Below are 56,102 nucleotides of genomic sequence, written 5' to 3' on the forward strand. Positions count from 1 at the left end.
TGGGCTTACGGGTCGGTGTGGCCGGGCCGGCCCGCGCCCGGCGCACCCGCGTGCCCACCCCCACGGTTTTGCCCGCGGGGCGGGCGGCACGGCACCCCCCGGCACCGGGCATCAACCCGGTGCGAGGCCAGGGCATGGCCAGGCCATGTGAAGCACCGACGGCCGTTGAGGGCCGCCGGTCAGAACGAGCGGATCAACCGACCACGCGGGTCCCGAAGATGCGGTCGCCCGCATCGCCCAGGCCCGGCAGGATGTAGCCCTTCTCGTTGAGCTGGGCATCGATGGCGGCGGTGAAGATCTCCACGTCCGGGTGCACGGCCTGCACGGCGGCGATGCCTTCCGGTGCGGCGACCAGGAAGATGCCCTTGATCCGGCGTGCGCCGGCGCGCTTGAGCATGTCGATGGTGGCGATCAGGGTGCCGCCGGTGGCCAGCATCGGGTCCAGGATCAGCGCGTCGCGCTCTTCCAGGCGGCCGGTCAGGCGCTCGAAGTAGGGCACCGGCTGCAGGGTTTCCTCATCGCGCTGCAGGCCGACCACGCTCACCCGCGCGGCGGGGATCAGCGAGAGCACGCCACTGAGCATGCCCAGGCCGGCGCGCAGGATCGGCACCACGGTGATCTTGGCCCCGGCAATGCGCTGCACCGTCACCGGGCCCGCCCAGCCGGCCATGGTGTGGGCTTCGGTCTCCAGGTCGGCGGTGGCCTCATAGGCCAGCAGCCCACCGAGTTCATTGGCCAGCTCGCGGAAGTCCTTGGTGCTCAGGGACGCATCGCGCATCAGGCCGATCTTGTGCTGCACCAGCGGATGGCGCACTTCGACGATTTTCATGGGGGAATCAGGGGAGAGGAGATGACACTAGTGTGCCGCAACGCCCAACCGAAGCCAAAAGCCGAAGCCGCCATGCCCGGTAGTGCCGAGCCATGCTCGGCAGGTCCGCCAGTGACGAAGCCGACGCTCGGCAGGCCCGCCAATGCCGAAGCCGACGCTCGGCAGGCCCGCCAATGAAGCAGCCGATCACCGGCGCACCCGTCAACCCGAGGCAGCCGAGCATGGCTCGGCTCTACCCAGACCCCGATCTCCGCGCTCGATGTCCCCGGTGTCATCCTCATGCAACCTCCCGGACATACCGTGCTGACCCATTCTTTACACAGATTGGGGAATGCAGTGCAGAAGAAGCGTCCGTTGGGCCTGGCGATCAGCCTTTCGTTGCTGGCGGTGATCACCCCGTCGGCCCATGCCGCCGATACGCCCGATGGCAGCACCGTGGCCGGCAGCGCCGCCGCCGGTGCCGCCGCCATCGATCTGGACCGGGTCGAAGTCCGCCCGCAGCTGGAGTCGCAGACCCGCGCGGTCGACCTCAAGCGCAGCAGCGATGCGATCGAAGATGCGGTGTCCTCCGATGCCATGGGCGTCTATCCGGACCAGAACGTGGCCGAATCGCTGCAGCGCCTGCCGGGCGTCAGCGTCACCCGTGACCAGGGCGAGGGGCGCTTCGTGGTCATCCGTGGCCTGGATGCCAACCTCAACAGCGTCAGCGTCGATGGCATCGCGATTGGTACGCCGGAGGATTCCAGCCGCGCTGCACCGCTGGACGTGATTCCCTCCGACTCGACCGAGCGCCTGCGCGTGGTCAAATCGCCCACCCCAGACATGCCCGGCGACGCGATCGGCGGTGCGATCCTGGTCGAGTCCGCCTCGGCGTTCGACCGCGAAGGCCGCAACCTGCGCGGCAAGATCGAAGCCAGCCATCAGCAGCTCTCCGGCAACACCAGCCCCAAGGCCGCGATCAACTACAGCGAAGTCTTCGCCGATACCTTCGGCGTGGCGTTGGGGGTGAACTACCAGAACCGCAAGTTCGAATCGGACAACACCGAAGTGGAGTACGGCGAGTTCGACGGCGGTGCCGAGGACGACCTGTTCGCCACCAGCCTGCAGCAGCGCAAGTACGAGATCGAGCGCAAGCGCATCGGTGCGAACCTCAATCTGGATTGGCACCCGGATGACGACAATCGGTATTACCTGCGCACGCTGTACAGCCAGTTCGACGATGCCGAAACCCGCCAGCGCACCATCTTCAACTTCGGCGATGGTGACGTCACCGCGCTGGGCAGCAACCAGTACCGCGTCGATGACCTGCCGGCCGATGCGATCCAGAAGCGCATGCGCTACCGCACCAAGAAAGAAAACACCTTCACCACCAGCGCCGGCGGCGAGAACCGCCTGACCAATGCGGTGGTCGATTACAAGGTCGGTTACACGCGTACCGAAGAGCGCGTCAACGATGAGATGGAGGCGCGTTTCGAGTACAACGGCGATGACCTCGGCGCCAGCGTCGATCAGAACAGTGGCATTCCGCGTTACACCCTGACCAGCGCGCAGTGGATGGACAACGGCAACTACGATTTCGATCGTTTTGTGGTGTCGCCCAAGCAGGTCAACGACAGCGAGCGCAGTGCGCAGATCAACGTGCGCTTCGATGGCGATGCCTCCAGCATCAAGTTCGGCCTGCTCGGCCGCTGGCGCGACCGCGACGTCAATGTCGATGAGCGCGAACTGCGCGTTGGTCCGGACGTGGCGCTGTCGGACTGGGCCACCTCCACCCCCGATCACCGCGGCGGCAGCCTCGGCCAGGGCATGAGCTCGGATGCCATGCGCCGCTACTGGGCGCAGTCCGGTGGCCAGTACAGTGCCCGCCCGCAGGATGCCGGCGGCAATGCGCTGACCTCGCTGGAAGAGGATTACACCGCCAGTGAGGACATCTTCGCCAGCTACGTGATGGGCACCTGGGATGTCGGCGCGCTGCGCATCATCGGTGGCGTGCGTGTGGAGAACACCCAGTTCAGCGCCACCGGCAACAGCGTCGAGGTGGCCGGTAACGGCCGCAGCTTCACGGTCACCCCGTTGAGCGTGAGCCGCAGCTACACCAACGTGCTGCCCGGCCTGCACCTGCGTTATGACGCCGGTGATGACTGGGTGCTGCGTGCGGCCGCCAACAAGACCGTGTCGCGCCCGTCGTTTGGCGATGTGGCGCCGCGGGTCGGCCTGAGCCGCGGTGACGAGGAAGTCCGGATCGGCAATCCGCAGCTGGATCCGTATGAATCAAAGAACATCGACCTCTCGCTCGAGAAGTACATCGGCAGCACCGGCATCGTCTCGCTGGGCGTGTTCCACAAGTCGATCGACGGCTACATCGTCAACACGGTGAGCAACAACGATCCGGCGTATCCGGACTTCGAGGTCACCCGGGTGATCAACGGCAACCAGGCCACGGTGAAGGGTGCCGAGTTCAACTGGCAGCAGCAGCTCGCCTTCCTGCCGGCCGGTTGGGATGGTCTGCTGGTCGGCGCCAGCGGTACCTGGCTGGATACGGATTTCGATCCGGGCGTGGCCGGCCGCGAGCGCGACGACTTCATGCTGCCGCGTGCCTCCAAGCACGTGTACAGCGCGCACATCGGCTATGAAAAGGCCGGCTTCAGCACCCGCGTGGCCGCGGTCTACCGCAGCGAGTACCTGGATTCACTGGGCGACAGCCGCGCCTATGACATCTATGTGGCGCCCAACACCCAGCTCGACTTCAGCATGGACTACAAGATCACCTCGAACGTGAGCGTCTACTTCGAAGCCCAGAACCTGCTCGACAAGCCGCTGGAGCTGTACCAGGGCGTGCGCTCGCGCACCCTGCAGAACGAAGAATACGGCCGCACCTACGCCCTCGGCCTGAAGGTGGCCCTGTGATGCGCGCGTCCCATGGTCTGAGCCTGCTCGCACTGGCGCTGTTGACCGCCTGCCAGCCGGCAGCCGCGCCCGACGCAGCGGCGCCGGCCCCGGGGGTCGCACCGACCGGCACCGACGCCTCCACGCCACGCGATGTGGCCACCGTCGCCGAGGCGTTCCTCACTCCGATGACCCCGGACGACAACATCGACTCGCCGGCCAGCTGGACCACGCCCGACGGCCAGGTCTGGCTGATCGCCACCGCCAAGGCCACCGACAAGCTGGTGGTCTACGACGGGCAGACCGGGGCGAAGCTGCGTGACGTCGGCAGCCTCGGCACCGCGCCGGGTCAGTTCGATCGCCCCAACGGCATTGCCGTGGTCGATGACCTGGTGCTGATCGTGGAGCGTGACAGCCACCGTGTGCAGGTGCTGCAGCTGCCGGATTTCAGCCCGCTGGGCGTGTTCGGCGCCGATGATCTGCGCAAGCCGTACGGGCTGTGGGTGAACAAGCAGGGCAACGGCTACGATGTCTACGTCACCGATTCCTACGACGCGGGCGAAGACGCGCAGGGCAACGACGTGCTGCCGCCGCTGGCCGAACTGGACAAGCGCGTGCGGCGTTACGCGCTCACCGTGCAGGGCGGCAAGGCGCAGGCTGCGCTCACCGCCAGCATCGGTGACACCACCGAAGCGGGCGCGCTGCGGGTGGTCGAATCGATCTGGGGCGACCCGGCCAACGACCGCCTGCTGATCGCTGAAGAAGACGAAGCCTACGCCAGCGAGTTCAAGGTCTATACGCTGGAAGGCCGCTTCAGTGGCACCACGTTTGGCCGCGATGCCTTCCAGGCCCAGGCCGAAGGCGTGATGCTGCGGACCTGCGGCAAGGACGGTTGGTGGATCACCACCGAGCAGGGCAAGCAGCGCAGCGTGTTCCATCTGTTCGACCGGCACAGCCTGAAGCATGTCGGTGCGTTCCAGGGCAACACGGTGGCCAACACCGACGGCATCTGGTCGATGCAGGCACCGTCCGCGCGTTTCCCGCATGGCGCGCTGTATGCCGTGCACGATGACCAGGGCGTGGTCGCCTTCGACTGGGCGAGCATCGCCAAGCAGTTGTCGCTGCCGCTGGAGTGCGGCGCGTGAGCCGCGTTCCTGCCGCCCTGACCGCGCTGACGATGGCGCTGCTGCTGTGCAGTGGCAGCGCCTCGGCAAAGAAGGGCCCCGAGACCGGTGCCGAGCCCAACACCCAGGTGCCGGCCGGCAACCGCCACTACGCGGCGACCGGCTTCCCGGACCGCCTGGTCGCCTCGCCGGCGCAGGACGCCGCACGGGGCTTCTCGGTTGCGTGGCGCACCGACACCTCGGTCAAGGCGCCGGTGCTGGAGTGGGTCGCCGCCGGCGACTCGCCGGATGTGGGCACGCCGACCCGGATCACCGCCACCACGCAGGCGCTGACCACCGAACTGGGCGCGTCCCATCATCACCGTGCCGACATCACCGGCCTGCAGCCGGATACGCTTTACCTGTGGCGCGTGCAGGGTCAGAACACCTGGAGTGCATGGAACCAACTGCGCACCGCCGGCCGTGCCGAGCAGCCGCTCACGTTGTTGTACTTCGGTGATACCCAGAACAAGAACCTCAGCCACGTCTCGCGGGTGATGCGGGCCGGCATCAAGGCCGCCCCGGACGCGCGCCTGAGCCTGTTCGCCGGTGACCTGGTCAGCGGGGGCGACGGGCAGGACGACAGCGAGTGGGGCGAGTGGTTCGCCGCTGCCGGCTGGCTGCCGCAGGAGACCGCCGTGGCCCCGGCGATCGGCAACCACGAGTACTTCGAGGAGTTTGAAGACACCCCGCAGGAGCGTCGCGTGCTCGGCCGCCATTGGCCGGTGACGTTCGCACTGCCGCGTAATGGTGTGGACGCCGCGGATACCAGCACCTACTGGTTCGACTACCAGGGCGTGCGCATCGCCGTGCTCGACGGCACCTCCGCGCTCGATCTGGGCACCGCCAAGGCGCAGGCCGCCTGGCTGGACACCGTGCTGGCGGAGAATCCGCACCCGTGGAGCATCGTGCTGCTGCACCAGCCGTTCTATTCCCCGCGCGAGGGCCGCGAGAACACCGAACTGCGCGATGTGCTGCTGCCGGTGGTGCGCCGCCACCAGGTCGATCTGGTCCTGCAGGGCCACGACCACACCTACGGCCGCCGTGGCGAAGGCCAGGGCGCGACGCCACAGTTCGTGGTCACCGTGGCCGGGCCGAAGCAGTACCGGCTGTCCGATGAGGCCCGCGCCACCATGGCGCCGGTCGGCGAGGACACGCAGCTGTTCCAGGTGCTGAAGATCGATCCCAGCCACCTGCGTTACGAGGCGCGCACCGTCACCGGCCGCCTGTACGACGGCTTCGAGTTGACACGCGGCACCGATGGCCGCAAACAGAAAGCCGAACTGACGCAGGGACGCATCGCCCCCCGTGACTGCACGCGCGCCCAGACCCTGAAGGGCCGCGCCGACCGTTGCTGGGAATGACCGACCGGCCGGGCCGCTGCTGCGCGCCCGGCCATTCGTGGAGACTGAGATGATCCATCGCCGTTCCCTCGGGCTGGCCGTATTGGCCGCCTCGCTGCTGCTGCTCGCCGGTGCCAGCGTCGCCGGCAACGCCGTCCTGCACCCCTTCCTCGCCGCGCAGCCGAAGAACGCGCCGGACGAAGTGCATCTGGCCGTGGAGATACCGGCCGGCAGCTTCACCAAGTACGAGATCAAGGAGGACGGTCTGGTCCACGTGGACCGCTTCCAGTCGATGCCGGTGGCGTACCCGGCCAACTACGGCTCGATGCCGCGCACCCTGGCCGGCGACAACGACCCGCTCGACGCACTGGTGCTGACCCGCGAGCCGTTGCATCCCGGCGTGATCGTACGGTTCCGTCCGATCGGCTTCCTGAAGATGGTCGATGACGGGGAGCAGGATGAGAAAGTGATCGGCGTGCCGACCGACAAGATCGACCCGACCTACGCCAACATCCGCGATCTGAATGATCTGCCGCTGATCGAACGGCAGCGCATCGAAGCCTTCTTCCGGGTTTACAAAGACCTGCCGGCCGGCCGCAATCCGGTCCAGCTCAACGGTTGGGGCAATGCCGCCGAGGCCAAGGCGCTGATTCGTACCTCCATGCAGCGCTTCGATGCGCAGCAGCGGCGCGCGAAAGGCGATTGATTTTTTCGTCCGCTATGCTCAGTGTTGGTCGCCTGCGCATCGTCGATGTCAGGCTTTTCAACGGAGTGGGCGGCAGCACATGGAAGAGGAGATCAAGCGCGGCGTACTGACCGTGATCCACTGGATCGTGGTCGGCTTCATCGTGCAGATTCTGGTGTTCGGTATCGGGCGTGTCGCGCTGTTCGCTTTCAGCGGCGGCCGCTTTGGAAAAGACGATTGGACGGCCGCACACCAGAACTGGACCTATTTCACCGGCTTCGCGGTGATCGCTTTGGTGTGGGCCCTGATCGCACTCTACAACAACGGCCTGCTCTGGTAGCGGTGCCGGGCGATCACGCCCGGCCCGCGTCTGTCTTCTGCAGCCGCCGCAGGAACACGGCCATCTCCTTGACCGCCTGCTTGTCGCCGTTGGTCTCGGCGACAGCACTGCCTTCCCGCCACGCCTGTGCTGCCGCGTCCGTATCGCCTGCCGCCAGATGTGCCTTACCCAGCCATTTCCAGCCCGCCGAGTAGCGCGGATCCTGTGCGACACAGCGCTGCAGATGGATGACCGCCTCCGCGCTGTCGCCCGCGTCGAGCAGGGCCTTGCCCAGGCCGAAGCGGAGCAGAGCGCTGTCGCGTCCACGCTCGAGCAGGCGTTGCAGTGCGGGGATATCCATCGATGCGTCTACCGTGTAGTACCGGCGCCCATCAACGGCCGCCGGCCGCCTGGTAACGGCGCGCCACTTCGGCCCAGTCGATCAGTTCGAAGAAGGCGGCGATGTAGTCCGGGCGGCGGTTCTGGTAGTTGAGGTAGTAGGCGTGTTCCCACACATCCAGCCCCAGGATCGGCGTGCCGCCGGAAAGGCCGGCGAACTCGCCCATCAACGGGTTGTCCTGGTTCGGGCTGCTCTCCACCCGCAACGTGCCATCACGGCTCAACGTCAACCACGCCCAGCCACTGCCGAAACGGGTCTGCGCAGCCTTGGTGAAGGCGTCCTTGAACGCGGCGTAGCCGCCGAGGTCGCGCTCGATGGCGGCCGCAACAGTGCCGTCCGGCTGGCCGCTGCTGGCGGTCAGCACCGTCCAGAACAGGCTGTGATTGGCATGCCCGCCGCCGTTGTTGCGGACGGCGTTGCGCACCCCCTCGGGCAGAGAGCCGATATCGGCGATCAGTGCATCGATATCCGTGCTCTGGACCCCGGCATCGGCGAGCGCGACATTGAGGTTGGTGATGTAGGCCTGGTGGTGTTTGGCATGATGGATTTCCATCGTGCGTGCATCGAAGTGCGGTTCGAGTGCGTCGTAGGCGTAGGGCAGGGCGGGGAGGGTGTAGGCCATGGATATCTCCGGAAGAGCAGATGAGGGCGGTGCCGGCACGCAGCACGGTGATGCCACGATAGAACCTCAAGCACGATTGAGGTCAAGCGCGGCGATGTGGAACAGTGCGGGCCATTCACGCGCGATCGCTGCCTCCCCTTCACCTGTACTGGCTATCATTGCCTCAAGAATCTTCCGGGGTAGTCTCGTGTCGGTAGCGCTGGTGTGGTTTCGTCGTGATCTGCGGTTGCAGGACAACCCGGCCCTGCAGGCCGCCTTGGACGCAGGCCACGTGCCGGTGCCGGTCTACATCCATGCGCCGCAGGAGGAGGGCGACTGGACCCCGGGCGCTGCATCGGATACGTGGCTGCATCGCTCACTCACCGCGCTGGACGCCGAGCTCCGCGCGCGCGGCTCCTCGCTGGTGCTCCGCCAGGGCGACAGCCAGGCACAGCTGCAGCAGCTGATCGAGCAGACCGGTGCAGTCGCGGTGTACTGGAACCGAAAGTACGAGCCGGCCACGCAGCCACGCGATGCGAAGATCAAGCGGGAACTGCGCGAGCAGGGTATCGATGCCGAAAGCCACAACGGCAGCCTGATGTTCGAACCGTGGGATGTGGCGACCCAGCAGGGTGGCCCGTACAAGGTGTTCACCCCGTTCTGGCGCAATGCGCTGACCCGTCTGCAGTTGCCGGCCCCGACCCGATTGCCGGATCGGCTGCCCGCGCACAGCGCCAGCGGCGAGAGCCTCGACACGCTCGGCCTGGCACCGTCGATTCCGTGGGATCGGCAGTTCTGGGACCACTGGCAACCGGGCGAGGCGGGCGCGCACGAGGCGCTGGGCGTCTTCATCGACGGTGCACTCAACGGGTATCGCGAGCAGCGTGATCTGCCGGACCGTGTGGGCACCTCGATGCTGTCGCCGCATCTGCATTTCGGCGAGATCGCACCGTGGCAGATCGCGCGTCGTCTGCAGGGCGAGCGCAGCGCCAGTCGCGATGCCGACATCGACGGCTACATCCGCGAGTTGGGCTGGCGCGAGTTTTCGTATCACCTGCTGCATCACTTCCCGCAGACCCCGGATCACAACCTCAACCCGCGCTTCGATCAGTTCGACTGGGCCAAGCCCGATGCCGACGCGCTGCGTGCGTGGCAGCAGGGCCGTACCGGCATCCCGATCGTGGATGCGGGGATGCGCGAGCTGTGGGCCACCGGCTACATGCACAACCGCGTGCGCATGATCGTCGCCAGCTATCTGTGCAAGCACATGCGCCAGCATTGGCGCGAAGGCGCGCGCTGGTTCTGGGACACCCTGGTCGACGCGGATCTGGCCAACAACACCATGGGGTGGCAATGGGTTGCCGGCACGGGGGCGGACGCGGCGCCTTACTTCCGGATCTTCAATCCGGTGACGCAGTCGCAGAAGTTCGATCCGCAGGCGCGCTACATCACGCGCTGGGTACCCGAACTGGGGGCACTACCGGTGAAGGCGCGCTTCGCCCCGTGGCAATCGCCGCAGCTGCTGGCCGAGCTCGCGCCCGGGTATCCGACCCTGCCGCTGGTGGATCTGAGCGAGGGTCGGGATGCCGCGTTGGCAGCGTATCGGCATACCGGCGGGGCGTGACCGGCGTCCCGTAAAAGTCGCTTTCGCCGTAACCGTTTACCTGAACAGGGAGCTGCCGGGCGTGACACTCATCATGCCGGCATCGCGTTGGGCTGTTTATGCTCTTCACGCCCCGCACGCCGGCGGCGTCCGGTAACCAAGGAGAAACCTCATGATTCGACCCGCAACCCGCAACGTGGCCCTGGCCCTGATGACCGCTGCCGCCCTGACGGCCTGCGCCACCGGCGGCTCGTACGTCCAGAGTGACCAGTACGGCAACCCCGTCGAACAGCAGAACCGTACCGGCCGCAATGCCCTGATCGGCACCGCCGTCGGCGTCGCCGCGGGCCTGCTCAGCGGCAACAGCGCCACCGAGCGCCGCCAGCACGCCATGATCGGTGCCGGTATCGGCGCACTGAGCGGCGCGGCCGTCGGCCAGTACCAGGACCGCCAGGAACGCGCGCTGCGCGAGCGTACCGCCAACACCGGTATCGACGTCTCCCGTAATGGCGACAACCTGGTCCTGAACCTGCCGGACGGCATCACCTTCGATTTCGGCAAGTCCACGCTGAAGCCGCAGTTCTACAGCTCGCTCAACGGCGTGGCCAGCACGCTGGCCGAGTACAACCAGACCATGATCGAAGTCGTCGGCCACACCGACAGCATCGGCAGCGACGCGGTCAACAACCGCCTGTCCAAGGAACGTGCCGATTCGGTCGCCGCCTACCTGGCCGGCCAGGGCGTGCAGCGCGCCCGCATCGAAACCCTGGGTGCCGGCAAGGCCTACCCGATTGCCGACAACAACACCGATGCCGGCCGCGCGCAGAACCGCCGCGTCGAGATCCGTGTGATTCCTTTGCAACAATAACGCGACGCGTTTTGTTGCAACGTTCGCGCCGTAGGCGGGAACAGAATGCCGCCCTTGCAGGCGGCATTCTTGTGGGTACCGGCCATTGGCCGGTACGCGCGGAATGATTCCGTCCGCTCGCACACCTGCATTCCCGCACCGCCCAAACGACAACGCCGCCCAAGGGCGGCGTTGTCGTTCATACGGCACTGCGCTGATGAAGCCGCATTACCCCGCGGTCACCGTCTCCAGAATCCGCTTCCCGGCCGCCTGCAGCTCCGTTTCCACCTGGGTCTGCTGCTGCTTGGCCAGCTTCGCCGCCGGGCATTGCGCGAGCATGTAGTTGGCATCGAAGTTCATCTTCTCGACCAGGAAATCGACGAACGCGCGCACCTTCGGCGAGACCAGCCGGCCGCCGGCGAACACCGCGTTGAAGTCCACTTCCGGCCCGGTCCAGCCGGCCAGCACGCGGCGCACCATCCCGGATTCAACGAATGGCTTGGCCATCACGTCACCGGTCAACAGCAACCCTTCGCCGCACACCAGTGCACCGTTCAACGCCGACGGATCATTGGCCACCAGCAGCGGATTCACCGGGAAATCGAGCAGCTCGCCGCCGTTCTCGCCCAGTTGCCAGAAAAAGCGGTTGTTGTTGAGGTTGCGCGCTTTGCGCATGGCCAGGATGCGGTGGAACTGCAGCTCATCCGGATGCAGCGGCTCGCCGTAGCGTTCGATATAGGCCGGGCTGGCGAATACCTGCGTGCGCAGGCTGCCAAGCTTGCGCGCGACCAGGTTGGAGTCGGGCAGGGTGCCCACGCGCAGTGCCAGATCCGCTTCACCGGCGATCAGGTCGAGCTTCTCGTTGCCCAGATGCATGTCCAGCTGGATTTCCGGGTACTGCGCATGGAACTGGCCGAGCAGCGGCGCGATCCAGGTGATGCCGATCGAGTAGGGCACGGTGAAGCGCAGCCAGCCGCGCGGGCCGGACTGCAGCTGGTTGACCGCACCTTCGGCTTCTTCCAGCTCGCGTGCGATGCGCTGGCAATGCTCGTGATAGACCGAGCCGGCCTCGGTGAGGCCGAGGCGGCGGGTGGTCCGGTGCAGCAGGCGTGCGCCGAGACGCGTTTCCAGTTCCTGCACTTTGCGGCTCACCGTCGTCTTGGGGAGCCCCAGTGCCGTGGCGGCGGCGATGAAACTGCCTTGCTCGACCACTTTGACGAAGATCAGCGTGTCGTTGAGATCGTGGGCCATGACGGGATCCAAAGTCGGGGGAGGGGAAGAGTGCCGCAAATGATTGTGCCGGGCACGGGATGATTATTCCCCTAAATCCGGACTAATCAAGGGGGAGTTTGAGGACTAATCTGGCGCCATTCCAGATATGAAGGACGACAACCATGTGGTTGCGGAACATTCTTGGCCGCCTGCGTAGCGGCCCCAACGTCCCGCTGGACCTCGCGATGACCGTGGAAGTCCGTCCGGGCTCCTTGTCCCGCAAGGCTTTTCGGGAGTTTACCCCGCCTGCCAACATGCAGCGCGGCGGCAGCTTCCGGCTGGGCTCGCGCAATGGCGACCGACTGGGTCGAATTGGGATTATCCCGGCGACGGGAGTGAAAGTCCCATGAATGGGACATTGGCCCCCGAGGTGCTGGTGCTCGGTGGCACCGGCAGCGTGGGCCAGGGGATCGTGGCGGCCTTGCTGGAGGCCGGCAGCCCCGTGTTGGTGGTCGGCCGCGACCCCGGCCGGCTGGCCGCGCTGCAGGAGCAGTTCGCCGATGAGCCGGGGCTGGAAGTCCTGCTCGGTTCGCTGGGCGACGACGCCTCGGCGCGCACCGTGGCCGAGCGCGTCGGCGGACGTCCCCGCGCGCTGGCGGCCGTGGTGGATGCGATGGGCGGGCCGTACAACCGTGGGCGGGTGACCGACCGCAGCGGCGATGCGCTGTTGCAGGCGCTGCTGGCCGACGTGATGCCGCACGTGCATGCCGGCCGCCATCTGCTGCCGCTGGTGCGCGGTGGCGCCCAGGTGCGGCGCTACGTGCTGGTCGGCGGGCCGGCCGGCTTCAAGCCGTGGGCCGGGCACGGTGAGTCCTCCATCACCATGTCCGCCACGCGCATGTACGCGCAGGTGCTGCACCAGGAAGCCCAGGCACTGGGCGTGCGCGCGCAGATGCTGGAAGTGTGCGATCCGGTGTGCACCCCGGCCAATGCGGCCAAAGCCTGTATCGAATGGCCGAGCGCGCTGCTCGTCGGCCGTCGTGTGGTCTCGCTGCTCGACAACTGCACCGACAACCGCGCCATCGTGCGCTGCGATGCACGCGATGCCGAACTGCCGCGCGGGCTGCTGCATCTGGACCGCCCCCCGCCGATGTCGCGCGACACGGTCGGCACGGCTTGACCTCTACCAAGGTTCAGGTCCCAGGCTACGCCCCCCACGTCGCCCCACGTTTTCGATTCTGTATCACCACCCCTACGTACGGATGCATGACATGACTTCCAACTCCTCCCCGCATCGTTTCACCCGACGGCTGACCATGGCCGGCGTTTCCATCCTCGCCGCCGCGGTGCTGACCGCCTGCAGTGGCAGCCACGCTGAAGAAGCCGGCATGCCGCCGCCGCCCTCGGTCAGTGCCGCCCCGGTACTGGTCAAGCAGGTCAGCCAGTGGGACGACTTCAGTGGCCGCGTCGAAGCGGTCGAAAGCGTTGAACTGCGCCCGCGCGTCTCCGGCTACATCGACAAGGTCAACTATGTCGAAGGCCAGGAGGTCAAGAAGGGCGATGTGCTGTTCACCATCGACGCGCGCAGCTACCGCGCCGAGCTGGATCGCGCCACCGCCGAGCTCAACCGCGCGCGCACCCAGGCCCAGGTGAGCCGCAGCGAAGCCGACCGTGCCCGGCGCCTGTCCGACCAGCAGGCCATCTCCACCGAGACCTGGGAACAGCGCCGTGCGGTGTCCGAGCAGGCCCTGGCGCAGGTGCAGGCCGCTCAGGCTGCCGTCGATGCGGCGCGCTTGAACATGGAGTTCACCCAGGTGCGCGCGCCGATCAACGGCCGCGCCGGTCGCGCGATGGTGACCGCAGGCAACCTCGTCACCGCCGGCGACAGCGCCAGCGTGCTGACCACGCTGGTCTCGCTGGACAAGGTCCATGTGTACTTCGATGCCGATGAAGGCACCTTCCTGCGTTACGCCCAGATGGCGCGCAAGGGTGAACGCCCGAGCGAACGCGACAGCGAAATGCCGGTGAAGGTCGGCCTGTCCGGCGAGACCGGTTACCCGCATGAAGGCAAGGTCGACTTCCTGGACAACCAGGTGACCCGCAGCACCGGCACCATCCGGGTCCGCGCGCTGCTGGACAACGCCGACCGCGCCTTCACCCCGGGCCTGTTCGCCCGCGTGCAGCTGCTGGGCAGCGGCCAGTTCCAGGCCATGCTGATCGATGACAAGGCCGTGCTGACCGACCAGGACCGCAAGTTCGTCTACGTGGTCGACAAGGACAACAAGGCACAGCGCCGCGATATTGAACTCGGCCGCACCGCCGACGGCCTGCGCATCGTCGAGCAGGGCCTGAAGGCCGGAGACCGCGTGATCATCGACGGCGTGCAGAAAGTCTTCATGCCCGGCATGCCGGTCCAGGCCAAGGCCGTTGCGATGCAGCCGGTTGCCGCACCGGTAGCCGCGCCGGCTGTTGCAAAGAATTGAAGGGCAGCCGACTGACCGTCGGTTCTACATAGCAGCCGATCAACGGTCGGCTCTACCGTGACTGCCATCGCCCCGTGCAGGGGAACCCGCCACCGCTGTCGCCTGCGACAGCGGCCGGGGTCGTGCACGCCGGCGCTGGTGAAACCCCAGGAATCCACCCATGGACTTTTCCCGTTTTTTCATTGACAGGCCGATCTTCGCGGCGGTGCTGTCGATCGTGATCTTCGCCGCTGGCCTGATCGCGATCCCGATGCTGCCGATCAGCGAGTACCCCGAAGTGGTGCCGCCCTCGGTGGTGGTGCGCACGGTGTACCCGGGCGCCAACCCCAAAGTGATCGCTGAAACGGTGGCCACGCCACTGGAAGAAGCGATCAACGGCGTCGAGGACATGATGTACATCAAGTCCGTCGCCGGCTCGGACGGCGTGCTGCAGATGACGGTGACCTTCCGCCCGGGTACCGATCCGGACGAAGCCGCGGTCAAGGTGCAGAACCGCGTCGCCCAGGCGCAGGCGCGCCTGCCCGAGGACGTGCGCCGCCAGGGTGTCTCCACCCAGAAGCAGTCGCCGACCTTCCTGATGGTGGTCCACCTGACCTCGCCGGACGGCAAGTACGACTCGCTGTACCTGCGCAACTACGCCCGCCTGCACGTCAAGGATGCCTTGGCACGCCTGCAGGGCGTCGGTGATGCGCAGATGTTCGGCGGCGGTGACTACGCCATGCGTGCGTGGCTGGACCCGGACAAGATCGCCGCGCGCGGCCTGACCGCCAGCGACGTGGTGCGTGCGATGCGCGAGCAGAACGTGCAGGTCTCGGCCGGCCAGCTCGGCGCCGAGCCGATGCCGAGCAGCGACTTCCTGACCCTCATCAACGCCCAGGGTCGCCTGCGCAGCGAGCAGGAATTCCGCGACATCGTGCTCAAGGCCGGTGACGACGGTGAAGTGGTCCGCCTGTCCGATGTCGCCCGCCTGGAACTGGGTGCCGGTGACTACACGCTGCGCTCGCAGCTGGACGGCAAGAACGCGGTCGGTATCGGTATCTTCCAGGCCCCGGGTGCGAATGCGCTGGAGATCCGTGACTCGGTCATCCACACCATGGATGAGCTGACCAAGCAGTTCCCGGCCGGCGTGAAGTACGAAGCGGTGTACGACACCACCATCTTCGTGCGTGACTCGGTCAAGGCCGTGGTCTCCACGCTGCTGGAAGCCATCGCGCTGGTGGTGCTGGTGGTGATCCTGTTCCTGCAGACCTGGCGCGCCTCGATCATTCCGTTGATCGCCGTGCCGGTGTCCATCGTGGGTACGTTCGCGGCGCTGTACGTGCTGGGCTTCTCGATCAATACCTTGACCCTGTTCGGGCTGGTGCTGGCGATCGGCATCGTGGTCGATGACGCGATCGTGGTGGTGGAGAACGTCGAGCGCAACATTGAAGAAGGCCTGACCCCGCTGGCCGCGGCACACCAGGCGATGCGTGAAGTCTCCGGGCCGATCGTGGCGATCGCGCTGGTGCTGTGTGCCGTGTTCGTGCCGATGGCGTTCCTGTCGGGCGTGACCGGTGCGTTCTACAAGCAGTTCGCCGTCACCATCGCGATCTCGACCGTGATCTCGGCGATCAACTCGCTGACCCTGTCGCCGGCCCTGGCCGCACGTCTGCTCAAGCCGCACGGTGCACCCAAGGATGGCCTGACCCGTCTGATCGATCGTCTGTTCGGCTGGATCTTCCGTCCGTTCAACCGCTTCTTCAAGACCAGTTCGGAGAAATACCACGGTTCGGTCGGCCGCCTGCTGGGCCGCCGCGGCCTGGTGTTCGTGGTCTATGCCGGCCTGCTGCTGGCCACCGGCCTGATGTTCAAGGCGGTGCCGGCCGGCTTCATCCCGACCCAGGACAAGCTGTACCTGATCGCCGGTGTGAAGCTGCCGGAAGGCTCCTCGATCGCACGTACCGACGCCATGCTGGCCAAGGTCGCCGAGATCGCGCGCAACACCGATGGCGTGGCGCACACGATCCAGTTCCCGGGTCTGAACGCGCTGCAGTTCACCAACACGCCCAACACCGGTGTGGCCTTCGTTCCGCTCAAGCCGTTCAGTGAGCGCAAGGGCCGCACCGCCGCGCAGATCAATGCCGAGATCAACGCCAAGATCGCCGGGCTGCAGGAGGGCTTCGCGTTCTCCATGATGCCGCCGCCGATCCTCGGCCTGGGTAACGGCAACGGCTACCAGATGTTCATCCAGGACCGTGGCAACCTCGGTTACGGCGCACTGCAGACCGCGGTGAGCACGATGCAGGGCGCCGTCGCCCAGACCCCGGGCATGGCGTTCCCGATCACCAGCTACCAGGCCAACGTGCCGCAGCTGGATGCCGAAGTGGACCGCGTCAAGGCCAAGGCCCAGGGCGTGGAACTGACCGAGTTGTTCGACACCCTGCAGACCTACCTGGGCTCGTCGTACGTGAACGACTTCAACCAGTTCGGGCGTACCTGGCAGGTGATTGCCCAGGCCGACGGCCAGTTCCGTGACAGCGTGGAAGACATCGGTCGCCTGCGCACCCGCAACAACCGTGGCGAGATGGTGCCGATCGGCTCGATGGTCACCGTGAAGGAAACCTACGGTCCGGACCCGGTGCTGCGCTTCAACGGCTACCCGGCGGCCGATCTGGCCGGCGAAGCCGACCCGCGCATGCTGTCCTCGGCCGAGGCCATGGCCAAGCTGACCGAGATTGCCGGGCAGGTGCTGCCGGTGGGCATGCAGACCGAGTGGACCGACCTGAGCTACCAGCAGGCCACCCAGGGCAAGGCCGCGTTCATCGTGTTCCCGGTGGCGATCCTGCTGGCGTTCCTGGTGCTGGCCGCGCTGTATGAAAGCTGGTCGCTGCCGCTGGCGGTGATCCTGATTGTCCCCATGACCCTGCTGTCTGCGTTGTTCGGCGTATGGATGACGGGCGGTGACAACAACGTGTTCGTGCAGGTCGGCCTGGTGGTGCTGATGGGCCTGGCATGCAAGAACGCCATCCTGATCGTCGAGTTTGCCCGCGAACTTGAAATGGGCGGCAAGGGCATCGTGGAGGCTGCACTGGAAGCATGCCGCCTGCGTCTGCGCCCGATCGTGATGACCTCCATCGCGTTCATCGCCGGCACCATCCCGCTGGTGATCTCGCATGGCGCCGGTGCGGAAGTCCGCTCGGTGACCGGTATCACGGTGTTCGCCGGCATGCTGGGCGTCACCCTGTTCGGCCTGTTCCTGACCCCGGTGTTCTACGTGGCCCTGCGCAAGTTCGTCAGCCGTAATGGTGGCGGGCAGCTGGTGACCCACGGCGAACCGACCATCCACCACTGATTCCTTCCCCCGCGAGGTTTTTCCTATGAATACCGCTACCCAAAAGATCGCCCTGGTCACCGGTGCCACCCGCGGCATCGGCCTGGAAACCGTCCGTCAGCTGGCCCAGGCCGGCGTGCATACGCTGCTGGCCGGGCGCAAGCGCGACGTCGCCGTGGCCGAGGCACTGAAGCTGCAGGCCGAGGGCCTACCGGTGGAAGCGATCCAGCTGGACGTCGGTGATGCCGCCAGCATCGCCGCCGCCGTGCAGGCCGTGACCGAGCGTCACGGCCGCCTGGACATCCTGGTCAACAACGCCGGCATCCTGCTCGACGACATCAAACTGGCCCCCTCGGCGCAGACCCTGCAGACCTGGCGCGATACTTTCGACACCAACGTGTTCGCGGTGATCGCCGTCACCCAGGCGTTCCTGCCGCTGCTCAATGCCTCGCCGGCCGGCCGCATCGTCAACGTGTCCAGCATCCTGGGCTCACTGACCCTGCACAGCCAGCCGGGCTCGCCGATCTATGGCTTCGCGGTCCCGGCGTACAACGCCTCCAAGAGCGCGGTGAATGCGTGGACCGTGCAGCTGGCCTATGAGCTGCGCGAGAGCACCACCAAGGTCAACACCGTGCATCCGGGCTACGTCAAAACCGACATGAACGGTGGCGAAGGTGAGATCGAAATCAGCGAAGGTGCGCGTTCCAGCGTCGGCATGGCACTGATCGATGCCGACGGCCCGAACGGCAGCTTCACCTACCTCGGCGAGGTGCTGCCATGGTGATCCGTCTGTTGACCGTGGCCGTGACCAGCGCGCTGCTGGCCGGCTGCGTCAGCGTCGGCCCCAACTACCAGGCGCCGCCGGCCGAGCCGGTGAGCCTGCAGGGCGCCGCCGCGCCGGTGTTCACCACCACCTCGCCGGTGGCGAGCTGGTGGGCCCAGTTCGATGACCCGGTGCTGGAGCAGCTGGTGCATGAAGCACTGGGCACCAACCTGGACCTGCGCATCGCGATGTCGCGCGTGCGTGAGGCCCGCGCGGTGTTCGTCGAGCAGCGCCTGGACCAGTTGCCGCACGTCACCAGTGGTGGCAGTTACGACCGTCGCAAGCAGCCGGATGCCACCGTCGGTGGCGAGCGTGTCTTCAGCGAAAGCTACCAGCTCGGCTTCGATGCCGGCTGGGAGCTGGATCTGTTCGGCCGCCAGCGCCGTGCCGCCGAAGCGGCGCGCGCCGACCTGGGCGCCGAGCAGGACAACCTCGCCGATGCACAGGTGACCGTCGCCGCCGAAGTGGCCCGCAACTACTTCGAACTGCGCGGTACCCAGAAGCGCATCGCGGTGGCCAAGCGCACCCTGGTCAATCTGCGCGACACCCAGAAGCTCACCGAAACCCGGTGGGAACTGGGCGCCGGCAGCGAGCTGGACGTGCAGAGCAGCCGTGCGCGCCTGAAGGCGATCGAGGCCGACATCCCGCTGCTGGAAGTGGCCGAGGTGCAGTCACGTCATCGTCTGGCGGTGCTGCTGGGCCAGCGCCCGGACGCACTGGACAGCCTGCTGCAGCCGCGCGAGATGCGGCCGTACGCCAAGGCGTTGCCGCTGGGTGACACCACCGACCTGCTGCGTCAGCGCGCCGATGTGCGCGTGGCCGAGCGTCGGCTGGCCGCGGCGACCGCACGCGTTGGCGTGGCCACGGCAGACCTGTTCCCGCGGATCAGCCTGAGCGGGTTTGTCGGGTTCCTGTCTGGTGATGCCAGTGGCCTGGTCAACGGCAGCAACAAGGCATGGTCGGTGACGCCGTCGATCAGCTGGGCCGCCTTCGATTTCGGTACGGTCAAAGCCCGTCTGCGCGCCAGCAAGGCACAGGCCGATGGTGCTGCCGCCGAGTACGAAAAGGCCGTGCTGCTGGCGCTGGAAGACACCGAGAACGCGTTGACGCGGTACGCCAAGCAGCAGGCTCGCCTGGCGATCGTCGCCGAGCAGGCCCAGGCGGCGGGGCGCGCCGAGGAACTGGCGCAGATCCGCTTCCGCGAGGGGTCGGAAGACTTCCTGACCCTGCTCGATGCGCAACGCACCCAGCTGGCCGCGGACGATGCACTGGCCGAGGCCGAATCCACGGTCAACGTCAGCGTGGTCGGTGTGTACAAGGCCCTGGGGGGTTGGGGCCAGCAGCAGGATGCGGCCAACACCCCGGTGGCGGTCACGCAACGCTGACCCCACCGTTGGGCACGGGGCGGCGAGGGCGCCGTCCCGACAGCAAGAAAGGCAACAGCCGTCACATCCGCTGCGCAGTGCGTCGCGATTGACGGCTTTGCCTCTGCACGGTGTCTGTGCACGGTGCTAAAAGCGTGGGTCGTTTTCTGGAGTGGCCCGCATGCAACCCAATCCGTGGCGTCCTGTCCGCCTGCATCTGCACGACCCGGGACCTGCCTCCGGTGCGGGACTTTCCCGTGGCGTGATCGCGCTGTTGGTGGTGGCGATCCTTGCGGTGGTCACGGGATTCTGTTGCCTGACCGAAGGCCTGTTCGAGATCGGCCTGATCGCCACCGGTGTGTTCATCGCCATCGGCGCGCGGATCTGCCAGGCACGTGAGCAGCACCAAGCGCTGTATCGACTGCTGCAGAAGATGGATGAGCGGCAGCCATGATCGACGTTGTGAAAACGCAGGCCGCCGTACGGCCAACCTGAAGCCGATGGACGGTGCGCTGACCGTCCATCGTGCGTCTGCTTACTTGCCCGCCGGTGCTCGCACGGGGAACCGCAGTTCCGCCTGCACCGGATAATGATCCGAGGGCAGCACGCCACCGGGTTTCTGGTCCAGCGTGCTGAAGCTGTCCACGCTGAAACCGCGCACCAGGATCCAGTCCAGTTCCACCGTCGGCTTGCCGGTGAAATCATGGAAGGTCAGGCGCGGGCCATCGACCTTGCCGGCGAGTTTTCGAGCATCGCCCAACGCAGCGGTAAATGCCTTGTAGGTGTCACTGCCGGGCTCACTGTTGAAATCGCCGGTGACCACCACCGGGATGTCCTTGGGCAGTGTGGCCAGCCGCGAGACGATCAGCTTTGCGCCGAGGACGCGGCGCGGCTCATCTTCGTCACGGTAGGGCAGGTGGGTGTTGAACAGATAGAAGCGCTGCCCATCGGCCTGACGCTGGAACAGTGCCCAGGTCACCATGCGCGGGAACAGGTTGCCCCAGGTGATGCTGCCCGGCACGTCCGGTGTGTCGGAGAGCCAGAAGTCACCCGATTCGAGCACCTTCAGCCGCGCACTGTCGTACAGCACGCCCATGTGTTCGTCGCCGTTGCCGCCGCGGCGGTCCCTGCCGAACAGGGTGTAGCCGGGCAGGTGCGCGACCAGGTACTCGCCCTGTTTCTGCACCAGCTCCTGGGTGCCGATCACCTCGGGCTTCTGCTCACGGATCAGCGTGACCATCGCATCGCGGCGGTCCTCCCAGCGCTTGCCCGGGTCGGTATCGGCCGGCGTGCGTACGTTGAACGACATCACCTTCAACGCATCGGGTGCCTGCGCCCAGGCGCTGGCCAGCGGGGCGGCGAACATCATCAGGGCCAGCAGCGCGGGCCGATGGAAACGAGACAGCATGTGGAATCCCTCCATTCCATGGAAACGTTCCCAAAGGGTCGCATGGAAGGGCAGGAAAAGGATATGCAGGACATGGCGGTTGATCGGCAGTGCCCCCTCAGCTCGACAGCAGGATCACGCCGATCGTCATATTGATCGCTGCCCCCAACACCAGCACCCACACCGTGGACAGGATCGTGTTCAACCAGGAGCGCTGCAGCGCGATCTTCAGCCACCCGGCCTGCACCACCGCATACCAGAGCGCGGCGAGCACGCCGACCGCGACGCCCAGCGTGGTCGACAGCTGGCCCGGCAGCCGCACGAACACCATGCTGGTGGACAGCGCCACCGCGAACGGTGCGGTCAGGTAGCACTGCATGAAAAACGGACGGCGCAGCGACTCGCGGGTCATCGGCACGTGCTTGCGACGCAACAGGTGCGTGGTAGTCACCAGGGGCCAGATCGCGAACGTGATCGAGCGGTACAGCAGCAGGCTCTCTTCATTGCCGAAGATCGAGCGCGACAGCGCCCCGGTGCCGACCACCTGCTGGTGCAGCATCAGCTCCACCCCGTGCGCGACCAGCACCGCCAGCATCAGGAACATGGGCGGGCTGATCGCATCGTCGAACTGGCGCTCCAGCTTTTCCTTCAGCTCGGTATCCACGTACTGGGCCATCCGCCGCGGATACACGATCACGCGGTACAGCGTGCGTGGGAAAAACAGGAACCAGGTGCACAGCTCGTAGAGGAACTCTTCCAGCGACCGCAGCAGTTTGAGGAAGTCCATCCCGGGATCCTTGCGAGGGGGAAGCCAGCACCGCCGAGGATACCCGGGACAGGGCTCAGCGGATCGCGACTGTCAGGCTGTGCGGTGCCTTTTCATTGCGACGCGCCTGGGCACGCATCTGGTAGACCTGCACGACATAGGTGCCGGTGGTCGGCAACGTGCCGCTCCAGCGCCGCTTTTCGTCGTTGCTGCCCAGTGCCTCCCCCTGGCCGGGCGTCACGCCGGGCGCGAACACATTGAAGTTGGCATTCGGGCTGCCGTCGATCGTCACCGCCATGGTCTGGCCGGCGCGCGCGGCAATCGTGTAGCGGACGGTGTCATAGCCGGACAACGTGCCACGCATGGTGGCACTGCTGGCGCCCTTGGTGAAGTGCACGGGGGTGGTGGTGACCTTGTCCGCTGCCGCGGCCAGCATCGGCGTCAGGGCGAGCAGGGTGGTCAACAGCAGTGAGCGGAGCGGCGTCATGGCATGTCCTTGGTGGGGCCCGGCAAGGGCGTTTCGTCCCGAGCATGGGCGTGACCCCATCAAGGGATTGTCGATGCGCTGTGACCCTCGCCGCACTGCGATGAACGCAGCGTGCTCTACCGGTCTCGGTTTCCAGTGCGTTCTGAATTGTTTACGCAGGTGCCCGGCGCGTGCATGCACCAGCCTCTTCCACGCACACATGGGTAACGCCGGCAGGCCTAGCGTGGATTCACCGGCACCACTTCGATGCCGAACACCGGAGATACGGCAATGGCCAACACCCCGAACCCGCAGCAGGGTCAGAATGATCCGCAGCGCAATGCCCCGCAGCAGGGCCAGCAGGAGCAGCAGGATCAGCGCGATCGCGATGCCCAGAAGCAGCAGCAACAGCAGGACCAGGATCAGCAGGGCCAGCGCTCGGGCCAGCAGAGCGACCAGGAAGAATAAAACGGGTCCGCACGCACCGTGGCCCGGTCGGGTTGGCCGGGCCGTTTGTGTTGCCGCCAGCGAGAGAGCATCGCGTGTTACTGAACGTCTTCCAGCGCTCGCCCGGCTGACCGGCTACCATGCCCGCATGAGCATCCCCGTACCAGATAGCAGCGTGCCGCGCCTGCTGGGTTTTGACGTCCCGACATTGCAGACCATTGTCGATCACGGCGCGGACGAGGCCATTGTCGCCATGCTCGATGTTGTTCCCGATGCCCACTGGTTGAAGCTGTTCGACGAACGGGTGGCCGCGCTCAAGGGCGAACTCGGCCTGGCCGGGGTCGAACTGGACGGCACTTCGATTCTGTTCTTCGGCTCCATCGCGGACAGCCGTCGCCTGGCGACCGCCGTGTCGGCCCTGATCAATGCCATCAACATGGAAGTGGCCGGCCACACCGATCCGTTCCAGCCGATGGCGCCGTAGCTCCTCACGAGTCGATACGGCACGTGCGCAGCAGCACGCTGTCACCCAGGCCCGCATCTGCCGTGCGGTACGGAGCAGGGCAGGTGCCGCGGATCTCGGTCACCCACAGCACCATCATGCCGACGATGCGATGGGCCTCGTTGGGCCACTGTGCGACCAGCCGATCATGGATCGCGTCATACACCGCCCAGCGCTCGGCGGCCGACACCCCGCCTGCCCAGCACTGCGCCAATTCGGCCTGCGCCAGCCGAAAAGCCTCTTTCTGTCCGTCCATAGCGTTCCCCCAACACAGTCCATATCGGACAGGCGCCTGCCTGCCCGGGTGAGCCCCCTGCAATGAGGTAAACGCAGTTGGGGCAGCGCAGCGGCCAGCGCGCAGTGCGCACACGGTGCGCCGCCGTAGGCTGAACGCGTGGGCGCCAGGTTGGTAAAACATAACAGGACGTCCTGTATAGTTACGATCCCGTCGCCCCCCCTTGCGCACCATGACCCCGACCAAGACCCAGCGCTGGAGCCTGCTGCTCACCGTTGCCGCCGGCCTGTTGCTGATCACCCTCGACAACTCGGTGCTCTACACCGCCTTGCCCACGCTGACCAAGGAACTGGGCGCGACCCCGCTGCAGGGCCTGTGGATCATCAACGCCTATCCCCTGGTGATGGCTGGCCTGCTGCTGGGTGCCGGTACCCTCGGCGACCGGCTGGGGCACCGGCGCATGTTCCTGATCGGCTTAGTGATTTTTGGGATCGCCTCGCTGCTGGCCGCGTTCGCGCCGGACGCCAATCTGCTGATCGCCGCCCGCGCGCTGTTGGCCGTGGGCGCGGCGGCGATGATGCCGGCCACGCTGGCGCTGATCAGCCTGACCTTCGAGGACGAACGCGAGCGCAATCTGGCCATCGCCGTATGGGGCTGCATTTCCATCGTCGGCGCGGCCCTCGGCCCGATCGTCGGTGGCGTGCTGCTGGCGCACTTCTGGTGGGGCGCGGTGTTCCTCATCAATGTGCCGATCGTGCTGCTGGCCATGGTCGGGGCAGTGCTGTTCGCGCCCCATGGCACGCCCGATGCAAGCAAGCCGTGGGACCTGATCTCCTCGTTGCTCAGCCTGGTCGCCTTGTCCGGGCTGGTGGTGGCGATCAAGGAGGTTGCGCATGCGCCGCCGAACGGGGGGCTGGCAGCCGGTGCGGCGCTGGTCTTCGTGGTGGGGCTGGTGCTGTTCCTGCGCCGCCAGCGCCGGCTGCCGTACCCGATGCTCGACGTGGCCATCTTCCGTAACGCTCCGTTCCTGGCCGGCGTGCTCTCGGCCGCGTTCGCGATGTTCGCCATCGCCGGCCTGCAGCTGCTGACCACCCAGCGTTTCCAGCTGGTGGCCGACTACACCCCGTTGCAGGCGGGCCTGCTGGTGTCTGTGGTGGCGATCGGGTGCCTGCCCAGCGCCATTTTCGGCGGCATGTTCCTGCACCGCGTCGGGCTGTTGCCGCTGATCACCGGCGGGCTGGGCGTGGGCACCGCCGGTGTGGTGCTGGTCGCGGCCACCTTCGGCGGCCACCTCGGCTGGACCCTCGCCGGATTGCTGCTGACCGGGCTGGGCATGGGCGCCACCATCTCCGTCGCCTCCACCGCGATCATCGGCAACGTGCCCCCGCATCGCGCTGGCATGGCCTCCTCGGTGGAGGAAGTGTCCTATGAGTTCGGCAGCCTGTTCGCGGTCTCTCTGCTGGGCAGCCTGATCGCCGCGCTGTATTCGGCCACCGTGACGCTGCCGGACGGTGTGGACGCCGGTGCGGGCCAGAGCATCCAGCAGGCGCTTGCACTGGCCGCACAACCGGGCGGCGCCGCCGGGTGGCTGGCAGCGGCCAGCACCGCCTACGACGCCAGCTACGTTTGGGTACTGTATGTGATTGCCGCGGTGCTGCTGGTCGGCACCGTCACCACCGGCGTGCTGCTGCGCCGCCATGGCCCCGGCACGGCCACCACCGTCTCCCACGCCCACTGACCCATGCGCCCGAGCAACCGAACCAACATCCTGGATGCCGCCGTCCGCGTGATCGAACGCGACGGCATCACCGCACTGACCTTTGAAGCGGTCGCCAGCGAATCCGGCATCGCCCGGGGCGGGCTGCTGTATCACTTCCCCTCGCGCGATGCGCTGCTGCAGGGCATCCACCAGCACCTGGCCGGCGTGTGGGAGGCGAGCATGATCGAGGCCGCGGGCAAACCTGCCGACGCGGCAGGGCCCCCCGAGCGCTACCAGGCCTACGCGCTCACCTGCGCACAGACGGCCACCCGGGCCGAACTGCAGCTGATGTTCGATGCGGCCGCCACCGACGAGAACATGCAGCCGTGGACCGAAGTGGTCGAGCGCTGGTCGCCGCCCACGCCGCAGGACCTGAGCGACCCGGCTGCGCTGGACCTGTTCATCGCCAAGCTCGCCGCCGACGGCATGTGGGTGTTCGAAGCGCTGTCGCGCTCGCGGCTGGCGCCGGAGGTGCGGCAGGCCATCGCTGACCGGCTGGCACAGATGATCGCGGCCGCCTCCAAGACAGCGTGATGCCTGCCATGCGGGTACCCTTGGCGGTTCACTTCTTGAACAACGGGTCCGCCTGATGGATTACCAACTTGTGATCAAGTTCTGGCGCAAGTCGCTGGATGATGAGGCCTTCCTGGCCACGCTGGAGGCCGAGCTGACCACCGCGCTCGGCAAGGCCGCGACGCTGGACGGTTACGACGTCAGCGCGAAAGAGATCAACCTTTTCATGTTCACCGCGGATCCGCGCCCGACCTTCCGGAAGACCAAGGATGTGCTGGAGGCGATGGGCGTGCTGCACAGCGTGTCCGCGGCGTACCGGCTGGTGGGCGGTGCGCAGTTCACTTCGGTGTGGCCGCTGCGGATGGCGCGGAAGTTCACGTTGCCGTGAGGGGCTGAGCGGCTGTCTGGCTGGCGGAAGACGGGCACAAAAAAGGCCGGGACCTTCGATTTCTCTAGGGTTCCAGCCTTTGATGCACCGTCGAAACGGCTAATTGGTGGAGGTGGGCGGAATTGAACCGCCGTCCGAAGGCACTCCATCCCCGGTACTACATGCTTAGCTCACCGTTGAATCTCATCCTGTGGCAGCACGGTGTGCAAAGCGCACCCCAGGACCAGCCTGCTTTAGTTAAGTCGTGACTGACAGGCAGCCATCACAACCGGTTCCGTGATAATGACCCTACATCTACGAGCACGGGCACAAGTAGGTTCGGGGGTTCGCCTAAGGCGGCTGTAGAACTAAACGCTAAAGCTGTTTTTAGGCAGCGATTGCGAAGTCGTTCGAACCGTAGTTGTCGTCGTTGGCAACTAAAAGTTTGCTGCTGGATTAACGAGGAAAGCTGCCCCCTCGGCATGCACCAAGTAACTTCACAACCCCCGTCGAAACCAATGCACCCCCGGTTTCTTCAAGAACCGCACTTCATCCGGAAAAACAGCACCGGAACTCTACTTGACGGAATGGATGCTACTCCAATCCAGCTGAACAGTCACCTTGGCCGTCTGCGGCTTACTTCTGCAGCTGGCGGCGGCTGTCGGCCTTGTGTCGGGCCTTTTCCTTCTTCAGGCGGTTGTGCTCGTTGCGCACGGTCATCGCCTGCTTCTTGGCCTGCGGTTCAACCCGGGCCATCAGCGATTCCACCTGGGCCACCAGGCGGCGGTGCTCCAGGCTGTCGTAGCTCTGGGTCTCCGAGGCGACGCGCTTGGCGTTGCGGATCAGGTAGGTCAGCACCTTGAGCAGCGCGGCCGGGTCCATGGCGCGGGCGAGTTCGTCAAAGATGAACTCCAGCGCCGCCACGTCGGCGCGCAGGGTGGTCAGTTCGTCCGCCGCCAGTGCGGGTGCCGGGGTAGTTTCGAGAGTCACGCGCGGATCCTTTCCGTATCAATGCGGGGATTCTGACAGTTGTGCGGGGTTGGCGGGGAAAGATCGTTATCCCGCTGGCGTCCGCGGCTCAGGTGGGGCGGGCACCCGGGTGAACGAGCGGACTACAATCCGGCCCCGGAAGAGTGGTTGCAGACAGGGACGAGGCGTTGAAGAAGCAGGTGTGGATTGCAGTGGCGGTGCTGGTGGTGGCGGTGATCGGAGCCGCCAGCGTTTGGCGGTCGACATCCGGTGCGCAGGCGCCGGGCGGGGCAGGGCAGGCGTCGACACCGGCCGGACAGGCGGCCACGCCTTCGGTTGAAGCGGCGCCGACCGCCTCGACCAGACCGCCGCACCCCGTTCCCGATCTCGCCCGCACACGGGAGAGCCTGGAAATCGCCCAGGACCCCTTCAGCAGTGGTCATCCGGAGGAGCGGCGCTGGCTCGACCAGCACGGCTTCCCCAATGGCGCGCAATGGACCCGCTATCAGCAGGCCTCCGACGCCGAGCTCGACCAGGCGGCGCGGGCAGGCGACACGGTGGCGGCCACGATGTTCGATGCGCGGCGGCTGGGCGCCGATCCGACGGCTGAAAGCCGTTTGCTGGCCGCGGGCGCGGAAGGCGATCTGTTCGCGCTGAGTCTGCTGTCGTCCTGGAAGGCGGGCGCCCATGCGGCAGGGATTCCCGAGGCCTACGCGATATCCCGGGTGGCCGAGATGCGCGGCGATCTCACCGCAGCGTTGCACCGGGAGATGATGCTGGGGGCGCGGCTGAGCGGCGACCAGCGCCTGCTGGCCGAGGCCGAGGCGCTGCATCTGAATCTGCATCTCAATGCGTTGTACCGCCAGAAGCACGGCGTGGACCCGCCGCCGGTGGAGATGCGACCCTACCAAGCCGATCCGGAAGATACCGCGCGCTGACCGCGCGCCGCGCAGGGCCTACAGCCGCTTGCGCAGATACAGGCGCTGATGACCCGGCGGAAAATCCTGCAGCCGGCCGAACACTTCATAGCCCTGCTTGAGGTAGAAGCCCTCCGCCTGCCAGGAGAAGGTATCCAGCGTCACGGCGTGCGCGCCGAGCGCGCGGGCCTGCTGCGTCGCCACTGGCGGCCTGGTTGAAGGCCAGCAGACCAGCGAACACCGCGCGGGTGTCCTCGGCGCTGGCCGGCTGGATGCCCGCTGCGGGCACCGTGCGCGTCATCAGGCGTCGCGGTTGTGCCGGCGCATCGTGCGCGACTTCTCCCGCGCCCAGTCCCGGTCCTTCTCGGCATCGCGCTTGTCGTGGGTCTGCTTGCCCTTGGCCAGCGCGATCTCGAGCTTGATCTTGTTCTTGCTCCAGTACATCGCGGTGGGCACGATCGTGTAGCCATCGCGCTGCACCTTGCCGATCAGCTTGTCGATCTCACTGCGATGCAGAAGCAGCTTCCGCTCGCGACGGTCGTTGGCCACCATGTGGGAGGAGGCCTGGATCAACGGGGTGATCTGCGCGCCGATCAGGTAGATCTCGCCATCACGCACGTAGGCGTAGGCATCGATGATGTTGCCGCGCCCGGCGCGGATCGACTTGACCTCCCAGCCCTGCAGGGCCAGGCCGGCTTCGAAGCGATCTTCGATGTGGTACTCGTGACGGGCACGCTTGTTGAGCGCGATGGTTTTGTTGGCCGTCGCGTCCTTTGCTTTATCCTTGCCGCTGTTCTTGCTCATTCCCCTATTGTCTCCGATTCGGGCACGCCCGGTCGATTCATCAGACATCTGTATCGCATGCCAACTATCCGACGTAGTGCCCTGGTCGAACATTCGGCTGCCCGCATGTTCGACCTGGTCAATGATATTGACGCCTATCCGCGCCGCTTCCGCTGGTGTTCGGCCTCGCAGATCCTGGAGTCTGGCCCGGACCGCCTGGTCGCGCGCCTGGATCTGGGCTTTGGGTCGTTCTCGACCTGGTTCATGACCGAGAACACGCTGCAGCGCCCGCACAGCATCGATATGCAGCTCAAGGACGGGCCGTTCAAGCGTCTGCACGGGCGCTGGGAGTTCCATGCGCTGGCCGAGGACGCCTGCAAGGTCACGCTGACGCTGGAGTTCGAGCCGACCTCACGTCTGCTTGGTCCGGCCCTGGCGCTGGGCTTCCAGGGCCTGGCCGACCGCATGGTGAACGATTTCGTCCGCGTCGCCGACGCCCAGGACTGAGCGGTGATCACCGTCGAGGTGGTGCTGGCCTGGCCCGATCGGGCCGCGTCGCGGGTGCTGTCGCTGCCCGAAGGCGCCACGATCGCCGAGGCCATCGCGGTGGCCGCCATTGACGGCAGCGCGCAATGCCCGGCCGTAGCCGTGCACGGCCTGCTGGCCAAGCCGGATCAGGTGCTGCGCGAGGGCGACCGGGTCGAGCTGCTGCGTCCGCTGCTGGCCGACCCGAAAGACAACCGCCGCCGGCGCGCACGCGCCGGCAGCTGAGTGAAGAAGGCAGGCCTCAGCGGCCGCGCTTCTTCTTGTCCTTGGGCAGGTTGCGGCCGAACTGGCGCAGCGTGCTGCGGGCCAGCTGGGCGTCGTCGCTGGCGAAGTACTCGCCGTCCCAGCGGGTGACCGCATCGTTCTCGAAGTAGACGGTGAAGTTCTTCACTTCCGTCTTGCCCACGCGGTTCACGCGCTGGCTGGCGGTGTAGTCCCAGCGCTGGGCGTGGAACGGGTCCGGGATGGAGGGCGTGCCAAGCAGGGCGTTGACCTGCTGCTTGCTCTGGCCCACCTGCAGCTGACCGACGGCCTGCTCCCGGATCAGGTTGCCCTGATAGATGGGTTGCTTGTAAATGATGCCGCAGCCCGTGGTGGACAGGGCAACGGCGGCGACCAGCAGGAGATTGCGCATCGGGGAATGGCGTTTGGGGAAATCGAGTCGATGATACACTCCCGACGTGTCGCCGCGACCCAATCCGAGGCAGCTGGCGCTAAATCGCCAATGAACGGAGAACTATGGAAACCCACGACCTGCGCAAAGTCGGCCTCAAGGTGACCCACCCGCGTATGCGGATCCTGGCGCTGCTCGAGCAGCGCAATGCCAGCCACCACATGACCGCCGAAGACATCTACCGCCAGCTGCTGGAGCACGGTGATGAGATCGGCCTGGCCACGGTGTACCGGGTGCTGACCCAGTTCGAGGCCGCCGGCCTGGTGCTGAAGCACAATTTCGAAGGCGGCCAGGCCGTCTACGAGCTGGATCGCGGTGGCCACCACGACCACATGGTCGATGTGGACAGCGGCAAGATCATCGAATTTGAAAGCCACGAGATCGAAGAGCTGCAGCGCAAGATCGCGGCCGACCATGGCTACGAGCTGGAAGAGCACTCGCTGGTGCTCTACGTGCGCAAGAAGCGCCGGTAACGGGCCGCTGGCGGCCCGGATGCGATCAAAAAACCCCGGGCATGCCCGGGGTTTTTGCTTTCAGCGCCAGGCGCCGGTTCCGGCGGGGAGCCGGCCAGCGGCCGGCACTACCCATCACGGGGGGGCTCAGACCTGCAGCAGCTTGCGCGCCGCAGCCCGGGCTTCCTTGCTGACTTCCACGCCGCCCAGCATCCTGGCCAGCTCTTCCTCGCGGGCCTTGGTATCCAGCTTCTCGACCGCGCTCTGGGTCATGCCGTCCACCGGCGCCTTGCTGACCCGGTAGTGGGCGTGGCCCTTGGAGGCGACCTGCGGCAGGTGGGTGACGCACAGCACCTGACGCTTCTCGCCCAAGGCGCGCAGCTTCTGCCCGACGATATCGGCCACGGCGCCGCCGATGCCCGAATCGACTTCGTCGAAGACCATGGTCGGCACCGCATCCAGGCCCAGCGCGGCCACTTCGATCGCCAGCGAGATACGGGACAGCTCACCGCCCGAGGCGACCTTGCGCAGGGCACGCGGCGGCTGGCCGGCGTTGGCGGCGACCAGGAACTCGACCCGCTCGGCGCCGTTCGGGTCCGGCTTGACCACGGTCTGCGGCTCGATCTCGATCAGGAACTGACCGCCGCCCATGCCCAGCTCACCGATCAGGGTGGTGGTGGTGTCCGAGAGGGCCTTGGCGGCCTTCCGGCGGCTGGCGCTGAGCACCTCGGCCACGGCTTTCCACTGGCCAGCGGCACGGTCGATCTCGCCGGCCAGGGCCTGCAGGCGCTCGTCGGCACCCCGCAGCTGCTCGACTTCGGCCTCCATGGCGTCGCGATGCTCGCCCAGCCCTTCCATCGGCACGCGGTGCTTGCGGGCGAGGTCGTGCAGGCGGCCGAGACGGCGCTCGATATCCTCGAACTGCTCCGGGTCGGCATCCAGGTCGTCATGGACGCGGTCGAGCAATGACAGCGCTTCGTCCAGCTGGATGGCGGCGCTGTCGAGCAGGGCATCGACCTCGCCGAGCCGGCTGTCGTGTTCGGCCACGCGGGCCAGATCGTGGCGGGTCTGCTGCAGCAGCTGCAGCACCGAGACCTCGTCATCGCCATTGAGGCGGCTGACGGCCACGTCGCAGGCGCCGATCAGCGCGCTGGCATGGGCCTGGCGGCGGTGGCTGCTGCCCAGGGTGGCGATCGAGGCCGGGTCCAGGTCTTCGCGCTTGAGCTCGCTGAGCTGGTGTTCCAGATAGCCGATCCGGTCGCTCACGTCGCCCTGGCGCGAGAGTGCCTCGGCTTCGTCCACCAGCGTCTGCCAGCGTGCGGCGGTCTGGCGGACCTGGGCGCGCTCGGCATCGTTGCGGGCAAATGCATCCAGCAGCGAGAGCTGCGAGGGGCGCGAGAGCAGGGCCTGCTGTTCGTGCTGGCCGTGGATCTCCACCAGCATGCCGGCCAGCTCGGTCAGCTGGGTCAGCGTCACCGGGCGGCCGTTGATGAAGGCGCGCGAGCCACCGTCGGCACGGATCACCCGTCGCAACTGGCACTGTTCTTCGTCGTCCAGCTCGTTGTCGCGCAGCCACTGGCGCGCCGGGGCGTCGGCCAATGGCGCGAATTCGGCCGAGAGCTCGGCGCGCGCGGCGCCGTGGCGGACCACGCCGCTGTCGGCGCGCAGCCCGGACAAAAAGCCCAGCGCGTCCACCATCAGCGACTTGCCCGCGCCGGTTTCACCCGAGACCACGGTCATGCCGGCGCCGAATTCCAGCTCGGTGGCGCGGACGACCGCGAAATCCTTGATCGATAGATGTCTAAGCATGGTCTACGTTGTACACGAGGGGTGTCTCCAAGCCGCGCACGCTAGCATGGGCGGGGGGCGTCTCCAATGACTTGCCAACGCCCCGTGCAGCCATTATCTAAGTGGGCGTCTCACAGGCTGATTCCATGCATCCTTCCGCGTCCCATCTCGCCCCGCGTGCCCGCCATCTGCTGCGGACGCTGATCGCGCGCCACATCCAGGATGGCGAACCGGTCGGCTCGCAGACCCTTGCCCGGCATGCCGGCCTGGACGTCAGTCCGGCCACGATCCGCAACATTCTGGGCGACCTGGAAGACCTGGGCCTGCTCAGCTCGCCGCATACCTCGGCCGGTCGGGTGCCGACCGCGCACGGCTACCGGGTGTTCGTGGACAGCCTGGTCAAGATGCAGCCGCCGGGCGAGGGCGAGCTCAGCCGCCTGCGCACCGAGCTGGCCACCGGCACCGGCACCCAGGCCCTGCTCGGCAGTGCCTCGGAGCTGCTTTCGGCGATGAGCCATTTCGTCGGGGTGGTCAGCGCCCCGCGCCGGGAGCAGTTCGCGTTCCGGCATATCGATTTCGTGGCGCTGGACGCGCGCCGGGTGCTGGCGATCCTGGTGTTCGCCGACAACGAGGTGCAGAACCGGGTGATCGAGCCTCGCCGCGGCTTCAACCCCGGCGAGCTGGAGCAGGTCGCCAACTACCTCAATGCGAACTGCGCCGGTCGGCCGCTGGCCGAGATCCGGGCCCGGCTGCTGCTGGAGCTGCGCGATGCGCAGTCGGAAATGGAGCAGTTGCTGGCGCACAGCATCGAACTGGCCGAGCAGGCGATGGTGCCGCCGGCCGATGACATGGTGCTGGCTGGGCAGACCCGCCTGATGGGCGTGCAGGACCTGTCCGATCTGGAGCGCCTGCGCGAGCTGTTCGATGTGTTCGCCAGCAAGCGCGAGATCCTGCAGTTGCTCGAGCGCACCATCCAGGCCCCGGGCGTGCGCATCTTCATCGGCGAGGAGACCGGGGTGATGCCGCTGGAGAGCGTCTCCCTGGTCACCGCCCCGTACTCGGCCGATGGCCAGGTGCTGGGGGTGCTGGGGGTGATCGGCCCGAAACGGATGGCCTACGACCGCATGATCCCGCTGGTGGAAGCCACCGCCCAGGTGCTGGGGGCCGCGCTGGGCTCGCCCGCGGGCGGCGGATTGTCCCGCGATCGCGCATAAAGCGGCCCTGGACTCTTGAATCCCGTAGCCGCGCCCACATAGGGGTGGGTGGAGGCGGAGAGTCACCGCCAAGGATCCGGAAATGAACCAAGATCAGTCAGATATCGCATCCCAGAATCCCGCCGGCGAGCCGGGCGCTGAGCCGTCCCTGCAGCAGCAGCTGGACAGCCTGCACAACGAGCTGGCCCTGCTGCGCTCGGAGTCGCTGCGCGAACGCGCCGACCTGGACAACCAGCGCAAGCGCGTTGCCCGTGACGTGGAACAGGCGCGCCGCTTCGCCAATGAAAAGCTGCTCGGCGAGCTGCTGCCGGTGTTCGACAGCCTCGATGCCGGCCTCAATGCCGCCGGCAGCGAGCCGAGCCCGCTGCGCGAAGGTCTCGAACTGACCTACAAGCAGCTGCTCAAGGTCGCCGCCGACAATGGCCTGACCCTGCTCGACCCGACCGGCCAGACCTTCAACCCGGACCACCACCAGGCCATCAGCCAGGTCGACGCGCCCGGCGCGGCGCCCGGCAGCGTGGTGCAGGTGTTCCAGAAGGGCTACCTGCTCAACGACCGCCTGCTGCGGCCGGCGCTGGTCGTGGTGGCCCGCGACTGACCCACGGGTCGGACCGCCGGGCCAGGCCCGGCGGTCCGACCGGACGCTGAACGCGTTGGGTCGCCATCGAACACTGTGTTTGATGGACGGCTTGAAAGTGTCCGCAGCGTCCCACACATCCCATTCATAACCCGGCAGCTGCCGGATGTACCCAGAACTTTCAGGAGTCTCCCTCATGGGCAAGATCATTGGTATCGACCTCGGCACCACCAACTCGTGTGTGGCGATCATGGACGGCGGCAAGGCCCGCGTCATCGAAAATTCGGAAGGCGATCGCACCACGCCCTCCATCGTCGCCTACACCAAGGACGGCGAAGTCCTGGTCGGCGCCTCGGCCAAGCGCCAGGCGGTGACCAACCCGAAGAACACCTTCTACGCTGTCAAGCGCCTGATCGGCCGCAAGTTCACCGACGCTGAAGTCCAGAAGGACATCGCGCACGTGCCCTACGGCATCCTGGCCCATGACAACGGCGACGCCTGGGTCCAGACCAGCGACGGCAAGAAGATGGCCCCGCAGGAAATCTCCGCCCGCGTGCTGGAGAAGATGAAGAAGACCGCCGAAGCGTTCCTGGGTGAGACCGTCACCGAGGCCGTGATCACCGTGCCGGCTTACTTCAATGACAGCCAGCGCCAGGCCACCAAGGACGCCGGCCGCATCGCCGGTCTGGAAGTCAAGCGCATCATCAACGAGCCGACCGCTGCTGCCCTGGCCTATGGCCTGGACAAGGGTGACGGCCGTGACCGCAAGATCGTTGTGTACGATCTGGGCGGCGGCACCTTCGACGTGTCGATCATCGAGATCGCCAACGTCGACGGTGAGAAGCAGTTCGAAGTGCTGGCCACCAACGGTGACACCTTCCTGGGCGGCGAAGATTTCGACAACCGCGTCATCGAGTACCTCGTCGACGAGTTCAACAAGGACCAGGGCATCGACCTGCGCAAGGATCCGCTTGCCCTGCAGCGCCTGAAGGACGCCGCCGAGCGTGCCAAGATCGAGCTGTCCACCAGCCAGCAGACCGAAGTGAACCTGCCGTACGTCACCGCTGACGCGTCGGGCCCGAAGCACCTGAACATCAAGCTGACCCGCGCCAAGCTGGAAGCGCTGGTGGAAGACCTGATCAAGAAGTCGATCGAGCCGTGCCGCATCGCGCTGAATGATGCCGGCCTGCGTTCGAGCGACATCGGTGAAGTGATCCTGGTCGGCGGTCAGACCCGCATGCCGAAGGTGCAGCAGGCCGTGACCGAGTTCTTCGGCAAGGAACCGCGCAAGGACGTCAACCCGGACGAAGCCGTGGCACTGGGTGCTGCGATCCAGGGCGGCGTGCTGGGCGGCGACGTCAAGGACGTGCTGCTGCTGGACGTGACCCCGCTGTCGCTGGGCATCGAGACCCTGGGTGGCGTGTTCACCAAGATCATCGAGAAGAACACCACCATCCCGACCAAGGCCTCGCAGGTGTTCTCCACCGCCGAGGACAACCAGTCGGCCGTGACCGTGCACGTGCTGCAGGGTGAGCGCGAGCAGGCCCGCTTCAACAAGTCGCTGGCCAAGTTCGACCTGTCCGGCATCGAGCCGTCGCCGCGCGGTCTGCCGCAGGTGGAAGTGTCCTTCGACATCGACGCCAACGGCATCCTGCACGTGTCGGCCAAGGACAAGAAGACCAACAAGGAACAGAAGGTCGAGATCAAGGCCGGTTCGGGTCTGTCCGAGGACGAGATCGCACGCATGGTCGCCGACGCGGAAGCCAACCGCGAAGAAGACAAGAAGTTCCATGAGCTGGTCCAGGCCCGCAACCAGGCTGACGCGCTGATCCACGGTACCCGTACCGCGATCACCGAGCACGGCAGCAAGGTCGGTGGCGACGTGATCGGCAAGGTGGAGTCGGCCCTGGCCGATCTGGAAACCGCGATGAAGAGCGACGACAAGGCACAGATCGAAGCCAAGTCGAAGGTGCTGGAAGAAGCCGGCCAGGCCCTGTTCGCAGCCTCCGCGGCGGCCGAGCAGGGCGGCGCGGCACCGGGCCCGGATGCCGGTGGCAACAGCGGCGCGCACGACGATGTGGTCGACGCCGAGTTCACCGAAGTCAAGGACGACAAGAAGTCCTGATCCGGACACGACACGGGACGTTGCGCAGGCAGCGTCCCGTTGTCCTATCCCCCTTCTGGTCCTGACAGCCGTCTCCCGGCCTGTCGGGGCGCCCGGCGAAAGAGCGGACCTGGTGCCGCTCTTCCGCTTTGACGAATCCCGACTTCCGGAACCCGATTCAAGTTATGAGCAAGCGCGATTACTACGAAGTGCTGAGCGTGTCCCGCACCGCCAGCGATGAAGAACTGAAGAAGGCCTATCGCCGTTGCGCGATGAAGTTCCATCCGGACCGCAATCCGGGTGACAACGAGGCAGAGGCCGCCTTCAAGGAATGCAAGGAAGCCTACGAAACCCTGTCCGACGGCAACAAGCGCCGGATGTACGATGCCCACGGCCATGCGGCATTCGAGCACGGCATGGGCGGCGGTGGCGGTGGTCCGGGTGGCCCGGACATGGGCGATATCTTCGGTGACATCTTCGGCAACATCTTCGGCGGTGGCGCCGGTGGTGGTGGTCCGCGCCAGGCCCGTCGTGGCGCCGATATCGGCTACGTGATGGAACTGGACCTGGAAGAAGCGGTGATGGGCGTGGAGCGCCGCATCGAGATTCCGAGTCTGGTCGAGTGTGATGACTGCAACGCCAGCGGTTCGGAAGACGGCAAGGTCGAGACCTGTTCGGTCTGCCGTGGCCAGGGCCAGGTGCGCATCCAGCGCGGCATCTTCGCGATGCAGCAGGCCTGCCACCACTGCAACGGCCGTGGCCAGATCATCCAGAACCCCTGCAAGACCTGTCACGGCAATGGCCGTGTCGAGGAAGACAAAGTGTTGTCGGTCAAGGTGCCCGCGGGCGTCGACACCGGCGACCGCATCCGTCTGTCCGGTGAAGGCGAGGCCGGTCCGGCCGGCACCCCGGCGGGCGATCTGTATGTGGAAGTGCGGGTGCGTGAGCACGCGATCTTCCAGCGCGACGGCGACGACCTTCACTGCGAAGTGCCGATCCGCATCTCGCAGGCGGCCTTGGGCGATACCGTCCGTGTAGCGACCCTCGGCGGCTATGCCGAGATCCGTATTCCGGCCGAGACCCAGACCGGCAAGCTGTTCCGCATGCGTGGCAAGGGCGTGCGTTCGGTACGCAGCCGCAGCGAAGGCGACCTGTACTGCCGCGTGGTGGTGGAGACCCCGGTCAACCTCACCCCGGAGCAGCGCAAGCTGCTGGAACAGTTCGAAACCACCTTCACCGGTGAGGAAGCGCGCAAGCATTCGCCGAAGTCGGCGACCTTCATCGATGGCGTGAAGGGCTTCTGGGACCGGATGACGTCGTAAGCGTCACGGGTTTCAGTGAATTACCGAAGGCCCCCTGCAAACAGGGGGCCTTTTTTGTGCGCGCAGACCGGGGGGTAGAGCCACCCCATGGGTGGCTGCACGCGGTGCCGGGTGGATCGACAGCCACCCATGGGGTGGCTCTACCGGGCGGCACCGGGCGTAAAATGTCGGCATGAACGAATCCCTCGAAAGCCACCTGGTCCACGGCCGCCGCCAGCGCCCGGACGGTCCGTCGCCGGTCGACGTCATCTCGGTGCAGTCCCAGCTCGTTTACGGCTATGCCGGCAACAGCGCGGCCGTGCCGCCGCTGCGCGCGCTGGGCGTGCGCGTGGCCGAAATCCCCACCACGCTGCTCAGCAATGCGCCGTTCTACGAAACCACGCGCGGCCGCGTGCTGCCCTCGGACTGGTTCGCCGATCTGCTGCTGGGCGCGGGTGAGCGCGGCCTGCCGCAGCGCGCCCGCATGCTGGTCTCCGGCTATTTCGGCAGTGTCGGCAATGGGGCGGCCTTCGCCGACTGGCTCGATGCGGTGCTGCCGTCTTCGCCGCAGCTGCGTTATTGCCTGGACCCGGTGATCGGCGACACCCACACCGGCCCTTACGTCGAGCCGGGACTGGAAAAAGTTTTTGCCGAACGCCTGCTGCCGCATGCCTGGCTGGTCACGCCGAATGCCTTTGAACTCGGCCGCCTGACCGGCATGCCCAGCCTGGCCCAGGACGATGCGATCGCCGCCTCGCAGGCGCTGTTGGCGCGCGGTCCCGAGTGGGTGCTGGCGCACAGCGTCGGCGGCGATCCGGGTCAGCTGGTCACGCTCGCGGTGAGCCGTGACGCGATCTGGCGCTGGTCCTCGCCGCATCTTCCGGTGGACGTCGCCGGCACCGGCGATGTGCTGATGTCGTTGCTGGTCGCGTTCCTGCTGCGTGGGGAAACCTTCGAACAGGCGATCTCACGCGCCATCGCCGGCGTGCATGTCGCGCTGGAGACCACGCTGGCCAACGGGCATGAAGAGTTCGATGTGCTGGCGGCGGCGCCGGCGGCACTGGCACTGCCGGATCGCTTCGTCGCCGAGCGCCTGGCGTGAGTCTGACACCGGTGGTTGGCATCGTCGGCAGCGACGGTGCCTACGGGCGCTGGCTGCGCCGCTTCCTGGAGCAACGCCTCGGCCTGGAAGTGATCGGCCATGACCCGGCCGACCCCGCGTCGGACAGTCCGGAAACGCTGCTTGATCGCGCCGACGTGTTGATCTTCTCGGCGCCGATCCGGCACACGCCCGCGTTGATCGCCGAGTACGTTGCGCGCTCGGCTGGTCGCGAAGCCGGTCGTCTGTGGTTGGATGTCACCTCGGTCAAATCGGCCCCGGTCGAGGCGATGCTCGCTTCGCAGGCCGAGGTGGTGGGGCTGCATCCGATGACGGCTCCGCCCAAGGCACCGACGCTGAAGGGCAGGGTGATGGTGGTCTGCGAGGGGCGCCTGACGCAGTGGCAGCCGTTCGTGCAGCAGCTGTGCGAGGCACTGGAGGCGGAGTGCGTACGTGCTACGCCTGAGCATCACGACCAGGTCATGGCGCTGGTGCAGGCGATGGTGCATGCCACCCACCTGGCCCAGGCCGGTGTGCTGCGCGAGTACGCGCCGATACTCGGTGCCTTGCCGGCCTTGATGCCGTACCGCTCGGCCTCGTTCGAGCTGGATACCGCGATCATCGCGCGCATCCTCTCGCTCAATCCGGCGATCTACGAAGACATCCAGTTCGGCAACCCGCACGTGGCGCCGATGTTGGACCGCCTGTTGGCGCAGTTGCAGCAGTTGCGAGCACAGCTGGAGCAGGGCGATGACGCGGCGCGCGCGGCGTTCCGCCAGCAGTTGCTGCTGGACAACCGTGACAGCATGGGTGCGGAGGTGCTGGCCGACGGCAACTACACCTTCGAGCGGGTCGGCTACCTGCTGGCCGATCTGACCGAACGCAACGCGATCAGCGTGCACCTGCCCGAAGACCGGCCCGGTTCACTGCGTGAGTTGCTGCATGTGTTCGAGCGGCACGGCGTCAGCCTGGCCTCGATCCATTCCTCGCGGACGCCAGCAGGCGAGGTGCACTTCCGGGTGGGGTTCGTGGTGGGCAGCGATGCCCTCGCGCTGCAGGCGGCGGCCATCGAGATCGATGCCTCGGGTATCGGCCGCGTGCTGGTGCGCTGACACGGTGCGCTGCAGCATTCATCCACAGGGGGTGTGGATGATCTGCGCACAAACATGTGGATAAGTGCGTACGCGCCTTGCGGTAAAAGGCTGTCAAGATGCTTGGTCAAAAATTGACCAACATCCGCGTAACTTTTTTTCAACGCCTCAGGTGACGAGGGTAAGCTCGCCGCCTGCCGTCCGGAACTCACGGCCGTCGCGGATCAGATGGCGGCCATCGGCCAGCTCGTAACGCGCGCTCTGGCCGGTGCCTGGGACGGCATCTGCCTGCTCATCCTTGAACTCGATGATGACGTAATCGTCGCCGTTGGCGTCGGTGGCGGGGAACTGTCGGAACGACATGAAACACCTCCTGCAGCGCATCCAGTGAGGGCTGCAGGATGCGATGGCCGGTGTTACCGGCCCGTCATCAATCGATGAATTGCAGGCGCGCCAGTTCGGCGTAGAGACCGCCCTCGGCCAGCAGCTCGGCATGCGTGCCCTGGGCGACGATCCGGCCGTGGTCCATGACCACGATGCGGTCAGCCTTCAGCACGGTGGCCAGGCGGTGCGCGATCACCAGCGTGGTGCGACCGGCCATCAACCGCTCCAGCGCCTGCTGCACCGCGCGCTCGCTTTGTGCATCCAGTGCACTGGTGGCTTCATCGAGGAGCAGGATCGGCGCGTCCTTGAGCAGGGCACGCGCGATCGCGATGCGTTGCTGCTGGCCGCCGGACAGGCGCGCACCGCGCTCGCCCAGCTCGCTGGCATAGCCCTCGGGCAGCGCCCGCAGGAACTCATCGGCCTCGGCCGCTTCGGCCGCGCGCTGCACCTCTTCATCGGTCGCTTCCAGACGGCCGTAGCGGATGTTCTCGAACGCACTGCTGGCAAACAGGGTCGGCTGCTGCGGCACCAAGGCCAGCTGTTCCCGCAGCTGTGCCGGATCGACCTCGCGCAGATCCACGCCATCGACCAGAACGCGACCGGCCGCAGGATCGTGGAAGCGCAGCAGCATCGACAGGATGGTGCTCTTGCCGGCGCCGGACGGGCCGACCAGCGCGACCGTCTCACCCGGGCGCACGTGCAGGTCCACGTGATCCAGCGCGGCGGTATCCGGGCGCTGCGGATAGTGGAACACCACATCCTCGAAACGGATCTCGCCGCGCAGTGGCTGCGGCAAGGGGGTGGGATGGGCCGGGGCGGTGATCTCCACGTCTTCCTGCAGCAGCTCGGCGATGCGGCCCATGCCACCGGACGCACGCTGCAGCTCGTTCCAGACCTCGGCCAGCGCACCGACCGAACCGCCGCCAATCAGCGCATACAGCACGAACTGGCCCAGCGTACCGGCGCTCATGTTGCCGTCGATCACTTCGTGCGCGCCCAACCACAGCACGCCGACGATGGCGCCGAACACCAGCACGATCGCGCTGGCGGTGACGATCGACTGCGCGCGGATCCGGCGACGTGCGGCACCGATCGCATCCCCAAGGGCGGCATTGAAGCGGCCGCGCTCATACGGCTCACGCGCGTGGGCCTGCACGGTGCGCACCGCGCCGAGGGTTTCCGAGGCCAGGCTGTTGGCATCGGCGATGCGGTCCTGGCTGGCGCGCGCGATGTTGCGCAGGCGGCGGGCGCCGATGATGATCGGCAGCACGGCCAGTGGAATGCCGACCAGCGACCAGGCGGCCAGATGCGGGCTGGTCACGAACAGCATCACCAGGCTGCCGACCACGGTGACGCTGCTGCGCAGGGCCACCGACATGGTCGAGCCGATCACGCTGCGCAGCAGTTCGCTGTCGGCGGTCAGGCGCGAGACCAGCTCGCCGCTGCGGCTGCGGTCGTGGAAGCCGGCACCCAGCGTGATCAGATGGGCGTACAGGCGGCTGCGCAGATCGGCGACCACCTTTTCGCCCAGCAGCGAGACGAAGAAGAAGCGCGCGGCGGTGGCCAGGGCCAGCACCACCGCGACCAGGAACAGCAGCGCGAAGGCCTTGTTGATCTGGCCGCCGCTGGTGAAGCCGTGGTCGATCATCTGGCGCACCGCGACCGGCAGGCTCAGGGTGGCCACCGAGGACACCGCCAAGGCCACCAGCCAGGCGCTGAACAGCCCAACGTGCCGGCGGACGAACGGCCACAAGGTGTTCAAGCTGCCCAATCGGCGCATCGGCGTGTCGTTCGGAACGGGTGCGTCAGTCATTCGATGGGCCTGGTTCGATGCGGGATTCAATACGGACACGATCACGAGTGGCGTCACGGAGGCGGTTTTTCAACGGTTGGACCTGATCTGCCGGCAAGCGCAGGTGCAGGTTCACGCCGTCGGCGGTGAACGCTTCGTCCACTTTCTCGGCCAGATGGGCGCCCAGGGCGGCATGCAGCGGGCCCAGATCCTCGAAGCCGGCCTGCACGTCCAGCTCGGCCATGACGATCAGGGGCAGCCGCGGGGCTACCCGCAGGCACTCGGCGGCAGTGCCGCCATAAGCACGGACCAGGCCGCCGGCACCGAGCTTGATGCCGCCGTACCAGCGTGTCACCACGACCATCACGTGATCGAAGCCCTGGCCATCAATGGCGGCCAGGATCGGGCGTCCGGCGGTGCCGGACGGCTCGCCGTCGTCGCTGGAGCGGTAGTCGTTGCCGTAGCGGTAGGCCCAGCAGTTGTGGGTGGCATCGGCGACGGCGACCTGCTGCAGGAACGCCAACGCAGCGGCTGCATGCTGGATTGGCGCGGCATGGGCGATGAAGCGGCTGTGCTTGATCTCCAGGCTGTGGCTGACGGGGGTGGCGAGCGTATCGGGCATTCCCATCATTCTAGTGGGGATGCCTGATCACCGTACGCGCCGCGTCAGTTTTCGAGCAGCTGGCGGAGATCGCGCGGGATGCGCACTTCCGGGTACTGCTGCAGATAACGCTCCAGGCTGGCACGTGCGGTATCCACATCGCCGGCATCGCGTCGCTCGCGGATGCGCTTGAGCCATTGCTTGCGCGGCAGGCTGGCATCGGCAGCGACCGCCTGATGCAAAGCCTGCACGGCATCGTCCGCCGAGGCGGGGGCCGCCATCGGCGCGGCGGCGCGGCGCATCACGCCGGGAGCACTGGGTGCGGGTTTGGCCGGCGGTGCGTTTTTGAGTGCGGCACGCGGCGCAGCGCGCTCGATCGTCGAACCGGTCACCACGACGCTGTCCAGCGCCGGTTCGCTTGTGTCCATGGCATACCCCGAGGCTGCCTGCGGTGCCGGGGCCGACATCATTGGCGCCGGGGCCTGCACCGGTGCCGGGGCGGGCGGTCCTGGCGGTGCGGGCGCGGCGATGGCCTCGGGGCGGGGCGAGGACATGTCCCGCCCACGCTCGGTCGCAGGCGGTGCGGCGGCTGGGGCAGGTTCGAGCGCCGTTGTCTTTGCCGCGCGCGGCTGCTGGACCGCCGGCGGTGCCGCGGCGGGGGGCGGTGGCGGCGCGGCCTCCATCGCCGGCGCAGTCCCGGTCACCGCGGTGCTGGATGCCGGTGCGGCGACCGGTTCGGCCAACGGCGGGGCGGGCGGGTCTTCGGGCTTGAGCTGCCAGGCGATGCCCACGGCGAAGATCACCGAGGCGGCCAGCCCGAACACGGCCGGCAGGCGTGAGCGCGGCCGTCGCGCAGGCACGGCGGTGTCCGGCGGCAGCGTCCAGGTGGCAGCGTCTGCGGCCGGTGCTTCCACTGCCGTACGGGCGGCCGCAAGCACCGCCTCGTCGATCGCCGGCGCCGGGCCGGTGGCACTCGGGCGACCCAGCAGCCGGGCCAGTTCGCGTTCTTCCGGGGTCAGTGGATCCGGGCGGTTCATCCGCTCAACCCCGTCCGCAGTTTGTCCATGGCATAGCGCAGCCGTGATTTGACTGTCTCACGGCCGACACCGGTGATCTCGGCAATCTCTTCCAGGCTCAGTTCCTGTTCCAGGCGCAACTGCAGGACCTCGCGCTGCTCGGGCGGCAGCTGCTCCATGGCCAGCTGCAGCTGGCGGCGTTGTTCGAACTCGGACAGCTGGGTTTCCGGCGTGCGCGCATCGGCGATCGCCGCGACCCGCTCATCGGCGTCGATCGGGGCTGCAGGCCGGTGCCTGGCCGCACGCCAGTGGTCGTTGAGGCGGTTGTGGGCGATCCGGAACAGCCAGGTGGTGAAGGCGGCGTCCGGCTGCCAGCCGGCGCGCGCGGCGATCACGCGCTGCCAGACGTCCTGGAACATCTCATCGGCCAGCGCGCCGTCGCGCAGCTGGCGCAGCAGGAAGCTGTACAGACGGCCGCGATGACGGCCATACAGCGCCTCGAATGCACGCAGGTCGCCGCCGGCCCAGGCCAGCATCAGCGCTTCATCGGTCGGCAGGGCAAGGGCGTCCACGCCGCACAGAGTAAGCGCTGCGGGGGTGTTCGCATAGTCGATGGCGCGCGGGGCGGCAGAGCGGGATGGCATGGTGATGACCTGGGGCACAGCACGAACAACGTCCAGCAGCGCCGGACGGGGTTGAAGCGCTTCCATTGCCCCCCGGTCCGCGCGTTATGCTCGCAGGACAGGGGCGGTGCCGGGCAGTCGGCACGCGAGAGATGAGCAACGTGACCAGCCAGATGGTGACCTCTTCAGTGCAACGGGACGGTGATGCGGTGATCCCTGCCGCGGTCGCCACGGCGTTGTGCGCCCTGTTGCCGGCAGGGGCGGCGATCACGCTGGCCTGGTCGGATCCGGTGCTGGGCGAGGGTGCCCTGGCCCATCCTGAGGGCCGCAGCCCGCCGGCGGGCCCTGGTCCCGCGCGGCGTCAGGCGGCCTCGGCCGGCATGGCGCTGCAGCAGTGCTGGAACCACAGCGGCGCCGCCCTGACGCTGGACGTGACCCCGGCCGCCGGGACGACACCGCCGGACACCTGGTGGGCGTTGGCGCGCTCCCTGTTCCAGAGCACCCTGCTGCTGGCGCGGCAGCGCCGCGAGATCGCCTCCCTGGAAGACTCCAAACGCCTGCAGCAGGCGCTCTATGAAATCGCCGATCTGGCCGGTGCGGACCTGGAAATGGCCGAGATGCTGCGCCACTTCCATCGCGTGCTCAATTCGCTGATGTACGCGCAGAACTGTTTCATCGTCGAATACGACGACATCCGCCACCGGGTCCGCTTCCTGTATTTCGCCGATCAGAAAGATGATTTCGTTGCCGACCCGGATCGCAGCTACGAAGAGCATGAAATGCCACGCAGCCTCACCTTCGCGCTGCTGCGGCATGGTGAGCCGTTGAGCGGTCCCTCGCGGGAACTGCTGGCCGTCCTTGATGACGAACATGACCCCGAGCGCGGCCCGGAAAGCCTGGACTGGCTGGGCGTGCCGATGCTGCGCGATGGGCGCGTGTGCGGCGCGATCGTGGTGCAGAGCTACGAACACCGCGCGCGCTATGGCGAGGCCGACCGCACCCTGCTGGGCTATGTCGCCCAGCACATCCTGACCGCGATGGACCGGCGCCAGGCGCAGGTGCAGTTGGAGCGGCAGGTCGAGCGCCGCACGGTCGAGCTGCAGCGTGCCAACCGCAATCTGCAGGAGGAGGTGGTCGAGCGCCGCCGTGCTGAGAAACTGCAGATGGCGCTGTTCAACATCGCCGAGCTGGCGATGAGCGCCGAGTCGCTGTCGCAGTACTACGGCCAGGTGCATGGCGTCGTCGGCACGCTGCTGGATGCGCGCAACTTCTATATCGCGCTGGTCAATGAACGCGGGGATGGGCTGGAGTTCGTGTACTCGGTGGATGAGTACAACCCCTCGCGCGCACCACGGCCCTTCAGCGAAGGCCTGACCGAGTTCATCGTGCGCAACCGGCAACCGCTGCTGGCCACGCGTGAGCGCATCGATGCGCTGCGCGACAGTGGCGTGGTGCGCGAGTTCGGTGCGCGCTCGAACTGCTGGCTGGGTGTGCCGTTGTTGAGCGATGACGATGTGGTCGGCGTGATCGTGGTGCAGAGTTATTCACCGGAGGTGGTGTTCACCGTGCACGACCAGCGGCTGCTGACCTTCGTGGCACAGAACATCGGCAACGGACTGGCGCGCCAGCGTGACCAGGAACGGTTGCGCAACGCGCATGCCGATCTGGAAAAGCGCGTGGACGAGCGCACCCGCGAGCTGGCCGACGTCAACGACAAGCTGCTGGGCCAGATCGGCGAGCGCCTGCGTGCCGAACAGCGCCTCACCCACCAGGCCATGCACGACGCGCTGACCGGACTGCCCAATCGCCTGCATCTGCTGGACCGGTTGGAAGACGCGATCGTGCGTGCGCGCGCCAACGAAAGCCAGGGCTTTGCCGTGCTGTTCCTGGACCTGGACCGGTTCAAGCTGGTCAATGACAGCATCGGCCATGCCGCTGGTGACCAGATGCTGGTGGAGGTGGCCAAGCGCATCGTCTCGATGATCTCCGCACAGGATGTGGTCGCACGGCTGGGCGGGGATGAGTTCGCGATCCTGCTCCAGTGCGGCGATGGCCTGGCCTCGGCGCTGGAGTTTTCCCAGCGCATGCTGGTGGCGCTGGAAGAATCGATGTGGGTGAAGGGGCGCGAACTGTTCCCCTCGGGCAGCCTGGGTATCGCCATGTGGAACCCGCGTTACCGCAACGGCGAGGAACTGGTGCGCGATGCGGATGCGGCGATGTACCGCGCCAAGGCGCAGGGCAATGATCGCTGCGCCGTGTTCGATGAGGCGATGCGCGAGCAGGCACTGCGCAGCCTGGACCTGGAGGCGGACCTGCGCCGGGCCATCATCAACCGGGATTTCATGCCGTTCTATCAGCCGATCGTGCGGCTCAGCGATGGTGAGCTGGTCGGCCACGAAGCACTGTTGCGCTGGCAGCACGAGCGCCGCGGGCTGCTGCTGCCGAGTGCGTTCCTGGATCTGGGCGAAGAGAGCGGCCTGATCGAACAGGTGGACTGGTTGCTGTACGAACAGGTGATCACCCAGCTCGCGCGCGGTGGCCGTGGGTATCTGTCCGTCAATGTGTCGCCGCGGCACTTCCGCTCGGCCGATTTCAGCACGCGCCTGTTCGGCCTGATCGAAGCGGCCGGCGCCGATCCGCACCGGTTGCGGCTGGAGATCACCGAGGTGGCGCTGCTGGATGATGGCCCACGCACGCTGCGCATCCTGCAGACCCTGCGTGAGCGCGGGGTGCTGGTGCAGCTGGATGATTTCGGCACCGGCTTCTCGGCGCTGTCCTACCTGCACCGGTTCCCGATCTCGACGCTGAAGATCGACCAATCCTTCATCGCCGGCCTGCACGGCCAGGACATGCAGAGCACGCACGCGCTGGTGCAGGGCGTGCTGTCACTGGCGCGCACACTGGGCATCGAAACGGTGGGCGAGGGCATCGAAACCCAGGCCCAGCACGATACGCTGCTGCAGCTCGGCTGCGATTACGGCCAGGGCTATCTGCTCGGCCGGCCGGCCCCGATGGTGATCCCCGCGACGGCCTGAACCGTCGCGGTGCCGCAGGCATCAACGCAGCGCGTTGGCCCGCTTTTCGTCGATCCACTTGGAGGCCTGCGCCGGCTCGTAGGCACGCATCCAGGCCAGCATTTCATCGATGTCCGAGCCATACCACAGGTCCGCGCGCTGGGCCGGGTGCAGGAAGCGCTCTTCGACCATGCGATCGATCATGCCGATCAGCGGGGCATAGAAGCCGTCCACATCCAGGAACGCGCAGGGCTTGTTGCCGATGCCCAGCTGGCGCCAGGTCAGCATCTCGAAAATTTCTTCCATGGTGCCGAAGCCGCCGGGCAGGGCGACGAACGCATCGGACAGATCGAACATGCGCGACTTGCGCTCGTGCATCGAACCGACGATTTCCAGCTCGGTCAGGCCACGGTGGGCCACTTCCCAGTCCGCCAGCTGCTGCGGGATCACGCCGGTGACTTCACCGCCGCCTTCAAGCACGGCATTGGCCACGGTGCCCATCAGGCCGACGTTGCCGCCGCCGTAGACCAGGCGCAGGCCGTCGCGGGCGATGCGGTCGCCCAGCGCGATGGCGCGCTCGGTGTAGACCGGCTTGCTGCCGGGGTTGGAACCACAGTAAACGCAAATCGACTTCATTGGATCTTCCTGTTGTCCGAATCTGTAGCGACCGGAAACGAAAAAGCCCCGCCGATGACCGGTGCGCTGGTCTCGTGACGGGGTGTCGTTCCGCAGGTGCGGTGGCGGATTATCGCGCGTTTCGGGCGCGGGGGCCAATCGGGCGCCGGGGGTGGCGGCTGGGTAGTGGTTGCTCTGCCGGGTTTGTGGCAGCCGACCAACGGTCGGCTCTACCGGGGTTCATGGGGGTAGAGCCGACCGTTGGTCGGCTGCCGTTGTTCGTACCGCCGGCCTCAGGCCGCCTGCGACTGCTCCCGGCGCGGACCTTCCTTCAACGCGCGGCCGACCAGGCCGACCAGCAGGTCCAGCTCTTCGCCGTCCATGCCGAAGTGCGGGGTGAAGCGCAGCGAGTTCTCGCCGCCATGGATCACATTGATGCCATGGTTGCGCAGCCACTCTTCGGTGGAGCCGGTGCCATAGCACTTGAACTGCGGGGCCAGCTCGCAGGAGAACAGCAGGCCGGTGCCCTGGACCTTGGTGATCAGCCCGCCCAGCTCGGTCTTGAGCTGTTCCAGCTTGCGCACGGCTTCCTCGCCGCGCACGCGGATGTTCTCGCGCACCTGCGGCGTCAGCAGCGACAACGTGGCGCAGGCCACGTCCAGCGCCCGCGGGTTGGAGGTCATGGTGTTGCCGTAGATGCCCTTGCGATACAGCTGCGCCGCATGCTCGGTCACGGCCAGCACGGAAAGCGGGAACTGGGCCGCGTTGAGCGCCTTGGAGTAGGTTTCCATGTCCGGCACATCCAGGCCTTCGAAGCCCGGGTAATCCACGATCGAGAGCACGCCGTGCGCGCGCAGGCCGGCCTGGATCGAATCCAGCAGCAGCAGGCTGCCGTGCTGGCGGGTCAGTTCGCGGGCCAGCGCATAGAACGCGGGCGGCACCGAGCGGCCGGGGTCGCCTTCGCCCATCACCGGCTCCAGGAAGACCGCCTCGATGAACCAGCGGTTCTGTTCGGCCTCGGCGAACACGCGCTTGAGCGCCTCCTCGTCATAGGGCGCGATCGCGATCACCGTGTCCTCGCCGCGGTAGCTGGCCAGGTGCTGCATGTAAGTCTTGCGACTGGAATCGGAATACAGGCCCGGGCGGTCGGTGCGGCCGTGGAAGCTGCCCTTCACCACCACGCGCTTGATCTTCGCACCGGCGTGGCGGGCGCCCGGATCGGTCTGCAGCTTGGCGTTGACATCGGCGATGCGGGCGGCCAGCCCTACCGCTTCGGAGCCCGAGTTCAGGCACATGAAGTGGCTGTACGGGCAGCCGCCACGACGGTGGCCGATCTCCTTGCGCAACGCCTGGATGAAGCGCTGCTGGGACAGGCTGGGGGTCATCACATTGGCCATGACCTGCGGCGCGGCCATCGCCTGCATCACCGCCTCGGGGGTGTGCCCGAAGCCGAGCATGCCGTAGCCGCCGGCGTCGTACAGCACCGCGCCCTTCAGGGTGACCACCCATGCGCCACGGGCGGCGAGGGCGACGTACGGGGTGACCGCATCATCGGCATAGAAATTGACGAACCCCTCCTGCATCGCATCGATCTGGGCGCGCTCGTCCAGTGCCAGCAGGCCGCCAAGATCGGCGCGCACGCGCTCGAATTCAGCGGCGGCGGCGTCGATGGCGGCGACCAGGGCGGGGTGGCCGGCGGCCAGGCGTTCGAGGGTGGCGTCATCCAGGCCGGTGGTGAGGCGGGTGCCGGGCTGGGCGCGGAGCGGGGCGAGACGTTCGATGAAGCTCATTGCAGATCTCCTGAAACGATGGCGGCACGGCGGAAAAGCAAAACGCGCGTCTATTCGCGCGCGCTTCGGGCATTCCTGCTCGTGCATCAGACTTCCGGCTCGATGCTAGCACGCGGTTTTTCGCGCGATAACCCCGTCAAAAACTGTTGCAAAGCAGCATTTTGCGCGACGTTTGGCGAATCCTTCGTTGCCACCGAGAGCCAGTCGTACAATGGCCGACATTGCCTACACGTTGCCGTGCGCTCCCTTGAAGAAGTCCGATTTCAACTACGACCTGCCGCCTGAACTGATTGCCCAGGCGCCGCTCGCCGAGCGCTCGGCCAGCCGCCTGATGGTGGTGCCGCCGGCCCCGGCCGCGTTTGATCACCGCCAGGTCCGCGATCTGCCCGACCTGCTGCAGCCCGGCGACCTGCTGGTCTTCAACGACACCCGGGTGATCCCGGCCCGTCTGTTCGGCCAGAAGGCCAGCGGCGGCCGTGTCGAGATCCTGATCGAGCGCCTGCTCGGTGGCCAGCAGGCCCGCGCGCAGGTCGGCGCCAGCAAGTCGCCCAAGCCAGGCAGCCGCATCGCGCTCGACGCCGGTGGCGAGGCCGAGGTGCTGGGCCGCGACGGCGAGTTCTACGTGCTGCAGTTCCACGTGCCCGAGGCGCTGGAGCAATGGCTGCTGCACGCCGGTCGGCTGCCGCTGCCGCCCTACATCCAGCGCGAGCCGGGCGTGGACGACCGCGAGCGCTACCAGACCGTGTTCGCGCGCGAGATCGGCGCGGTGGCCGCCCCGACCGCCGGCCTGCACTTCGATGAGGCCCTGCTGGCCACGTTGAAGGACAAGGGCGTGGCGTTCGGCCACGTGACCCTGCACGTGGGTGCGGGCACCTTCCAGCCGGTCCGCGTGGACGATCTGAAAGAACACGTGATGCACCGTGAGTGGCTGAACGTCGGGGCTGAACTGGTCCAGCAGGTGCGCCGCACCCGGGCTGCGGGCGGCCGGGTGATCGGCGTCGGGACCACCGTGGTGCGTGCGCTGGAAAGCGCCATGCGCGAGGGCGAACTGCTGCCCTACGCCGGGGAAACCCAGATCTTCATCACGCCGGGCTACCGGATCCGCAGCGTGGACGCGATGGTGACCAACTTCCATCTGCCGGAAAGCACGCTGCTGATGATGATCTCGGCGTTTGCCGGCCAGGCCCGGGTGTTCGAGGCCTACCAGGCTGCGATCGCGGAGAAGTACCGCTTCTTCAGCTATGGCGATGCGATGCTGCTGTTCCCGCAGGGGGAATGAGGTCAGCGGGGCAGGCGCGGCCGTTTTCGGCGACAATGGCAGACTATTTGCCCGAATGACCGCTCCATGTCCCGACTCCAGTTCCAGCTCCAGACCACCGACGGTCGCGCCCGCCGCGGCCGCCTGACCTTCCCGCGCGGGACCGTGGAAACCCCGGCCTTCATGCCGGTGGGGACCTATGGCTCGGTGAAGGGCATCCTGCCGGAGCAGATCCGCGCGCTGGGTGCGGAAATCATCCTCGGCAACACCTTCCATCTGTACCTGCGCCCGGGCCTGGACGTGATCGCCGACCACGGCGGGCTGCATGGCTTCGCGCGCTGGAACGGCCCGATCCTGACCGACTCCGGCGGCTTCCAGGTGTTCTCGCTGGCCCACCGCCGCAAGATCACCGAGCAGGGCGTGACGTTCTCCTCGCCGACCGACGGCGCCCGTGTGTTCCTGGGCCCGGAAGAGAGCATGCGCATCCAGAAGGTGCTCGATTCGGACGTGGTGATGATCTTCGACGAGTGCACCCCGTACCCGGCCACCGAGCCGGTCGCGCGCACCTCGATGGAGCTGAGCCTGCGCTGGGCGCAGCGCAGCCGTAACGCGCACGATGAACTGGGCAACGACGCGGCGCTGTTCGGCATCGTCCAGGGCGGCGTCCATCACGACCTGCGCAGCCGCTCGGCCGAGGGTCTGCAGCAGATCGGCTTCGACGGCTACGCCATCGGCGGCCTGGCCGTGGGCGAGCCCGAGCACGAACGCAACGCCATGCTCGACCATATGCACCCGATCCTGCCGGCCGATCGCCCGCGCTACCTGATGGGCGTCGGCCGCCCGGAGGATCTGGTCGAAGGCGTCGCCCGCGGCGTGGACATGTTCGATTGTGTGATGCCGACCCGGAATGCCCGCAACGGCCACTATTTCACCTCGTTCGGCACGGTCCGCATCCGCAACGCCCGCTACGAGCGCGACATGGACACCATCGAGCCGGGCTGCGGCTGCCATGCCTGCACCAGCGGCTATACCCGCTCGTATCTGCGCCACCTGGACCGCTGCAACGAGATGCTGGCGCCGATGCTGGGCACCATCCACAACCTCTATTACTACGAGAAGTTGATGGCCGACATGCGCGAGGCGATCGCGGCGGGAACCTTTACCGCCTTCCGCGAGTCCTTCTACGCGGCCCGTGGTGCGGTCACGCCCGCGCTGTAAAGTGACCCCCGCCAGCCGATCCAGCGCGCGAACCCTGCCAAACGGCCCAAGGACGAACTCCCGGGGCCATGGCATACTTCGAGGCTGACCCCCGTTTCGCGGCGACTCCCCGACCCTCAAAGAGGGCAGGGCGCCTCCCAACCCAAGGACACACTATGAACCTGCTCGCCTTCCTGATTCCCACCGCCAACGCCCAGGCCGCCGGTGGCCAGCCGCAGGGCATGGGTCTGACCACCCTGCTGTTCCCGATCATCCTGATCGCGATCATGTACTTCCTGATGATCCGCCCGCAGATGAAGCGCCAGAAGGAACACAAGGCCATGCTGGAGAAGGTCAAGCGCGGTGACGAAGTGCTGACCAACGGCGGCATCGCCGGCGTGGTCACCGACATCGGCGACAACTTCATCACCATCGAAGTGGCCGAGAACGTGCGCATCCGCGTGCAGAAGGGCGCCGTGGGCAATGTGCTGCCGACCGGCACGCTGAAGTCGGCCAACTGATCCACTCCCTTTCCGTTCAACCGCGGTGCCGGGACGGGCACCGCGCGGGACCCAAGCAATGCTCGAATTTCCACGCTGGAAGTATTTCCTCATCCTGATCGTGTTGGCGGTCAGTGCGTTGTACGCACTGCCCAACATCTACCAGAAGGACCCTGCCGTGCAGATCACCGCCAACCGTGGCGGGCAGATCGACGACGCCCTGCGCGACCGCGTGCTGGGTGACCTCAAGCAGGCCGGCGTGGAGCCGCTGTCGGTGGCCAAGGAAGGCGACAGCCTGATCGTGCGCCTGCCGACGCTGCAGGCGCAGACCGCCGCCAACGACGCCCTGCGCGACGAGATGGGCGAGGACTACGTGGTCGCCCTGAACCTGGCCTCCACCGTGCCGGAGTGGCTGAGCGACCTCGGCGCCAAGCCGATGGTGCTCGGCCTGGATCTGCAGGGCGGCGTGCACTTCGTGCTGCAGGTCGACCAGAAGGCTGCACTGGACAAGCGTCTGGACGCCTACGCCGAAGACGTGCGGACCAGCCTGCGCGATGCCCGCATCGCCTACCAGTCGGTGGAGCGTCGTGGCGACAACACCATCGTGGCCACCATCAGCCCGTCCGCCGGTGCCGATGCCGCCGCGCGTGCCCGCGAAGTCATGGTCAAGGCGCAGCCGACGCTGGGCTACGAGGTGGCGGGCAACCGCATCACCGTGAGCATGCCGGAGACGGAACTGACCGCGATCGCCAACGGCGCCATCGAGCAGAACGTCAACACGCTGCGCAACCGCGTCAATCAGCTCGGCGTGGCCGAGCCGATCATCCAGCGCCAGGGTGCCGACCGCGTGGTCGTGCAGCTGCCGGGCGTGCAGGACACCGCTGAAGCCAAGCGCATGATCGGTGCCACCGCGACGCTGGAGTACCGCGCCGTGGTCGAGGGCAATGCCCAGGACGCGATCACCAGCGGCCGTATCCCGCCGGAGGCCAAGGTCTACCAGCAGCGTGACAACCGTGGCCCGATCCTGCTCAACAAGCGCGTGATCGTGACCGGCGACCAGATGGTCGCCGCCCAGGCCACCACCGACCAGAACGGCGCTGCGGCCGTGAGCGTGACGCTGAACAATGTCGGCGGCCAGCGCATGTTTGATTTCACCAGCGCCAACGTCAACAAGCCGATGGCGGTGGTCTACACCGAACGCATCCCGACCGTGAACGTGGTCGATGGCAAGGAAGTGCGCAGCTTCCGCGTCAAGGAAGAAGTGATCTCGGTCGCCAACATCAACGGCGTGTTCGGCAAGAACTTCCAGACCACCGGCCTTGAGAAGACCGAGGCGGAAAACCTGGCCAAGCTGCTGAAATCCGGTTCGCTGGCCGCGCCGATGGACTTCGTTGAAGAACGCATCGTCGGCCCGAGCCTGGGTGCGGAGAACGTCGAGCGCGGCGTGACCGCGGTCGGCTTCGCGTTCCTGTTCACCCTGATCTTCTTCACCGTGTACTACCGCATGTTCGGCGTGATCACCTCGGTGGCCATGCTGTTCAACCTGCTGATCGTGGTGGCGGTGATGTCGCTGTTCGGTGCGACGATGACGCTGCCCGGCTTCGCCGGTCTGGCGCTGTCGATCGGCCTGTCGGTCGACGCCAACGTGCTGATCAACGAGCGTATCCGTGAAGAGCTGCGGGCCGGCATGCCGCCCAAGACGGCCATCGTGGCCGGTTACGAGAAGGCTTCCGGGACCATCCTGGACGCCAACCTCACCGGCATCCTGGCGGGTGTGGCGTTGTATGCGTTCGGTACCGGTCCGTTGAAGGGCTTCGCCGTGACCATGATCGTCGGCATCCTGGCCTCCATGTTCACTGCAATCACCGTCTCGCGTGCCCTTGCCGTGCTGGTCTACAGCCGCCGCAAGAAGCTCAAGACCCTGGCCATTTGACGGGAAGCGAATAGAAACCATGAAACTTTTCCCGTTGCATCTGATCCCGAACGACACCAAGTTCGACTTCATGCGCACCCGCTGGGTGGCCATTGGCCTGGCGGCGCTGGTGTTCATTGCCGCCATCGGCTGCATTGCCTTCAAGGGCTTCAACTACGCGCTGGACTTCACCGGCGGCACCGTGGTCGAAGTCCGCTTCGACAAGCCCGCTGACGTCGATGCCGTGCGCGACCATCTGGAAGGCGCCGGCTATGCCGGGGCCCAGGTGCAGAGCTTCGGCAGCGGCAGCAACCTGCTGATCCGTCTGCAGCCGCAGGAGATGGCCGAGGGCGAGAACGCCGGTGAGGCCAACAACCGCACCGCCGAAGCCGTGCAGAAAGCGATCTCGATGGAGGGCAACCAGGCCGCCATCGTGGGTGCCGAGTTTGTCGGCCCGCAGGTCGGTAAAGAGCTGGCGCTGAACGGCCTGTACGCAGCGCTGTTCGTGCTGATCGGCTTCCTGATCTACATCGGTTTCCGCTTCGAGTGGAAGTTCGCGATGGTGGCGATCATCACCACGCTGTTCGACGTGCTGGTGGTGGCGGGTTACTTCTCGCTGAGCGGCCGCGAGTTCGATCTGACCGTGCTGGCAGGTCTGCTGTCGGTGATGGGCTTCTCGATCAACGACACCATCGTGGTCTTCGACCGTGTGCGTGAGAACTTCCGCAGCCTGCGCGTGGAGCCGCTGGAAGTGATGAACCGGTCGATCAACCAGACGCTGTCGCGCACGATCATCACCTCGCTGGTGTTCTTCCTGTCGGTGCTGGCGCTGTACCTGTACGGCGGTGGTTCGCTGGAAGGACTGGCGCTGAGCCAGATGATCGGTGCGGTGATCGGTACGCTGTCGTCGATCTTCATTGCCTGCCCGCTGCTGACGATGGGCGCGCTGGCGGTGACCAAGCAGGATCTGCTGCCGAAGGCCAAGGACGTGGAAGCGTTGGAGCGTCGTCCGTAAGTTTTCTGGTGGTGTGAAACATCTGAAAGGCCGCGCATTGCGCGGCCTTTCTTTTTGTTTGGGGCCAGAGCCGGAGCCGGAGCCAGAGCCAGAGCCAGGGCGGCGCCTTGGGTGCTCACTGTTGGAGGGCGACGGATAGCGCTGTGCTGGACCCGCCGTAAACCCATCCCTGGGGGCTCGTGAGCGCCATCCATGGCGCTCCAACGGTCCTGCACATCGCTATCCGTCACCCTCCAGACAGGGGGCTGGATGGCGGTTGGTAGGGCAGAGCGAAGCAAGGCAAAGCCACGCAAAGCAAAGCCACGCAAAGCAAAGCAAAGCAACGGCACCCGCGCTGGCGTGGATCTACGTGGGGCAAGAATCGGCCTTGGCATTGGTGACTCTCTGCACGCGCGATCCTGGTTCGGCGACAGTCGGCCAATCTCCAAGAGTCAGCACCCAATGCACTCGTCACAGCGTCAGGTGTGGCAGGTAGAGCCACGCCATGCGTGGCTGCTCTCCCGTCCGCAGCGACCCTGCGTCGGGCAGGGGCCGGTGAGGGCAGGGCGGGACCGTCACCCG

The 56,102-nt window shown here is 66.7% G+C and carries 54 protein-coding genes and 1 other RNA gene; 34 read left to right on the forward strand and 21 right to left on the reverse strand.

What is annotated here, in order from left to right; all coding sequences use genetic code 11:
* Window positions 1-193 precede the first annotated feature (193 nt).
* Window positions 194-829, reverse strand: coding sequence for a uracil phosphoribosyltransferase (upp, locus tag ABE571_RS15600; RefSeq protein ID WP_070470290.1), 636 nt, complete (start codon window positions 827-829; stop codon window positions 194-196).
* Window positions 830-1,165: 336 nt separating this feature from the next.
* Between upp and ABE571_RS15605 the strand changes: the two genes are divergently transcribed.
* The 5 genes from ABE571_RS15605 to ABE571_RS15625 all read left to right on the forward strand — a co-directional run bounded on the left by ABE571_RS15605 (window position 1,166) and on the right by ABE571_RS15625 (window position 7,246).
* Window positions 1,166-3,736, forward strand: a complete 2,571-nt coding sequence (locus tag ABE571_RS15605) for a TonB-dependent receptor (RefSeq protein WP_346494054.1) — start codon at window positions 1,166-1,168, stop codon at window positions 3,734-3,736.
* On the forward strand, window positions 3,736-4,860 hold the full coding sequence (locus ABE571_RS15610) for a phytase (RefSeq protein ID WP_346494056.1): 1,125 nt from the start codon (window positions 3,736-3,738) through the stop codon (window positions 4,858-4,860). Before ABE571_RS15605 ends, ABE571_RS15610 begins: the two co-directional genes overlap by 1 nt.
* 32 nt (window positions 4,861-4,892) lie before the next feature.
* Window positions 4,893-6,242, forward strand: coding sequence for a metallophosphoesterase family protein (locus ABE571_RS15615; RefSeq protein ID WP_313211543.1), 1,350 nt, complete (start codon window positions 4,893-4,895; stop codon window positions 6,240-6,242).
* Window positions 6,243-6,291: 49 nt separating this feature from the next.
* Window positions 6,292-6,927 carry an inorganic diphosphatase gene (locus tag ABE571_RS15620; protein ID WP_346481835.1) on the forward strand — a complete coding sequence of 212 codons (636 nt, stop codon included), beginning with the start codon at window positions 6,292-6,294 and terminating at the stop codon, window positions 6,925-6,927.
* Window positions 6,928-7,006: 79 nt separating this feature from the next.
* Complete coding sequence (locus tag ABE571_RS15625; RefSeq protein WP_313217945.1) at window positions 7,007-7,246, forward strand: hypothetical protein; 240 nt, start codon at window positions 7,007-7,009, stop codon at window positions 7,244-7,246.
* Window positions 7,247-7,259: 13 nt separating this feature from the next.
* On the opposite strand, the gene ABE571_RS15630 is transcribed toward ABE571_RS15625, so the two are convergent.
* Window positions 7,260-7,586: a tetratricopeptide repeat protein gene (locus ABE571_RS15630; RefSeq protein ID WP_313217947.1), complete on the reverse strand. Its 327-nt coding sequence runs from the start codon at window positions 7,584-7,586 to the stop codon at window positions 7,260-7,262.
* A gap of 31 nt (window positions 7,587-7,617) precedes the next feature.
* Complete coding sequence (locus ABE571_RS15635; RefSeq protein ID WP_346494058.1) at window positions 7,618-8,247, reverse strand: superoxide dismutase; 630 nt, start codon at window positions 8,245-8,247, stop codon at window positions 7,618-7,620.
* Between the two features lie 187 nt (window positions 8,248-8,434).
* Between ABE571_RS15635 and ABE571_RS15640 the strand changes: the two genes are divergently transcribed.
* On the forward strand, window positions 8,435-9,850 hold the full coding sequence (locus ABE571_RS15640; protein ID WP_346494060.1) for a deoxyribodipyrimidine photo-lyase: 1,416 nt from the start codon (window positions 8,435-8,437) through the stop codon (window positions 9,848-9,850).
* Window positions 9,851-10,001: 151 nt separating this feature from the next.
* Window positions 10,002-10,697 (forward strand): OmpA family protein, encoded by a 696-nt coding sequence (locus ABE571_RS15645; protein ID WP_088432184.1) that lies wholly within the window; start codon window positions 10,002-10,004, stop codon window positions 10,695-10,697.
* A 207-nt stretch (window positions 10,698-10,904) separates the two neighbouring features.
* Here ABE571_RS15645 and ABE571_RS15650 read toward each other — a convergent pair whose 3' ends face one another.
* Window positions 10,905-11,927, reverse strand: coding sequence for a LysR family transcriptional regulator (locus tag ABE571_RS15650; protein WP_121041912.1), 1,023 nt, complete (start codon window positions 11,925-11,927; stop codon window positions 10,905-10,907).
* 367 nt (window positions 11,928-12,294) lie between these two features.
* Here ABE571_RS15650 and ABE571_RS15655 point away from each other — a divergent pair, with 367 nt between their 5' ends.
* The 6 genes from ABE571_RS15655 to ABE571_RS15680 all read left to right on the forward strand — a co-directional run bounded on the left by ABE571_RS15655 (window position 12,295) and on the right by ABE571_RS15680 (window position 20,322).
* Entirely contained in the window at window positions 12,295-13,068 is a 774-nt protein-coding gene (locus tag ABE571_RS15655; protein WP_313217951.1) for an SDR family oxidoreductase, read from the forward strand.
* A gap of 91 nt (window positions 13,069-13,159) precedes the next feature.
* Window positions 13,160-14,371 carry an efflux RND transporter periplasmic adaptor subunit gene (locus ABE571_RS15660; RefSeq protein WP_346494062.1) on the forward strand — a complete coding sequence of 404 codons (1,212 nt, stop codon included), beginning with the start codon at window positions 13,160-13,162 and terminating at the stop codon, window positions 14,369-14,371.
* A gap of 160 nt (window positions 14,372-14,531) precedes the next feature.
* Complete coding sequence (locus ABE571_RS15665; RefSeq protein ID WP_313211513.1) at window positions 14,532-17,702, forward strand: multidrug efflux RND transporter permease subunit; 3,171 nt, start codon at window positions 14,532-14,534, stop codon at window positions 17,700-17,702.
* Between the two features lie 25 nt (window positions 17,703-17,727).
* Window positions 17,728-18,465 (forward strand): SDR family oxidoreductase, encoded by a 738-nt coding sequence (locus ABE571_RS15670; protein WP_313211514.1) that lies wholly within the window; start codon window positions 17,728-17,730, stop codon window positions 18,463-18,465.
* On the forward strand, window positions 18,459-19,889 hold the full coding sequence (locus tag ABE571_RS15675; RefSeq protein ID WP_346483340.1) for an efflux transporter outer membrane subunit: 1,431 nt from the start codon (window positions 18,459-18,461) through the stop codon (window positions 19,887-19,889). Before ABE571_RS15670 ends, ABE571_RS15675 begins: the two co-directional genes overlap by 7 nt.
* A 160-nt stretch (window positions 19,890-20,049) precedes the next feature.
* The gene (locus ABE571_RS15680; RefSeq protein ID WP_313211516.1) at window positions 20,050-20,322 is read left to right on the forward strand and encodes a hypothetical protein; all 273 of its coding nucleotides are present in this window, start codon (window positions 20,050-20,052) and stop codon (window positions 20,320-20,322) included.
* An 81-nt stretch (window positions 20,323-20,403) separates the two neighbouring features.
* Here the strand turns inward: ABE571_RS15680 and ABE571_RS15685 are convergent, their stop codons facing one another.
* The 3 genes from ABE571_RS15685 to ABE571_RS15695 all read right to left on the reverse strand — a co-directional run bounded on the left by ABE571_RS15685 (window position 20,404) and on the right by ABE571_RS15695 (window position 22,508).
* The gene (locus tag ABE571_RS15685; RefSeq protein WP_313211517.1) at window positions 20,404-21,276 is read right to left on the reverse strand and encodes an endonuclease/exonuclease/phosphatase family protein; all 873 of its coding nucleotides are present in this window, start codon (window positions 21,274-21,276) and stop codon (window positions 20,404-20,406) included.
* 97 nt (window positions 21,277-21,373) lie between these two features.
* Complete coding sequence (locus ABE571_RS15690; protein WP_313211519.1) at window positions 21,374-22,042, reverse strand: hypothetical protein; 669 nt, start codon at window positions 22,040-22,042, stop codon at window positions 21,374-21,376.
* 55 nt (window positions 22,043-22,097) lie between these two features.
* Entirely contained in the window at window positions 22,098-22,508 is a 411-nt protein-coding gene (locus tag ABE571_RS15695) for a g-type lysozyme inhibitor (protein WP_346483343.1), read from the reverse strand.
* 270 nt (window positions 22,509-22,778) lie between these two features.
* On the opposite strand from ABE571_RS15695, the gene ABE571_RS15700 reads away from it, so the two are divergent.
* Together ABE571_RS15700 and ABE571_RS15705 are read left to right on the forward strand one after the other, a co-directional pair.
* Window positions 22,779-22,955: a hypothetical protein gene (locus ABE571_RS15700; protein ID WP_183073778.1), complete on the forward strand. Its 177-nt coding sequence runs from the start codon at window positions 22,779-22,781 to the stop codon at window positions 22,953-22,955.
* 154 nt (window positions 22,956-23,109) lie between these two features.
* Window positions 23,110-23,418 (forward strand): hypothetical protein, encoded by a 309-nt coding sequence (locus ABE571_RS15705; RefSeq protein ID WP_346483344.1) that lies wholly within the window; start codon window positions 23,110-23,112, stop codon window positions 23,416-23,418.
* 4 nt (window positions 23,419-23,422) lie between these two features.
* Here ABE571_RS15705 and ABE571_RS15710 read toward each other — a convergent pair whose 3' ends face one another.
* Window positions 23,423-23,692 (reverse strand): hypothetical protein, encoded by a 270-nt coding sequence (locus tag ABE571_RS15710; RefSeq protein WP_346465569.1) that lies wholly within the window; start codon window positions 23,690-23,692, stop codon window positions 23,423-23,425.
* A 211-nt stretch (window positions 23,693-23,903) separates the two neighbouring features.
* On the opposite strand from ABE571_RS15710, the gene ABE571_RS15715 reads away from it, so the two are divergent.
* Genes ABE571_RS15715 through ABE571_RS15725 form a run of 3 tightly spaced genes read left to right on the forward strand, consistent with a single transcriptional unit; the run spans window position 23,904 to window position 26,331 of the window.
* Window positions 23,904-25,409 carry an MFS transporter gene (locus ABE571_RS15715; RefSeq protein WP_346494064.1) on the forward strand — a complete coding sequence of 502 codons (1,506 nt, stop codon included), beginning with the start codon at window positions 23,904-23,906 and terminating at the stop codon, window positions 25,407-25,409.
* A 3-nt stretch (window positions 25,410-25,412) separates the two neighbouring features.
* Complete coding sequence (locus ABE571_RS15720) at window positions 25,413-25,964, forward strand: TetR/AcrR family transcriptional regulator (protein WP_346483346.1); 552 nt, start codon at window positions 25,413-25,415, stop codon at window positions 25,962-25,964.
* A gap of 55 nt (window positions 25,965-26,019) precedes the next feature.
* On the forward strand, window positions 26,020-26,331 hold the full coding sequence (locus tag ABE571_RS15725; protein WP_123729002.1) for a hypothetical protein: 312 nt from the start codon (window positions 26,020-26,022) through the stop codon (window positions 26,329-26,331).
* 104 nt (window positions 26,332-26,435) lie between these two features.
* On the opposite strand, the gene ssrA is transcribed toward ABE571_RS15725, so the two are convergent.
* Together ssrA and ABE571_RS15735 are read right to left on the reverse strand one after the other, a co-directional pair.
* Window positions 26,436-26,838, reverse strand: a transfer-messenger RNA (tmRNA) gene (gene ssrA, locus ABE571_RS15730).
* A gap of 108 nt (window positions 26,839-26,946) precedes the next feature.
* The gene (locus ABE571_RS15735; protein ID WP_121042052.1) at window positions 26,947-27,300 is read right to left on the reverse strand and encodes a hypothetical protein; all 354 of its coding nucleotides are present in this window, start codon (window positions 27,298-27,300) and stop codon (window positions 26,947-26,949) included.
* A gap of 167 nt (window positions 27,301-27,467) precedes the next feature.
* On the opposite strand from ABE571_RS15735, the gene ABE571_RS15740 reads away from it, so the two are divergent.
* Entirely contained in the window at window positions 27,468-28,217 is a 750-nt protein-coding gene (locus tag ABE571_RS15740; protein ID WP_346483347.1) for a hypothetical protein, read from the forward strand.
* Window positions 28,218-28,235: 18 nt separating this feature from the next.
* Here ABE571_RS15740 and ABE571_RS15745 read toward each other — a convergent pair whose 3' ends face one another.
* Window positions 28,236-28,400, reverse strand: a complete 165-nt coding sequence (locus ABE571_RS15745; protein ID WP_346494065.1) for a hypothetical protein — start codon at window positions 28,398-28,400, stop codon at window positions 28,236-28,238.
* Between the two features lie 96 nt (window positions 28,401-28,496).
* The gene (gene smpB, locus ABE571_RS15750) at window positions 28,497-29,000 is read right to left on the reverse strand and encodes an SsrA-binding protein SmpB (protein WP_088433158.1); all 504 of its coding nucleotides are present in this window, start codon (window positions 28,998-29,000) and stop codon (window positions 28,497-28,499) included.
* A 57-nt stretch (window positions 29,001-29,057) separates the two neighbouring features.
* On the opposite strand from smpB, the gene ABE571_RS15755 reads away from it, so the two are divergent.
* A complete protein-coding gene (locus tag ABE571_RS15755) occupies window positions 29,058-29,486 on the forward strand; it encodes a type II toxin-antitoxin system RatA family toxin (protein WP_026069778.1) in 429 nt (142 codons plus the stop codon).
* 3 nt (window positions 29,487-29,489) lie between these two features.
* Window positions 29,490-29,750, forward strand: coding sequence for an RnfH family protein (locus ABE571_RS15760; RefSeq protein ID WP_313211557.1), 261 nt, complete (start codon window positions 29,490-29,492; stop codon window positions 29,748-29,750).
* Between the two features lie 16 nt (window positions 29,751-29,766).
* Here the strand turns inward: ABE571_RS15760 and bamE are convergent, their stop codons facing one another.
* Window positions 29,767-30,159 (reverse strand): outer membrane protein assembly factor BamE, encoded by a 393-nt coding sequence (gene bamE, locus ABE571_RS15765; protein WP_019183163.1) that lies wholly within the window; start codon window positions 30,157-30,159, stop codon window positions 29,767-29,769.
* Between the two features lie 104 nt (window positions 30,160-30,263).
* On the opposite strand from bamE, the gene fur reads away from it, so the two are divergent.
* Entirely contained in the window at window positions 30,264-30,671 is a 408-nt protein-coding gene (gene fur, locus ABE571_RS15770) for a ferric iron uptake transcriptional regulator (RefSeq protein WP_070470227.1), read from the forward strand.
* Window positions 30,672-30,797: 126 nt separating this feature from the next.
* Here fur and recN read toward each other — a convergent pair whose 3' ends face one another.
* Entirely contained in the window at window positions 30,798-32,459 is a 1,662-nt protein-coding gene (gene recN / locus ABE571_RS15775) for a DNA repair protein RecN (RefSeq protein WP_346483348.1), read from the reverse strand.
* Between the two features lie 125 nt (window positions 32,460-32,584).
* On the opposite strand from recN, the gene hrcA reads away from it, so the two are divergent.
* From hrcA to ABE571_RS15805, 6 genes are all read left to right on the forward strand, one after another.
* Complete coding sequence (gene hrcA, locus ABE571_RS15780) at window positions 32,585-33,652, forward strand: heat-inducible transcriptional repressor HrcA (protein WP_088433152.1); 1,068 nt, start codon at window positions 32,585-32,587, stop codon at window positions 33,650-33,652.
* Between the two features lie 82 nt (window positions 33,653-33,734).
* Window positions 33,735-34,250 carry a nucleotide exchange factor GrpE gene (gene grpE, locus ABE571_RS15785; RefSeq protein ID WP_121042061.1) on the forward strand — a complete coding sequence of 172 codons (516 nt, stop codon included), beginning with the start codon at window positions 33,735-33,737 and terminating at the stop codon, window positions 34,248-34,250.
* A 175-nt stretch (window positions 34,251-34,425) separates the two neighbouring features.
* Window positions 34,426-36,354 carry a molecular chaperone DnaK gene (dnaK, locus tag ABE571_RS15790; protein ID WP_259260393.1) on the forward strand — a complete coding sequence of 643 codons (1,929 nt, stop codon included), beginning with the start codon at window positions 34,426-34,428 and terminating at the stop codon, window positions 36,352-36,354.
* 164 nt (window positions 36,355-36,518) lie between these two features.
* Complete coding sequence (gene dnaJ, locus ABE571_RS15795; protein ID WP_121042065.1) at window positions 36,519-37,655, forward strand: molecular chaperone DnaJ; 1,137 nt, start codon at window positions 36,519-36,521, stop codon at window positions 37,653-37,655.
* A 172-nt stretch (window positions 37,656-37,827) separates the two neighbouring features.
* On the forward strand, window positions 37,828-38,736 hold the full coding sequence (pdxY, locus tag ABE571_RS15800; protein ID WP_313218022.1) for a pyridoxal kinase: 909 nt from the start codon (window positions 37,828-37,830) through the stop codon (window positions 38,734-38,736).
* A complete protein-coding gene (locus ABE571_RS15805) occupies window positions 38,733-39,845 on the forward strand; it encodes a prephenate dehydrogenase (protein ID WP_346494067.1) in 1,113 nt (370 codons plus the stop codon). Before pdxY ends, ABE571_RS15805 begins: the two co-directional genes overlap by 4 nt.
* A 147-nt stretch (window positions 39,846-39,992) precedes the next feature.
* On the opposite strand, the gene ABE571_RS15810 is transcribed toward ABE571_RS15805, so the two are convergent.
* The 5 genes from ABE571_RS15810 to ABE571_RS15830 all read right to left on the reverse strand — a co-directional run bounded on the left by ABE571_RS15810 (window position 39,993) and on the right by ABE571_RS15830 (window position 44,189).
* Window positions 39,993-40,187 (reverse strand): hypothetical protein, encoded by a 195-nt coding sequence (locus ABE571_RS15810; RefSeq protein ID WP_346482097.1) that lies wholly within the window; start codon window positions 40,185-40,187, stop codon window positions 39,993-39,995.
* 67 nt (window positions 40,188-40,254) lie between these two features.
* Window positions 40,255-42,021: an ABC transporter transmembrane domain-containing protein gene (locus ABE571_RS15815; RefSeq protein ID WP_346494069.1), complete on the reverse strand. Its 1,767-nt coding sequence runs from the start codon at window positions 42,019-42,021 to the stop codon at window positions 40,255-40,257.
* Window positions 42,014-42,622, reverse strand: a complete 609-nt coding sequence (locus ABE571_RS15820) for a YigZ family protein (protein WP_346494070.1) — start codon at window positions 42,620-42,622, stop codon at window positions 42,014-42,016. Before ABE571_RS15820 ends, ABE571_RS15815 begins: the two co-directional genes overlap by 8 nt.
* Before the next feature lie 44 nt (window positions 42,623-42,666).
* On the reverse strand, window positions 42,667-43,638 hold the full coding sequence (locus tag ABE571_RS15825) for a hypothetical protein (protein ID WP_346494072.1): 972 nt from the start codon (window positions 43,636-43,638) through the stop codon (window positions 42,667-42,669).
* On the reverse strand, window positions 43,635-44,189 hold the full coding sequence (locus tag ABE571_RS15830; RefSeq protein ID WP_346464501.1) for an RNA polymerase sigma factor: 555 nt from the start codon (window positions 44,187-44,189) through the stop codon (window positions 43,635-43,637). The genes ABE571_RS15825 and ABE571_RS15830 overlap by 4 nt, the downstream gene beginning before the upstream one ends.
* Before the next feature lie 203 nt (window positions 44,190-44,392).
* Between ABE571_RS15830 and ABE571_RS15835 the strand changes: the two genes are divergently transcribed.
* Entirely contained in the window at window positions 44,393-47,275 is a 2,883-nt protein-coding gene (locus ABE571_RS15835) for an EAL domain-containing protein (protein ID WP_313211570.1), read from the forward strand.
* Between the two features lie 21 nt (window positions 47,276-47,296).
* On the opposite strand, the gene ABE571_RS15840 is transcribed toward ABE571_RS15835, so the two are convergent.
* The gene (locus tag ABE571_RS15840; protein ID WP_123729018.1) at window positions 47,297-47,890 is read right to left on the reverse strand and encodes a TIGR00730 family Rossman fold protein; all 594 of its coding nucleotides are present in this window, start codon (window positions 47,888-47,890) and stop codon (window positions 47,297-47,299) included.
* 272 nt (window positions 47,891-48,162) lie between these two features.
* On the reverse strand, window positions 48,163-49,659 hold the full coding sequence (locus ABE571_RS15845; RefSeq protein WP_313218031.1) for an aminotransferase class III-fold pyridoxal phosphate-dependent enzyme: 1,497 nt from the start codon (window positions 49,657-49,659) through the stop codon (window positions 48,163-48,165).
* 247 nt (window positions 49,660-49,906) lie between these two features.
* On the opposite strand from ABE571_RS15845, the gene queA reads away from it, so the two are divergent.
* The 5 genes from queA to secF all read left to right on the forward strand — a co-directional run bounded on the left by queA (window position 49,907) and on the right by secF (window position 55,541).
* Window positions 49,907-50,938 carry a tRNA preQ1(34) S-adenosylmethionine ribosyltransferase-isomerase QueA gene (gene queA, locus ABE571_RS15850; protein WP_313211590.1) on the forward strand — a complete coding sequence of 344 codons (1,032 nt, stop codon included), beginning with the start codon at window positions 49,907-49,909 and terminating at the stop codon, window positions 50,936-50,938.
* 66 nt (window positions 50,939-51,004) lie between these two features.
* Complete coding sequence (tgt, locus tag ABE571_RS15855) at window positions 51,005-52,135, forward strand: tRNA guanosine(34) transglycosylase Tgt (protein WP_176989755.1); 1,131 nt, start codon at window positions 51,005-51,007, stop codon at window positions 52,133-52,135.
* A gap of 155 nt (window positions 52,136-52,290) precedes the next feature.
* On the forward strand, window positions 52,291-52,635 hold the full coding sequence (yajC, locus tag ABE571_RS15860; RefSeq protein ID WP_019183141.1) for a preprotein translocase subunit YajC: 345 nt from the start codon (window positions 52,291-52,293) through the stop codon (window positions 52,633-52,635).
* 58 nt (window positions 52,636-52,693) lie between these two features.
* Entirely contained in the window at window positions 52,694-54,547 is a 1,854-nt protein-coding gene (gene secD, locus ABE571_RS15865) for a protein translocase subunit SecD (protein ID WP_313218035.1), read from the forward strand.
* Between the two features lie 19 nt (window positions 54,548-54,566).
* Window positions 54,567-55,541 (forward strand): protein translocase subunit SecF, encoded by a 975-nt coding sequence (secF, locus tag ABE571_RS15870; protein ID WP_313211573.1) that lies wholly within the window; start codon window positions 54,567-54,569, stop codon window positions 55,539-55,541.
* Window positions 55,542-56,102 lie beyond the last annotated feature (561 nt).

The organism is Stenotrophomonas sp. TWI273, from assembly GCF_039674765.1.
In the GTDB taxonomy this organism is placed as follows: Bacteria; Pseudomonadota; Gammaproteobacteria; order Xanthomonadales; family Xanthomonadaceae; genus Stenotrophomonas.

Bases quoted from the DNA above. Each gene is read 5' to 3' on its own strand.
- upp (WP_070470290.1), bottom strand. From the start codon at position 829: ATGAAAATCGTCGAAGTGCGCCATCCGCTGGTGCAGCACAAGATCGGC.
- ABE571_RS15610 (WP_346494056.1), top strand. From the start codon at position 3,736: ATGCGCGCGTCCCATGGTCTGAGCCTGCTCGCACTGGCGCTGTTGACC.
- ABE571_RS15615 (WP_313211543.1), top strand. From the start codon at position 4,893: ATGGCGCTGCTGCTGTGCAGTGGCAGCGCCTCGGCAAAGAAGGGCCCC.
- ABE571_RS15620 (WP_346481835.1), top strand. From the start codon at position 6,292: ATGATCCATCGCCGTTCCCTCGGGCTGGCCGTATTGGCCGCCTCGCTG.
- ABE571_RS15625 (WP_313217945.1), top strand. From the start codon at position 7,007: ATGGAAGAGGAGATCAAGCGCGGCGTACTGACCGTGATCCACTGGATC.
- ABE571_RS15630 (WP_313217947.1), bottom strand. From the start codon at position 7,586: ATGGATATCCCCGCACTGCAACGCCTGCTCGAGCGTGGACGCGACAGC.
- ABE571_RS15635 (WP_346494058.1), bottom strand. From the start codon at position 8,247: ATGGCCTACACCCTCCCCGCCCTGCCCTACGCCTACGACGCACTCGAA.
- ABE571_RS15645 (WP_088432184.1), top strand. From the start codon at position 10,002: ATGATTCGACCCGCAACCCGCAACGTGGCCCTGGCCCTGATGACCGCT.
- ABE571_RS15650 (WP_121041912.1), bottom strand. From the start codon at position 11,927: ATGGCCCACGATCTCAACGACACGCTGATCTTCGTCAAAGTGGTCGAG.
- ABE571_RS15655 (WP_313217951.1), top strand. From the start codon at position 12,295: ATGAATGGGACATTGGCCCCCGAGGTGCTGGTGCTCGGTGGCACCGGC.
- ABE571_RS15660 (WP_346494062.1), top strand. From the start codon at position 13,160: ATGACTTCCAACTCCTCCCCGCATCGTTTCACCCGACGGCTGACCATG.
- ABE571_RS15665 (WP_313211513.1), top strand. From the start codon at position 14,532: ATGGACTTTTCCCGTTTTTTCATTGACAGGCCGATCTTCGCGGCGGTG.
- ABE571_RS15670 (WP_313211514.1), top strand. From the start codon at position 17,728: ATGAATACCGCTACCCAAAAGATCGCCCTGGTCACCGGTGCCACCCGC.
- ABE571_RS15675 (WP_346483340.1), top strand. From the start codon at position 18,459: ATGGTGATCCGTCTGTTGACCGTGGCCGTGACCAGCGCGCTGCTGGCC.
- ABE571_RS15680 (WP_313211516.1), top strand. From the start codon at position 20,050: ATGCAACCCAATCCGTGGCGTCCTGTCCGCCTGCATCTGCACGACCCG.
- ABE571_RS15685 (WP_313211517.1), bottom strand. From the start codon at position 21,276: ATGCTGTCTCGTTTCCATCGGCCCGCGCTGCTGGCCCTGATGATGTTC.
- ABE571_RS15690 (WP_313211519.1), bottom strand. From the start codon at position 22,042: ATGGACTTCCTCAAACTGCTGCGGTCGCTGGAAGAGTTCCTCTACGAG.
- ABE571_RS15695 (WP_346483343.1), bottom strand. From the start codon at position 22,508: ATGACGCCGCTCCGCTCACTGCTGTTGACCACCCTGCTCGCCCTGACG.
- ABE571_RS15700 (WP_183073778.1), top strand. From the start codon at position 22,779: ATGGCCAACACCCCGAACCCGCAGCAGGGTCAGAATGATCCGCAGCGC.
- ABE571_RS15710 (WP_346465569.1), bottom strand. From the start codon at position 23,692: ATGGACGGACAGAAAGAGGCTTTTCGGCTGGCGCAGGCCGAATTGGCG.
- ABE571_RS15715 (WP_346494064.1), top strand. From the start codon at position 23,904: ATGACCCCGACCAAGACCCAGCGCTGGAGCCTGCTGCTCACCGTTGCC.
- ABE571_RS15720 (WP_346483346.1), top strand. From the start codon at position 25,413: ATGCGCCCGAGCAACCGAACCAACATCCTGGATGCCGCCGTCCGCGTG.
- ABE571_RS15725 (WP_123729002.1), top strand. From the start codon at position 26,020: ATGGATTACCAACTTGTGATCAAGTTCTGGCGCAAGTCGCTGGATGAT.
- smpB (WP_088433158.1), bottom strand. From the start codon at position 29,000: ATGAGCAAGAACAGCGGCAAGGATAAAGCAAAGGACGCGACGGCCAAC.
- ABE571_RS15755 (WP_026069778.1), top strand. From the start codon at position 29,058: ATGCCAACTATCCGACGTAGTGCCCTGGTCGAACATTCGGCTGCCCGC.
- bamE (WP_019183163.1), bottom strand. From the start codon at position 30,159: ATGCGCAATCTCCTGCTGGTCGCCGCCGTTGCCCTGTCCACCACGGGC.
- fur (WP_070470227.1), top strand. From the start codon at position 30,264: ATGGAAACCCACGACCTGCGCAAAGTCGGCCTCAAGGTGACCCACCCG.
- recN (WP_346483348.1), bottom strand. From the start codon at position 32,459: ATGCTTAGACATCTATCGATCAAGGATTTCGCGGTCGTCCGCGCCACC.
- hrcA (WP_088433152.1), top strand. From the start codon at position 32,585: ATGCATCCTTCCGCGTCCCATCTCGCCCCGCGTGCCCGCCATCTGCTG.
- grpE (WP_121042061.1), top strand. From the start codon at position 33,735: ATGAACCAAGATCAGTCAGATATCGCATCCCAGAATCCCGCCGGCGAG.
- dnaK (WP_259260393.1), top strand. From the start codon at position 34,426: ATGGGCAAGATCATTGGTATCGACCTCGGCACCACCAACTCGTGTGTG.
- dnaJ (WP_121042065.1), top strand. From the start codon at position 36,519: ATGAGCAAGCGCGATTACTACGAAGTGCTGAGCGTGTCCCGCACCGCC.
- pdxY (WP_313218022.1), top strand. From the start codon at position 37,828: ATGAACGAATCCCTCGAAAGCCACCTGGTCCACGGCCGCCGCCAGCGC.
- ABE571_RS15810 (WP_346482097.1), bottom strand. From the start codon at position 40,187: ATGTCGTTCCGACAGTTCCCCGCCACCGACGCCAACGGCGACGATTAC.
- ABE571_RS15815 (WP_346494069.1), bottom strand. From the start codon at position 42,021: ATGACTGACGCACCCGTTCCGAACGACACGCCGATGCGCCGATTGGGC.
- ABE571_RS15820 (WP_346494070.1), bottom strand. From the start codon at position 42,622: ATGCCCGATACGCTCGCCACCCCCGTCAGCCACAGCCTGGAGATCAAG.
- ABE571_RS15825 (WP_346494072.1), bottom strand. From the start codon at position 43,638: ATGAACCGCCCGGATCCACTGACCCCGGAAGAACGCGAACTGGCCCGG.
- ABE571_RS15835 (WP_313211570.1), top strand. From the start codon at position 44,393: ATGAGCAACGTGACCAGCCAGATGGTGACCTCTTCAGTGCAACGGGAC.
- ABE571_RS15840 (WP_123729018.1), bottom strand. From the start codon at position 47,890: ATGAAGTCGATTTGCGTTTACTGTGGTTCCAACCCCGGCAGCAAGCCG.
- ABE571_RS15845 (WP_313218031.1), bottom strand. From the start codon at position 49,659: ATGAGCTTCATCGAACGTCTCGCCCCGCTCCGCGCCCAGCCCGGCACC.
- tgt (WP_176989755.1), top strand. From the start codon at position 51,005: ATGTCCCGACTCCAGTTCCAGCTCCAGACCACCGACGGTCGCGCCCGC.
- yajC (WP_019183141.1), top strand. From the start codon at position 52,291: ATGAACCTGCTCGCCTTCCTGATTCCCACCGCCAACGCCCAGGCCGCC.
- secD (WP_313218035.1), top strand. From the start codon at position 52,694: ATGCTCGAATTTCCACGCTGGAAGTATTTCCTCATCCTGATCGTGTTG.
- secF (WP_313211573.1), top strand. From the start codon at position 54,567: ATGAAACTTTTCCCGTTGCATCTGATCCCGAACGACACCAAGTTCGAC.